48 protein-coding genes and 1 pseudogene (2 of these 49 cut by a window edge) are annotated in these 56,238 nt (G+C 70.2%); 33 read left to right on the forward strand and 16 right to left on the reverse strand.

What is annotated here, in order from left to right; translation table 11 throughout:
- On the forward strand, positions 1-310 hold the end of the coding sequence (locus tag ACE3SG_RS07485) for a S8 family serine peptidase (protein WP_374563725.1). It extends 1,796 nt beyond the left edge of the window; 310 of the gene's 2,106 nt are visible here — the last part of the coding sequence; its start codon lies beyond the left edge, outside the window; its stop codon occupies positions 308-310.
- 1 nt (position 311) lies between these two features.
- Here ACE3SG_RS07485 and ACE3SG_RS07490 read toward each other — a convergent pair whose 3' ends face one another.
- Positions 312-1,811 (reverse strand): phosphatidylserine/phosphatidylglycerophosphate/cardiolipin synthase family protein, encoded by a 1,500-nt coding sequence (locus tag ACE3SG_RS07490; protein WP_374563727.1) that lies wholly within the window; start codon positions 1,809-1,811, stop codon positions 312-314.
- Positions 1,812-1,928: 117 nt separating this feature from the next.
- Positions 1,929-4,784, reverse strand: coding sequence for a PAS domain S-box protein (locus tag ACE3SG_RS07495; RefSeq protein ID WP_374563728.1), 2,856 nt, complete (start codon positions 4,782-4,784; stop codon positions 1,929-1,931).
- Between the two features lie 137 nt (positions 4,785-4,921).
- Between ACE3SG_RS07495 and ACE3SG_RS07500 the strand changes: the two genes are divergently transcribed.
- From ACE3SG_RS07500 to ACE3SG_RS07515, 4 genes are all read left to right on the forward strand, one after another.
- Complete coding sequence (locus ACE3SG_RS07500; protein ID WP_374563730.1) at positions 4,922-5,680, forward strand: class II glutamine amidotransferase; 759 nt, start codon at positions 4,922-4,924, stop codon at positions 5,678-5,680.
- Between the two features lie 162 nt (positions 5,681-5,842).
- On the forward strand, positions 5,843-7,042 hold the full coding sequence (locus tag ACE3SG_RS07505; protein ID WP_374563732.1) for a sensor histidine kinase: 1,200 nt from the start codon (positions 5,843-5,845) through the stop codon (positions 7,040-7,042).
- A complete protein-coding gene (locus ACE3SG_RS07510; RefSeq protein ID WP_374563733.1) occupies positions 7,039-7,800 on the forward strand; it encodes a LytR/AlgR family response regulator transcription factor in 762 nt (253 codons plus the stop codon). The genes ACE3SG_RS07505 and ACE3SG_RS07510 overlap by 4 nt, the downstream gene beginning before the upstream one ends.
- Before the next feature lie 105 nt (positions 7,801-7,905).
- The gene (locus ACE3SG_RS07515; RefSeq protein ID WP_374563735.1) at positions 7,906-9,093 is read left to right on the forward strand and encodes a DNA cytosine methyltransferase; all 1,188 of its coding nucleotides are present in this window, start codon (positions 7,906-7,908) and stop codon (positions 9,091-9,093) included.
- Positions 9,094-9,102: 9 nt separating this feature from the next.
- Here the strand turns inward: ACE3SG_RS07515 and ACE3SG_RS07520 are convergent, their stop codons facing one another.
- Positions 9,103-9,969 (reverse strand): hypothetical protein, encoded by an 867-nt coding sequence (locus ACE3SG_RS07520; protein ID WP_374563933.1) that lies wholly within the window; start codon positions 9,967-9,969, stop codon positions 9,103-9,105.
- Between ACE3SG_RS07520 and ACE3SG_RS07525 the strand changes: the two genes are divergently transcribed.
- Positions 9,932-10,366 carry a very short patch repair endonuclease gene (locus ACE3SG_RS07525; RefSeq protein WP_374563927.1) on the forward strand — a complete coding sequence of 145 codons (435 nt, stop codon included), beginning with the start codon at positions 9,932-9,934 and terminating at the stop codon, positions 10,364-10,366. The two genes, ACE3SG_RS07520 and ACE3SG_RS07525, sit on opposite strands and share 38 nt — an antisense overlap.
- A gap of 71 nt (positions 10,367-10,437) precedes the next feature.
- Complete coding sequence (locus ACE3SG_RS07530) at positions 10,438-12,138, forward strand: M14 family metallopeptidase (RefSeq protein ID WP_374563737.1); 1,701 nt, start codon at positions 10,438-10,440, stop codon at positions 12,136-12,138.
- Between the two features lie 44 nt (positions 12,139-12,182).
- On the opposite strand, the gene ACE3SG_RS07535 is transcribed toward ACE3SG_RS07530, so the two are convergent.
- Positions 12,183-13,469, reverse strand: a complete 1,287-nt coding sequence (locus ACE3SG_RS07535) for an RICIN domain-containing protein (RefSeq protein WP_374563739.1) — start codon at positions 13,467-13,469, stop codon at positions 12,183-12,185.
- Positions 13,470-13,908: 439 nt separating this feature from the next.
- On the opposite strand from ACE3SG_RS07535, the gene ACE3SG_RS07540 reads away from it, so the two are divergent.
- The gene (locus tag ACE3SG_RS07540; RefSeq protein WP_374563741.1) at positions 13,909-19,068 is read left to right on the forward strand and encodes a hypothetical protein; all 5,160 of its coding nucleotides are present in this window, start codon (positions 13,909-13,911) and stop codon (positions 19,066-19,068) included.
- Between the two features lie 87 nt (positions 19,069-19,155).
- Here the strand turns inward: ACE3SG_RS07540 and ACE3SG_RS07545 are convergent, their stop codons facing one another.
- Complete coding sequence (locus tag ACE3SG_RS07545) at positions 19,156-20,208, reverse strand: TerC family protein (RefSeq protein WP_374563742.1); 1,053 nt, start codon at positions 20,206-20,208, stop codon at positions 19,156-19,158.
- A gap of 40 nt (positions 20,209-20,248) precedes the next feature.
- Positions 20,249-20,407: a hypothetical protein gene (locus ACE3SG_RS07550; RefSeq protein ID WP_374563744.1), complete on the reverse strand. Its 159-nt coding sequence runs from the start codon at positions 20,405-20,407 to the stop codon at positions 20,249-20,251.
- Positions 20,408-20,521: 114 nt separating this feature from the next.
- Between ACE3SG_RS07550 and ACE3SG_RS07555 the strand changes: the two genes are divergently transcribed.
- Positions 20,522-21,415 (forward strand): LysR family transcriptional regulator, encoded by an 894-nt coding sequence (locus ACE3SG_RS07555; protein ID WP_374563746.1) that lies wholly within the window; start codon positions 20,522-20,524, stop codon positions 21,413-21,415.
- 12 nt (positions 21,416-21,427) lie between these two features.
- On the opposite strand, the gene ACE3SG_RS07560 is transcribed toward ACE3SG_RS07555, so the two are convergent.
- Positions 21,428-21,853: a TerB family tellurite resistance protein gene (locus tag ACE3SG_RS07560; RefSeq protein WP_374563748.1), complete on the reverse strand. Its 426-nt coding sequence runs from the start codon at positions 21,851-21,853 to the stop codon at positions 21,428-21,430.
- Positions 21,854-21,910: 57 nt separating this feature from the next.
- Positions 21,911-22,105, reverse strand: coding sequence for a hypothetical protein (locus ACE3SG_RS07565; RefSeq protein WP_374563749.1), 195 nt, complete (start codon positions 22,103-22,105; stop codon positions 21,911-21,913).
- 353 nt (positions 22,106-22,458) lie between these two features.
- Here ACE3SG_RS07565 and ACE3SG_RS07570 point away from each other — a divergent pair, with 353 nt between their 5' ends.
- Complete coding sequence (locus ACE3SG_RS07570) at positions 22,459-23,070, forward strand: exopolysaccharide biosynthesis protein (protein ID WP_374563751.1); 612 nt, start codon at positions 22,459-22,461, stop codon at positions 23,068-23,070.
- Positions 23,071-23,118: 48 nt separating this feature from the next.
- On the opposite strand, the gene ACE3SG_RS07575 is transcribed toward ACE3SG_RS07570, so the two are convergent.
- Positions 23,119-23,790, reverse strand: a complete 672-nt coding sequence (locus ACE3SG_RS07575; RefSeq protein ID WP_374563753.1) for an ECF-type sigma factor — start codon at positions 23,788-23,790, stop codon at positions 23,119-23,121.
- A 320-nt stretch (positions 23,791-24,110) separates the two neighbouring features.
- Between ACE3SG_RS07575 and ACE3SG_RS07580 the strand changes: the two genes are divergently transcribed.
- Both ACE3SG_RS07580 and ACE3SG_RS07585 read left to right on the forward strand, forming a co-directional pair.
- A complete protein-coding gene (locus ACE3SG_RS07580; protein ID WP_374563755.1) occupies positions 24,111-25,469 on the forward strand; it encodes a sialidase family protein in 1,359 nt (452 codons plus the stop codon).
- Between the two features lie 226 nt (positions 25,470-25,695).
- Positions 25,696-27,069, forward strand: a complete 1,374-nt coding sequence (locus ACE3SG_RS07585) for a hypothetical protein (RefSeq protein ID WP_374563757.1) — start codon at positions 25,696-25,698, stop codon at positions 27,067-27,069.
- Between the two features lie 34 nt (positions 27,070-27,103).
- On the opposite strand, the gene sctR is transcribed toward ACE3SG_RS07585, so the two are convergent.
- Together sctR and sctQ are read right to left on the reverse strand one after the other, a co-directional pair.
- On the reverse strand, positions 27,104-27,760 hold the full coding sequence (gene sctR / locus ACE3SG_RS07590; protein WP_374563759.1) for a type III secretion system export apparatus subunit SctR: 657 nt from the start codon (positions 27,758-27,760) through the stop codon (positions 27,104-27,106).
- Positions 27,744-28,928, reverse strand: a complete 1,185-nt coding sequence (sctQ, locus tag ACE3SG_RS07595; protein ID WP_374563761.1) for a type III secretion system cytoplasmic ring protein SctQ — start codon at positions 28,926-28,928, stop codon at positions 27,744-27,746. The genes sctR and sctQ overlap by 17 nt, the downstream gene beginning before the upstream one ends.
- A gap of 234 nt (positions 28,929-29,162) precedes the next feature.
- Here sctQ and ACE3SG_RS07600 point away from each other — a divergent pair, with 234 nt between their 5' ends.
- From ACE3SG_RS07600 to ACE3SG_RS07670, 15 genes are all read left to right on the forward strand, one after another.
- On the forward strand, positions 29,163-31,115 hold the full coding sequence (locus ACE3SG_RS07600; RefSeq protein WP_374563763.1) for an FHIPEP family type III secretion protein: 1,953 nt from the start codon (positions 29,163-29,165) through the stop codon (positions 31,113-31,115).
- Positions 31,105-31,365: a type III secretion system export apparatus subunit SctS gene (gene sctS / locus ACE3SG_RS07605; RefSeq protein ID WP_374563765.1), complete on the forward strand. Its 261-nt coding sequence runs from the start codon at positions 31,105-31,107 to the stop codon at positions 31,363-31,365. The genes ACE3SG_RS07600 and sctS overlap by 11 nt, the downstream gene beginning before the upstream one ends.
- A 155-nt stretch (positions 31,366-31,520) precedes the next feature.
- On the forward strand, positions 31,521-33,275 hold the full coding sequence (sctC, locus tag ACE3SG_RS07610) for a type III secretion system outer membrane ring subunit SctC (protein WP_374563767.1): 1,755 nt from the start codon (positions 31,521-31,523) through the stop codon (positions 33,273-33,275).
- Complete coding sequence (locus tag ACE3SG_RS07615) at positions 33,272-34,384, forward strand: FHA domain-containing protein (RefSeq protein WP_374563769.1); 1,113 nt, start codon at positions 33,272-33,274, stop codon at positions 34,382-34,384. Before sctC ends, ACE3SG_RS07615 begins: the two co-directional genes overlap by 4 nt.
- Before the next feature lie 160 nt (positions 34,385-34,544).
- Entirely contained in the window at positions 34,545-34,760 is a 216-nt protein-coding gene (locus tag ACE3SG_RS07620; protein WP_374563771.1) for a hypothetical protein, read from the forward strand.
- Positions 34,761-34,861: 101 nt separating this feature from the next.
- On the forward strand, positions 34,862-35,326 hold the full coding sequence (locus ACE3SG_RS07625) for a hypothetical protein (RefSeq protein ID WP_374563772.1): 465 nt from the start codon (positions 34,862-34,864) through the stop codon (positions 35,324-35,326).
- Positions 35,319-36,104, forward strand: a complete 786-nt coding sequence (sctJ, locus tag ACE3SG_RS07630) for a type III secretion system inner membrane ring lipoprotein SctJ (RefSeq protein WP_374563774.1) — start codon at positions 35,319-35,321, stop codon at positions 36,102-36,104. The genes ACE3SG_RS07625 and sctJ overlap by 8 nt, the downstream gene beginning before the upstream one ends.
- Positions 36,101-36,769 carry a hypothetical protein gene (locus ACE3SG_RS07635; RefSeq protein ID WP_374563776.1) on the forward strand — a complete coding sequence of 223 codons (669 nt, stop codon included), beginning with the start codon at positions 36,101-36,103 and terminating at the stop codon, positions 36,767-36,769. Before sctJ ends, ACE3SG_RS07635 begins: the two co-directional genes overlap by 4 nt.
- Positions 36,751-37,371: an HrpE/YscL family type III secretion apparatus protein gene (locus tag ACE3SG_RS07640; RefSeq protein WP_374563778.1), complete on the forward strand. Its 621-nt coding sequence runs from the start codon at positions 36,751-36,753 to the stop codon at positions 37,369-37,371. The genes ACE3SG_RS07635 and ACE3SG_RS07640 overlap by 19 nt, the downstream gene beginning before the upstream one ends.
- Positions 37,371-38,723, forward strand: a complete 1,353-nt coding sequence (locus tag ACE3SG_RS07645; RefSeq protein ID WP_374563780.1) for a FliI/YscN family ATPase — start codon at positions 37,371-37,373, stop codon at positions 38,721-38,723. The genes ACE3SG_RS07640 and ACE3SG_RS07645 overlap by 1 nt, the downstream gene beginning before the upstream one ends.
- Before the next feature lie 8 nt (positions 38,724-38,731).
- On the forward strand, positions 38,732-39,232 hold the full coding sequence (locus ACE3SG_RS07650; protein ID WP_374563782.1) for a hypothetical protein: 501 nt from the start codon (positions 38,732-38,734) through the stop codon (positions 39,230-39,232).
- 17 nt (positions 39,233-39,249) lie between these two features.
- Positions 39,250-40,080 (forward strand): type III secretion system export apparatus subunit SctT, encoded by an 831-nt coding sequence (gene sctT / locus ACE3SG_RS07655; protein ID WP_374563784.1) that lies wholly within the window; start codon positions 39,250-39,252, stop codon positions 40,078-40,080.
- 7 nt (positions 40,081-40,087) lie between these two features.
- Entirely contained in the window at positions 40,088-41,134 is a 1,047-nt protein-coding gene (locus ACE3SG_RS07660) for a flagellar biosynthesis protein FlhB (protein WP_374563786.1), read from the forward strand.
- A gap of 209 nt (positions 41,135-41,343) precedes the next feature.
- Complete coding sequence (locus ACE3SG_RS07665) at positions 41,344-42,219, forward strand: autoinducer binding domain-containing protein (RefSeq protein ID WP_374563788.1); 876 nt, start codon at positions 41,344-41,346, stop codon at positions 42,217-42,219.
- Positions 42,220-42,284: 65 nt separating this feature from the next.
- Entirely contained in the window at positions 42,285-42,761 is a 477-nt protein-coding gene (locus ACE3SG_RS07670; RefSeq protein WP_374563789.1) for a (2Fe-2S)-binding protein, read from the forward strand.
- A 22-nt stretch (positions 42,762-42,783) separates the two neighbouring features.
- Here the strand turns inward: ACE3SG_RS07670 and ACE3SG_RS07675 are convergent, their stop codons facing one another.
- Complete coding sequence (locus ACE3SG_RS07675; protein ID WP_374563791.1) at positions 42,784-43,434, reverse strand: hypothetical protein; 651 nt, start codon at positions 43,432-43,434, stop codon at positions 42,784-42,786.
- Positions 43,435-43,725: 291 nt separating this feature from the next.
- Here ACE3SG_RS07675 and ACE3SG_RS07680 point away from each other — a divergent pair.
- Both ACE3SG_RS07680 and ACE3SG_RS07685 read left to right on the forward strand, forming a co-directional pair.
- Positions 43,726-46,028 (forward strand): annotated as a pseudogene (locus tag ACE3SG_RS07680) (molybdopterin cofactor-binding domain-containing protein).
- Positions 46,029-46,067: 39 nt separating this feature from the next.
- Positions 46,068-46,700 carry a glutathione S-transferase family protein gene (locus ACE3SG_RS07685; protein ID WP_374563793.1) on the forward strand — a complete coding sequence of 211 codons (633 nt, stop codon included), beginning with the start codon at positions 46,068-46,070 and terminating at the stop codon, positions 46,698-46,700.
- Positions 46,701-46,949: 249 nt separating this feature from the next.
- On the opposite strand, the gene gap is transcribed toward ACE3SG_RS07685, so the two are convergent.
- The 4 genes from gap to ACE3SG_RS07705 form a co-directional block, all read right to left on the reverse strand.
- On the reverse strand, positions 46,950-47,951 hold the full coding sequence (gene gap / locus ACE3SG_RS07690; protein ID WP_374563795.1) for a type I glyceraldehyde-3-phosphate dehydrogenase: 1,002 nt from the start codon (positions 47,949-47,951) through the stop codon (positions 46,950-46,952).
- A gap of 84 nt (positions 47,952-48,035) precedes the next feature.
- Positions 48,036-50,096 carry a transketolase gene (gene tkt / locus ACE3SG_RS07695; protein WP_374563797.1) on the reverse strand — a complete coding sequence of 687 codons (2,061 nt, stop codon included), beginning with the start codon at positions 50,094-50,096 and terminating at the stop codon, positions 48,036-48,038.
- Positions 50,097-50,513: 417 nt separating this feature from the next.
- Positions 50,514-51,572 carry a matrixin family metalloprotease gene (locus ACE3SG_RS07700; RefSeq protein WP_374563798.1) on the reverse strand — a complete coding sequence of 353 codons (1,059 nt, stop codon included), beginning with the start codon at positions 51,570-51,572 and terminating at the stop codon, positions 50,514-50,516.
- A gap of 47 nt (positions 51,573-51,619) precedes the next feature.
- Positions 51,620-52,480 carry a hypothetical protein gene (locus ACE3SG_RS07705; protein WP_374563800.1) on the reverse strand — a complete coding sequence of 287 codons (861 nt, stop codon included), beginning with the start codon at positions 52,478-52,480 and terminating at the stop codon, positions 51,620-51,622.
- 197 nt (positions 52,481-52,677) lie between these two features.
- Between ACE3SG_RS07705 and speD the strand changes: the two genes are divergently transcribed.
- From speD to ACE3SG_RS07725, 4 genes are all read left to right on the forward strand, one after another.
- The gene (speD, locus tag ACE3SG_RS07710) at positions 52,678-53,082 is read left to right on the forward strand and encodes an adenosylmethionine decarboxylase (RefSeq protein ID WP_374563802.1); all 405 of its coding nucleotides are present in this window, start codon (positions 52,678-52,680) and stop codon (positions 53,080-53,082) included.
- A gap of 122 nt (positions 53,083-53,204) precedes the next feature.
- Positions 53,205-54,722 carry a hypothetical protein gene (locus ACE3SG_RS07715; RefSeq protein WP_374563804.1) on the forward strand — a complete coding sequence of 506 codons (1,518 nt, stop codon included), beginning with the start codon at positions 53,205-53,207 and terminating at the stop codon, positions 54,720-54,722.
- Positions 54,719-55,435: an NDP-sugar synthase gene (locus tag ACE3SG_RS07720; protein WP_374563806.1), complete on the forward strand. Its 717-nt coding sequence runs from the start codon at positions 54,719-54,721 to the stop codon at positions 55,433-55,435. Before ACE3SG_RS07715 ends, ACE3SG_RS07720 begins: the two co-directional genes overlap by 4 nt.
- A 99-nt stretch (positions 55,436-55,534) precedes the next feature.
- Positions 55,535-56,238 carry the 5' portion of a class I SAM-dependent methyltransferase gene (locus tag ACE3SG_RS07725; RefSeq protein WP_374563808.1) on the forward strand. 49 nt of this gene lie beyond the right edge of the window, so the window shows 704 of its 753 coding nt (coding positions 1-704); it begins with the start codon at positions 55,535-55,537; the stop codon falls past the right edge of the window.

The following is a 56,238-nucleotide window of genomic DNA, read 5'->3' on the forward strand; positions in this document are numbered from 1 at the left end:
CCGTCGGTCGGCGAAATCGAAGCCTCGCGTCCAGCCTGATGCGCTGGCACCTGCGGATCGGTGGCAGGCCGGTGCGACGCGCGGACTGAAGGTGTTGGCCAATCGCAGCCCGCTGCCCGGGCAAAGCCTGTTGGATATCGACAGCGAAGGATTCGCTGCCCTGCGAGGGACGAGCCTGTCGGCGCCGTGGGTGGCACGCCAGCTCTACAACCTGCTGGCCGCCGACGCCGCGCTGGACAGCAAGGACAAGCTGAAGAAATGCCTGCAGGCCAAGCAGGCCGACATTGCCCCGCCGATCTTCTTGACCTGACTCACAGCCAATACTGCAACAACTGCCCCAACCAGCCCCGCAAGCGCTCACCCAGCGGCCGCTGGTTCCAGGCCTGCAGCGTGACCGGGTCGGACTGGGCCAGGTCGCGTGCGAAGGCTTTTTGCATCTGGGCGCCGAACTCGTCGCCGAGCACCACGGCGTTCAGTTCCTGGTTGTGCAGAAAGCTGCGCCAGTCGAGGTTGGCCGAGCCGACGGTGGACCAGACGCCGTCGATCACCGCCGATTTGGCGTGCAGCAGCACGGTGCGGCGCTCGTAGAGCTTGACGCCGCTTTCGAGCAGCGCGCCGTATTGCGCGCGGCCGGCGCTGAGCACCAGCTTGGCGTCGCTGTGGCGCGGCAGGATCAACCGGACGTCGACCCCGCGCTGCGCCGCGCGGCTCAACGCGCCGACGAGCTGCGCGTCGGGCACGAAGTAGGCCATCGTGATCAGGATCTCTTTCTCGGCATGGTCGATCGACGACATCAGCGTCGCGTAGATCGCGCTGTACGACTCGTCGGGTGAGCTGGCGATCGCGCGCACCACGTGCTTGTCGCGGGCCTGGCGCCGGGCCGGCAGGTAGTCGGCGGTGTTCAGCGGCTCGCCCTTTTGCCGCACCCAGGTGTCGAGGAAGATCTTCTGCAGCTCGGCGACCACCGGGCCTTCGATCCGCACGTCGGTGTCGCGCCACGGCCGCCCTTCGTTGGACGAATCCGCGCTCGCCGATGTTGCCGAGGCGGCCGAAGCCGCAGGGGGCGGCGCCTTGGGCCGCTTTTTCGGCGCCGAGCCGGACGAGTAGACGGCGCTGATGTTGATGCCGCCGAGGAACGCGACCTCGCCGTCGACGACCAGCAGCTTGCGGTGGTCGCGCTCGTTGATGTCCCAGCCGCTCTTGGCCTGCAACGGGTTGACCGGGTTGTATTCGACGACGCGGATGCCGGCGGCCTTCAGCCGGTCGAAGAACGCGGCGGGCGTGTCGATCGTGCCGACGCTGTCGTGCAGCACGTTGACCTGCAGCCCTTGCTGGCGCTTGGCGATCAGCGCGTCGGCGAAGCGGCGGCCGGTCTCGTCGTCCTGCAGGATGTAGGTCTCCATGTTGATGTGGTGCTTGGCCTTGGCGATCGCCTCGAACATCGCGCGGTAGGTCGCGTCGCCGTCTTGCAGCAGCGTGACGGCGTTGTCGGCCACCAGCGGGCTGCCGGTGACCGCGCTTTCGATCGCAAGGTGGCGGTCGAGGATGCTTTCGGGCTGGCCGGGGTTGGCCTTCAGGTTCTCGACGATCTGCTGGCTGCGCGCCGCCGAGACCGGGCCGCGCGCGCCCTCGATCGCCACCGGCGCCACCGGGCTCACCGCGGCCGACGCCGCGACCGCCGGCGCCGGCACCAGCGGCGACATCGGCGCGCAGGCGGCCAGCGCCAGGCTCAGCCCGCTGGTGGCCAGGCGGCGCCAGGCGGGCACCGGGCGGGGTTGGGTCGGGGCGGCTGGGGGCGGGATGAGGGGCATGGCGGCATTCCGGGGAGCGTGCCGCAGTCTGGCCGCGCGCCCCGGCACCTGTCTGCCAGCGCAAGGCGGCCCCGGTTGTCGGAACTGGCCGACACGCGGCCTCGCCAGCGCCGGACCTTAAGTGACCCAGCGCGACAGCACCCGTACCAGCTCGTCGGGCTGCACCGGCTTGCCGACGAAGTCGTCCATGCCGGCTTCGCGTGCCTGCGCCCGTTCGTGGTCCAGCGCGGCGGCGCTGAAGGCCACCACCGGCAGCGCGCAGGTGCCGGGCTCGGCGCGCAGCTGGCGCACCGCCTCCAGCCCGTCGAGTACCGGCATGTGCAGGTCCATCAGCACCACGTCGTAGGCCTCGGGGTGGGCCCGGCAGGCCTGCACGGCTTCGGCGCCGTCGTGCGCCGGGCTGACGCTGGCGCCCAGCCGGCCCAGCATCTCGGCCGCGATCAGCATGTTGACCGGGTTGTCCTCGGCGATCAGCACCCGCAGCCCGCGCAGCGGCTGGTCGCTGCCGTCCAGCCCGGTGCTGGGCCGGTCTTCGCTGCCGTCGGCCGATGGCAGCGGCAGCTCGGCCCAGAAGGTGGCGCCTTCGCGCGGCATGCTGAACGCACCGACCTCGCCGCCCATCAGCTGCGCCAGCTCGCGCGTGATCGACAGCCCGAGCCCGGTGCCGCCGAAGCGCCGGGTGGTCGAATGGTCGGCCTGCGCGAAGGGCTGGAACAGGCTGGCCAGCACCGCCGGGGCGATGCCGATGCCGGTGTCTTCGACCTCGAAGCGCAGGCGGCCCGGCTCGGCCACCGCCACGCGCAGCATCACCTCGCCCTGGACGGTGAACTTGATCGCGTTGGCGATGAAGTTCGACAGGATCTGGCGCAGCCGCAGCGGGTCGCCGCGCACGCGGCGCGGCACGCCGGGCGCGATCAGCTGCCGCATCACCAGGCCCTTGGCCTCGGCCAGCACCATGTGCGCGCCGTGCACCTTGTCGATCAGGTCGTGCAGGTCGAAATCGATCCGCTCGACCTGCAGCTTGCCGGCCTCCATCTTGCTGAGGTCGAGCACGTTCGAGACGATGCCGTTCAGGCTCTCGGCGGCGTCGATCAGGTAGCGCAGGTGGTTCTGCTGCCGCGCCTCGGGCTGGCCCGGCAGCGCCATCAGCCGGGCCAGGCCCAGCACCCCGTTCAGCGGCGTGCGGATCTCGTGGCTCATGTGGGCCAGGAACGCACTCTTCGCATCGCTGGCGGCCTCGGCCAGCGCCTTGGCTTCGGCCAGCGCCTGCTCGGCGCGGCGGCGCTCGGTGATGTCTTCGACGACCCAGATCGCGCCGGCATCGTCGGGCTGGTGCGGGTCGACCAGCTGCGAGCGCAGCAGCGCCAGGAAGCGGCTGCCGTCGGGGCGCGTGAACTCGTGCTCCAGCTCGACCGGCCGGGCCTCGGCCAGGCGCTGGCGAAGGCTGTCGACGAAGGTCTGGTAGCCGGCCTCGCCGCCGAAGAAGTCGGTCACCGAGCGGCCGGCCATGCTGCCCGGCGGCTGGCCCAGCAGCGCCTCGAGCCGCGGGTTGACGCGCACCAGCCGGCGCTCACGCACCAACGCGACGCCGACCGCGGCGTGGTTCAGGATCACGTCACCCTGCAGCCGCGAGCGCTCGGCCTCGGTGATGTCGCGGATCATCATCACCGCCACCGGCTCGCCGTCCCATTCGAAGCGGGCCGCGGTGATCGAGCCGTCGCGGCGCGCGCCGTCGCGCCGCCAGAAGCACGTGCGCAGGTCGCGCACCACCGGCGCCTCGGCCAGCGCCTGGGCCAGCGCCTGCGGCTCGGCCGGGTCGCGCCACAAGCCCAGCGCCAGTGCGCTGCGGCCGACCACCTGCTCGGCCTGCTCGCAGCCGGCGGCCGCGGCGAAGCCGGGGTTGGCCAGCATGATGCGGCCGTCGCGCAGGCTGGCCACCGCGATCGCATCAGGCGACAGCCGCACCAGCCGGTCCAGCAGCGCCCGCGAGCGCTCGTGCTCGCGCGCGGCCAGCACCTCGCCGGTCACGTTCTGGCTGATGCCCCACCAGCCCAGGTGCTCGCCGTCGGCGCCTTGCACCGGCTCGCCGGTGCCGCGCACGCAGACCAGCTGGCCGTCGGCGCATTCGAAGGTGATGACCCGGCCGCGGTAAGGCCGGCGCGCCCGCAGGTCGTCGATCAGCATGGCCCACTCGGCGTCGTGCACGATGCGCGGCCCGCCGGGCTGGTCGATGCGCATGAACTCGGCCACCGTGCGGCCGGTGTGGCGCTCGAAGCTGGACGAGATGTGCGTCATCCGGCCATGGCGGTCGGCCTCCCAGGTCCAGTCGCTGCCCAGGCGAAGGAATTCGGACAGCCGGTGCTCCTTGACCAGCAGGTCGTGCAGCGCGCGCGACACCTGCTGCCCCAGCGTGATGGCGGCGAACAAGGCGCCCACGGTCACCAGCGCATGCGAGGCGAAGCGGCCCACGTAGCTGGTGGCCAGCAGCGCCGGCTCGGGGGCACCGCCCAGCAGCAGCAACAGCAGCAGGCCCAGCTGCATCACGGCGAGCACCCAGGCCACACGGGCATCGGCCAGCACGCCGGCCACCACGATCAGCACCGGCGAGCCGGCCAGCAACGCCGACATCAGGCCCAGCCCGCTGCCCCAGGCAAACAGCCCCACGCTCAACTGCGTCAGGGCCAGCAGCACGCCGGCCGCCAGGCGCAGGCGGGATTGGCGGGCCAACCACAGGCCGGCGCCGGTGCCCGCCAGCAGGATGGCGCCGGTGAGCAGCCGCCAGTGGGCATGCTTGGCTGGCGCCCCGAGCCAGGTCTGCAGCGGCATCGACAGCCAGGTCAGCAGGGCCAGCGCCCCGCTCAGGCGCGACAGCACCCGCACCGCGAGTCGCTCGCGGTCGACCAGGGCGCGTTGGGCGCCGTGGGCGAAGGGCTGGTCCGGCCGCGGCGGCTCGGCCCCGGGGGGTGTCGACAAGGGCGGGTACTCCAAGGTGTCCGCGCAGCATAAGGGAGCGACAAGCGAGCGAGCGCCACCGCCCGCTCGACCTGTGCGGCCCCTTCGGTCCGGTCCGGGCGGCCCGGCGTGAGGCAGAGTTTCTACAATCGGCAGCCATGTGCCAATTGCTCGGGATGAATGCCAACACGCCGACCGACGTGATGTTCAGCTTCACCGGCCTGGCCACCCGCGCCGACGAACACAAAGACGGCTTCGGCATCGGCTTCTTCGAAGACAAGGGCGTGCGGGTCTTCATCGACCACGCCAGCGCCCGCCGCTCGGCGATCGCCGAGCTGGTCAAGACCTACCCGATCCACAGCGGCAACGTCATCGCCCACATCCGCAAGGCCACCCAGGGCCGCGTCGCGCTGGAGAACACCCACCCGTTCGTGCGCGAGCTGTGGGGCCGCTACTGGGTCTTCGCCCACAACGGCGACCTGAAGAACTTCAATCCGCGGCTGCACGCCGCCTTTCGCCCGGTGGGCGACACCGACAGCGAGCGCGCGTTCTGCTGGTTGATGCAGGAGCTGTCCAAGGCCCACGCCGGCGTGCCCGAGGTGGCCGAGCTGAACTGCACGCTGGCCGAGCTGGTGCCCGAGCTGCACCGCCACGGCACCTTCAACATGCTGCTGTCCAACGGCCAGGCGCTGTGGGCCCACGCCTCCACCCACCTGCACTGGCTGCAGCGTCAGCACCCTTTCCGTGCCGCCAGCCTGAAAGACGAAGACGTGCGGGTCGACTTCGCCCACGCCACGACGCCGAACGACCGCGTCGCGGTGATCGCGACCGAGCCCCTGACCCACGACGAAGCCTGGACCGCGTTCCAGCCCGGTGAGCTGCGGGTCTTCGTCGACGGCGCGCCGCTGGCGTGCTGAGGCGACGCTGAATTCAAGTCCCCGCGAGAGGCTTGTTCCGCGTTGCCCGCAGCGGCCGGCCGGCCCACCAACCGCCGCCCGCACCGACGATTCATGACGCCGGCCCGGCCGTCCGCCGCGCGGCGCGACCACGCACCCGCGCCGTTGCCTAGACTGCGGTCCATGCTGAACACCCGCTTCAAGACCTGCGCCACGCCCGCGCCGCCGCCGAGCTCGGCCGCGCGCCCGGGCGAGCACGAGCGCATCGACTGGAGCCAGCTCTGGTACCCCGGCCCGTGCCGGGTCTTCAGCGCCGACGAGCTGGCCCGCGCCGGCACCGACCGGCCGAGCCGCACGTTCCTGGTGATGCTGCTGATCTCGGTCATCGTCGTCTCGCAGATGCTGCTGCAGCGGGCGCCGGACGGCGAGGTGGCGCGCCTGACCGGCCTGCTGGCCGGCCTGTTCGTGGCCGCCTACCAAGCCGGCCTGGCGCTGTGGCGGCAGCCGTCGCGGCGCCGCCTGGCCTGGGCGTGCGGCATCGCGAACCTGCTGTTCCTGCTGATCGCGGTTGGCGTCAAGTGGCGCGTCGACGACCCCGCGGCGCGGGCCTGGCTGGTCAACCTGAGCGCCGGCGTGGTGCTGTCGTGCTGCGCCGGCTTCTGGTTCGTCGCGGTCTACCGCGCCGAGCAGATCGCCGGCCGGCTGCGCGAGCTGGCCGAGCGCGAGCAATCGCTGGCGCTGGCGCGGCAACTGGCCACCGCACAGATCAAGCCGCATTTCATGTTCAACACGCTGGCCTCGCTGCAGCACTGGGTCGACACGCGCGACGAGCGCGCCGGCCCGCTGCTGGCCTCGTTGACCGCCTACCTGCGCGCCACCTTGCCGCTGTTCGAGAAGCGCGAGCTGACGCTGGCGCAGGAGCTCGAGGCGGTGCGCCGCTACCTCGAGGTGATGCGCGCCCGCTGGGGCGAGCGGCTGCGCCACGAGCTGCACGCCGATGCCGACACGCTGGCGGCGGCGCTGCCACCCGGCGCGCTGCTGACGCTGGTCGAGAACGCCGTCGAGCACGGCGCTGGCGCCAACCTGGGCGGCGGCAGCGTGCGCGTCTTTGCCCGCGCCGTGACCGGTGTGCCGGGCGGCCCGCTGCTGCAGGTCGACGTGCAGGACGACGGCCCCGGCCTGCCGGCCGGCGACCCGCCCGAAACCGGCCACCTGGGCCTGGCCAACACCCGCATGCGGCTGGCACAGACCTTTGGCCAGGCCGCCCGCCTGAGCCTGACCAACCGGCCCGAAGGCGGCTGCCTGGCGCGGCTCGAATGCCCGCTGCGCGCACCGGTGCCGGCGGCCCCCCTCGTCTCACCCGACCCCGCTGCCACCGCATGAACCCGACCGCCCTGATCGCCGACGACGAAGAAGCCCCCCGCGCCCAGCTGCGCGCCGCGTTGCAGCAGGCCTGGCCCGAGCTGCAGGTGGTGGCCCAGAGCCCGCACGGCGTCGATGCCTGGGACGCGTTCCTCGAGCACGAGCCCGCGGTGTGTTTTCTCGACATCCGCATGCCCGGGCTGTCGGGCATCGAGGTCGCGCAGCGCATCGGCAACCGCGCCCAGGTGGTGTTCGTCAGCGCCTTCGGCGACCACGCGCTGGACGCCTTCGACGCCGGCGCGGTCGACTATGTGCTCAAGCCGGTCGACGCAGCGCGCCTGGGCCAGGCGGTGGCGCGCGTGAAGCAGCGGCTGGCCACGCAGCAGGTGCCCGACCTGCAGGCCTTGCTGTCGGGCCTGGCGGGCCAGCTGCGCAAGCCGCCGCCGCCGGCGGTGATCCAGGCCAGCGTCGGCAAGGAGGTGCGGCTGATCCGCGTCGAGCAGATCATCTACTTCGAGTCCGACGCGCGCTACACCCGGGTCGTCTACGAAGACGAGCAAGGCAGCGCCGAAGCGTTGATCCGCACCCCGCTGAAAGAGCTGCTGGCGCAGCTCGACGCCGACCAGTTCTGGCAGGTCCACCGCTCGGTGATCGTCCACCACCGCCACATCGCCAGCGCGCTGCGCATCGACGAAGGCACGATGGTGCTGACGCTGCGCGGGCGGCCAGAGCGGCTGCCCGTGTCGCGCCATTTCCAGGGGCTGTTCAAAGGGCAGTAGCGGTGTCCCGTCATCCGCGGTCGCGCCATCGTCGGGAGGGTTGCGGTCAGCCTGGGCTTCGGTATCATCCAACCACTGTATGAATATCCATCTGAGTATCCTCCCGTGAACGCTGCTGGACTCTTCGCTGGGATTGGTGGTTTCGAGTTGGGCTTGCATCAGGCGGGACATCGAACTGCGCTGCTCTGTGACGTGCTGCCCGCCGCTCAAGCGGTGTTGAAAGCGCGCTTTCCCGGCGTCGAATACAGAAGCGACATCACGAGTCTGCGTTCGCTGCCGGCCGACGTCGATTTGGTGTGCGCTGGATTTCCTTGCCAGGACCTCAGTCAGGCAGGGCGTACCGCAGGGCTCGAAGGCGAACGATCGGGGCTGATCGGCGAAGTGTTTCGTTTGCTGTCGCGTCGTCGCGTACCGACCGTCGTACTGGAAAATGTGCCCTTCATGCTGCAGCTCTCAGGCGGCAATGCAATGCGGGCGATTAATGACGAGTTCGAGCGCCGTGGATACCGTTGGGCCTATCGGGTTGTCGATAGCTACGGGTTCGGATTGGCACAACGCCGGGAGCGCGTTTTCCTTGTCGCCTCTAGGGTGCTTGACCCGGCGGCTGTCCTGATGTCGGATGATCGTCCGATCGCGCGTCCGGCTACGTCACTCGGAAACCTGCCGCACGGCTTCTATTGGACCGAAGGGCTCGGCGGGCTCGGGTGGGCGGTGGATGCAGTGCCAACGCTGAAGAACGGCAGCACCATTGGTATTGCGTCGCCTCCCGCGGTACTGATGCCCGATGGAAGTCTGCTGAGGCTGGGCTTGCAGGCCAGCGAGCGATTGCAGGGTTTCGACGCAGATTGGACGCTGCCGGCAGAGCAAGTTGGTCGTCGGTCGAGTCGATGGGGGTTGGTTGGCAGTGCGGTCAGCGTTCCGGTAGCGCGCTGGATAGGTCGGCGCCTGGTGGAACCCGGCTGTTACGACACCGCGCGGGACCGGCCCTATTCCGTTTCGGGCAAAGCGCCTAGGGCCGCGCGCTATGACGGTCGGGTTCGCCATGCAGTGGACATCGGCGTCGACCCATTAGGTATCGAGCCGCCGTCACTTCGCCATTTCATGGCCAATCCTGAACCGCCGGAGCTGTTGTCCCTCAAGGCCACGCGCGGCTTCTTGGAGCGTACCCGCCGGGCGAAGCTGCGTTTTGCCCCCGGCTTCATCGACGCTGTCGAACGCCACCTCATGGCGATCGGTGGCGAGGTGCCGGCGCGCCCGGCGCCATCACGGCAGCTTGCGCTGTTGCCTTCCTGATTCGAATCGTCAGCGTCCGAATCGGCCGCGAAATTGCGAACACAGGCTGCGGATCATTCGTTCATAGTGATGATGCTGATTGGGCGCCGGGCCGATCGTGTTGTTCTGAACGATGGTGACGGCAGATCCATCGTTGCGGCAGCTCACGACGGTCACGCCCACGACGTCGTAACCGTAGTCGCGGGATTCGGTCAGCGTCGGAATCGCACGCTCGATCATCTCGACGACGCGACGGGCGTCGTCTGGCTGATCGTGTGAGTTGACCCGGCTCTCGCCACTGGGCGTCACGAAATCAGATGCGGCGTTGACCAGGGAATACGACACCGAGATGCACTGCGGCGCGGCTCGTTTGGTTAAGTAACCCGTCGCCAGGATCTCGGCGTGCAGGCGAGGGAGTGATTTCACATGCTCGGTCATGCAGGCCTTTGCTTCGAGTGCGATCGCAATCTCGGCGATGTCGTTCGAGCTCTCCCGCAGCAGCGTGGGCATGTCCGCCAACTCCTGGCGTTCCTCGTCGTTCAGTGCAATTCCCCATTCGTTCGCCAGATCGACGAACGAACCGCGCGGACCACCCGGCCGTGTCGGTGGGACGCGCGTCACAACCAGATCGAGCGTCTTGTTGATGGGTCCGACGATGACGTAATTGATACCGAAACCGATCCGGCCCTCGCTCACCGCCGAGCGAAAGACATCGCATTCCCGCATCAGGTCGAACAGAACGGCCCAGCAAGCCACTTTCGAATGACTATCGCTGCGCGAGTGGTACTGCCATGGCCGCGTCGAGCGGCCTCTGACCGTCGGTATGCTCATGGTCCTTGCCAGAATTGCCGGGCCTCGCATGTCGTCCTCGCCTTCTTTGTTGTCCGCGTCGGCCACGCCGAATCCACGACGCGCCGCGTTGATGAGAGCGGTTCGTCGAGAGAATACCGCACCGGAATTGGCGCTCAGGCGTCAGCTGCACGCTGCCGGACTGCGATTTCGACTTCACTCCGATTCGTTACCTGGCAGACCGGACATCGTGCTTCCGCGTCGCGGGACAGTCGTCTTCGTGCATGGCTGTTTCTGGCATGGTCATGATTGTCCGCATGGCCGTGTTCGGGCGAAGACGAACTCTCGGTTCTGGGCCGACAAGATCGATGCCAACAGGGCGCGTGACCGGCGCCAGCGGTCCGAGCTGATCCAGCGCGGTTGGCACGTCGAGGTCGTCTGGGAGTGCCAGGTCAAAGATCGGGGTGTCATTGCCAGCCTTGTGCGAAAGCTGTTGTCGCGTTAACCCAAGAACGCCTGGTGCGACACTCGGCGCCACCGCAGTCCCCCGGCCTGCCACGAGCAGGCCCGCTCGCCATGCCCGCCGCACCCCTGCCGACCCCGCAGTTCGACCGCTTCTACCGCCACCCCGAGCTGAGCCAGTTGCTGGCCGACTATGCCGCCGCGCGGCCCGGCCTGATCGAGCGCCGCTCGATGGGCCTGAGCCACGAGGGCCGCGAGATCTGGCTGCTGGTGATCACCAACCGCGCCACCGGGCCCGACAGCGACAAGCCCGCGCTGTGGATCGACGGCAACATCCACGCCGCCGAGCTGACCGCCAGCACCGCGTGCCTGTACTGGCTGCACCAGCTGGCCAGCGCCTACGGGCACGATGCCCGGGTCACCGAGCTGCTCGACAGCCGCGTGGTCTACCTCTGCCCGCGGCTGAACCCCGACGGCGCCGAGCTGGCGCTGGCCGACGTGCCGCGCCACATCCGGTCGTCGACACGGCCCTACCCCTTCGACGAGCCGCATGTCGAGGGCCTGACCACGCAGGACATCGACGGCGACGGCCGCATCCTGCAGATGCGGGTCAAAGACCCGAACGGCGGCTGGAAGCCGCACCCCGACGAACCGCGGCTGCTGATCCCGCGCGAGCCGGGCGAGTTCGGTGGCACCTACTACCGCGTGATGCCCGAGGGCCTGCTCGAGAACTTCGACGGCACGACGATCCGCGTCAACCGCGACCGCGAAGGGCTGGACCTGAACCGCAACTTCCCGGCCTACTGGCGGCAGGAGTTCGAGCAGCTCGGCGCCGGCCCCTACCCGACCAGCGAGCCCGAGGTGCGGGCGATGGTCGACTTCATGGTCAGGCACCCGAACATCGGCGCGGCGGTGAGCTTCCACACCCATTCGGGCGTGATCCTGCGGCCGATGGGCACGCAGAGCGACGACGACATGACGCCCGAGGACCTGTGGATCTACAAGCGTCTGTCGGACATCGGCGCCAAGCTCACCGGCTACCCGGCGATCAGCATCTGGCACGACTTCAAGTACCACCCGAAAGAGATCATCACCGGCACCCAGGACTGGGTCTACGAGCACCTCGGGGCGCTGTTCTGGACAGTTGAGATCTGGGCCCCGAACAAGGAGGCCGGCATCACCGAGTACGACTGGATCCACTGGTACCGCGACCACCCGCCCGAAGACGACCTGAAGCTGCTGAAGTGGAGCGACGAGCACTGCGACGGCCGGGCCCACAACGACTGGCGCCCGTTCAACCACCCGCAGCTCGGCGCGGTCGAGATCGGCGGCTGGGACCGCATGAACTACTGGCGCAATCCGCCGCCGAAGTACCGCGAGCGCGAGGCCGCGCGCTTCCCGGCCTGGCTGACCCAGCTGGGGCTGACGCTGCCGAAGCTGCACACCGTGTTGACCACGGTCGACGCCCTCGGCCCCGACACCTGGCGGGTCAAGTTCGTCGTGGCCAACACCGGCTACCTGCCGAGTTATGTCACCAAACGCGCGCTCGAGCGCAAGGTCGCGCGCGGCTGCGTGTTCGAGATCGGGCTGCCGGCCGGCGCGTCGCTGGTCAACGGCAAGCCCCGCATCGAGGGCCCGCAACTCGAAGGCCACGCACCGAAGAACTCGCTGCAGGCCTTCATCCCCGAGCGCGACGTGACTGCCGACAAGGCGCACGCCGAGTGGATCGTGCGGGCGCCGGTGGGCAGCGTGCTGCAGCTGAAGGCCCACGCCGGCCGAGCCGGCGCGGTGAGCGCCGAAATCACGCTGGGGTGAGGCTGGGGTGGCGCCGGGGCCCGGCCCCGCCGCCACCGACCCCGTCAGGGCTTGAGCAGCCAGCGCTGCGCGGGGGTGCCGTTGCAGGTCCACTGTTGCAGTTGCAGGCCCGAGGCTTGGCCGCCACCGGGCACGTCCAGGCACAGCCCGCTGTGTGCGTTGACGAACTCGTAGACGCCGGGCGAGACCTGGTTGGCCTTCCACTGCGTGTCGTCATCGACGCTGCACGGCCACTGCACCATCTTCGCGCCGACGGCCAGGCTGCGGTTCGTCGGGTCGAGGCAGTAGCCGCTGTGGCCGAACACCAGGTGGACGCGGCCGTTGGCGGCGGGCTTCATCTTCACCCGCTGGTTGGCCAGCCCGACGCAGTCGTACTGCGCCACCGCGGCGTTCGAGTCGTAGTCGAAGTAGTAGACGTCGATGCACTTGCCGCTGGCTTGCGCGGCGAAGTACTGGCCGGTGTCGTCGCCGTCGCCCGGCGTGCCGGCCCAGACCCAGTTCGGGTGCTCGGCCATGCAGCCCTTCAGCCACGGGCAGCCATAACGCTTGACCAGGTCGTGCTGGTAGGGTTCCGGCGTCACGTTGGGCCAGTAGGCGCCGTTGCACATCGGGCCCTTGGTGCCGCCTGGCGGCAGGCCCATCGCGACCAGCTCGTCGATGGTGTTCTGGTCGGCCGTGCCGCCGCAGTTCTCGTGCGGCAGGCCGAAGTTGTGGCCCATCTCGTGCCCGATCGAGCCGATGTCGGCCAGGTTGCGCGGGCTGCCGTCGTTCAGGCCGATGCCGTCGACCACGTAGCTGTAGAACAGCGCCGAGTTGCCCGGCATGCCGGCCTGCGCCGCGCCGCCGCCGGTGGTGCACTCGCCGAACACCAGGTACTTCACGTTGGGGAAGAACTGGCCGCGCGCTTCGAGCTTGCGCTGGGTTTCGTCCCACAGGATGTTGTAGTCGTTGAAATGGGCGCAGCTGTTGCTGCTCTTGACGGTGATGAACTTGCGGTTCAGGTGGATCGTCCAGCCCCAGCCGGCCCATTGGGCCTGGACCTGGCGCGCGGCATTGAGCATCAGCGCGCCGCGGTCGCGGTGCGGCGCGTCCTGCGGCACGAAGTAGACGACCTGCACGTCGTGGTCGTTGTCGATGCCGGTCACCTGCCGGTAGGGCAGCGTGGGTGGCGGTGTCGTCACCCCCGGCCGCGGCGTGGCCGCCGCCGGGTCACCGAGTGGCGTGAACGCGCTGGCCGCGCCCACCCAGGCCAGCAAGGCCGCCGGCAGCACCCGCGCGGCGGCTCGATACCCGCTGCGCCACGCCAGCGCGGCCGCATTCGTTGCATTCATGGGCTGTCTCCTCAGGTTTGTCGTTAGCGGTGCCAGCGGCGCCGGGCTTGGCGCCTGCCCCACCACGGCCCATGCTGGCACCGCCGCCCGGCGCAGATGCAAGCTCGGGCAAGGGCGCGCAACGAGATGTGAAAGCGATTTCGACAACGTTGTCAAAAATGCCGCCGAAATCACCGATCGGAGGGGCCAATTGTTTGACCGGCGACCGGCCCCACACCCGGCTCGGCCGGTGCGGCACGGGTTGGATTGGGTGCGATTCGTCTGACGAATGCGCGGCGGGCAGCCCCTTACGGTTGGTCACATGAGCGCCCGGCGCGACCGGCACGGCGCCGGTCCGCGAACCCGTAGTTGTCGCTCGGCGGGCGCATTTCTATTCTCCGGGGCTCTCGGTCCGCCACGCCGGTTGGACCCCTGTCGCTTGCGAAACAAGGAGCCCACCGTGTCGATCACCATCGATGGCTACGCGCCGGTCTACACGCCCACGCCTGCGCCCACCGAGCCCAAGCCTGATCCGAACAACGGCGCCGATGCGAACGCCGCGCTGAACGAGGCCATCGCCGCGGCCAAGCGCGCGCTCGAAGCGGCCCGCGCCGCGCAGGCCGCGCTGGAGAAGGCGCAGAAGGCGCTGAAGGACAACCAGGACGCGAGCAAGGCCGCGGGCCTGCAGAACGACGTCAACGCCAAGCAGGCGACGGCCGACCAGCGCTGGGCCGACCTGAAGGTGGCGACCAAGTCGGCGCTGGCCGCTGGCGGCCCGCAGGGCCAGGACAAGGCGGCCCAGCAGCTGAAGGCGATCGACAGCCAGGACGGTGGCTGGGGCCAGCGGGTCGACACCGCGAAGGCTGAAAAGCCCGACCTGGGCATCGTCGCCAGCGGCAACCCGGCCAGCGATGCCGCCGCCAGGCGGGTGTCGGGCGCCTACGCGTCGGGCGGCGATGCGGCCGCGGCAAAGCAGCTGCGCACCGAGCTCGAACAGGCCAAGACGCCGCAGGAGCGCGCGGCGATCCTGCGCAGCGCGATGCCGGTGGTCGACCGGGTGACCAAGGACCTGGGCCTGAACAGCCGCCGCGCCGACGCCGACTGGCAGCAAAAAGGCCAGACCTACAGCGCCGACGCCGACAACCCGAACGCCATCGACACCCGCAGCGAGTTCGACCACACGGTGGCCGACCTCGAGGTCAGCGTGGACCTGGCCGGCGACAAGGAGGCCGCCTTCCACATCGCCCACGACATCCTGCAGGTGATGCCCGGCGGCACCCAGGGCGACAGCGCCAACAACCTGCTGGGCCTGCTCGGGCTGGACCTGGGCCAGTCGTCGCCGAACAAGACCTCGATGCTCGAGACCGCGATGTCGGCCGCGCTGATGCAGCCCGACGCCAAGGGCCCGAAAGACAGCGTGCTGGCGATGCCGCTCGCGCAGCGCGACCAGGCCGCACGCCTGCTCGCCCCCGACCGGCCGGTGCAGCTGACGATCCGCGACTGGACCGACGACCAGGGCGTCCGGCACGACGGCACGCTGTGGCACGAGATCGAGCAGAACCCCGACCTGCTGTTGACCGCCGACCAGCGCGCCGAGATCGACCAGAAGACCCAGGGCTGGCCCGCCGACGAGGTGCTGAAGGAAAAGGCCAGCCGCGCGCTCGACAACCTGCGCGAGCAGAACCCGGGCAAGGACCTGGACCACGCCAAGTGTGGCGACAGCTTCAGCTACCAGCCCGAAGACCCGCGCCAGGGCCCGCTGCCGCCGCTGGCCAAGGACATGCAGACCGCCGTCGACCAGTCCAAGGGCGCGCACCCTGGCGACCTGCAGTACGGTGTCGAGCTGGACAAGTTGACGGGCTCCGACGCCTTCCGCCGACTCGGTGCCGACCAGCAGGCCGCGGCGATCGACCAGTTCGACCGCACGGTCACGCAGGCCGCCAAGGGCGGCCAGCCGCTGGACGCCGGCCAGAAAGACCAGCTGCGTGCGCTGCTCGGCTCATCCACCTTCCACGACGTCAACCCCCGCGTGCAGGACCGGGTGCTGGGCCTGTTCAGCGAGTTCGCCCGGGGCGACGGCGCGGCGGCGCGCCTGAACGGCCTGAAGCAGCTCGTCGACCATGCGGGCTTTCGCGCGCTGGACGACGAGGCGGCCGAGTTCCAGGTGCTCGACGCCTACCAGCACGACGCCACCTTCCGCGGCGTGGTCGACAAGCTGACCGGCCGCACCGACCTGCCGCCGGCCGACGCCCGCACCGCGCTCGACCTGCTGACCCGCGTCAAGGCCAACCGCCAGCTCTACGAGAAGTCGAACGACGGCGAGAAGCAGAAGATCCTCGACTCGGTGCTGCAGGCGACGACTGACCCGCGCTTTCGCGGCTTCGCGCAGAACCAGAAAGACGCGGCCATCGACAAGCTGGTCAAGTACGGCGACGAGCAGTACGCGCTGGAGGGCGCCAAGGGCGTCGGCCAGGCGCTCGACGAAGCGGCCAAGGTCAAGCCCAACGGCCCGACCGGCACCCAGGCGACGACACAGACTACCCCGCCCACCACCCAACCCACCACTCAGGCCGGCCCGCCGACGGCCGAGAGCGTCAAGGCCGATCTGGCGAAGGTCGAGGCCGGCGCGCACGACACCGCCACCTCGAAGGAGACGATCAACGACGACCTGCGCCGCGTCGCCGGCGACGACCCGGTCACCTACGCCTACCTGAAGCTGCAGCGCGAGCACCAGGGCGACAAGGCCTACCTCGACCTGCTGACCCAGGCGATGCCCGCGCACCGGCGCGACTACACGACCCAGCAGGTGAAGGACCTGGTCGGCAAGGGCAAGCCCGACGAGGCGATGAAGCTGCTGCGCGCCAACATGGACGCCGCCGCCGACCCGGCCGAGCGCACCCAGCTGTGGGACGCGGCCGGCAAGCCGGTCTTCACGCGCGACTACTTCGACAAGCAGCTCGACCAGATCCTCGGTGACAAGACCCACTTCAGCCACAGCGCCGACCTGAGCCAGCTGTTCGCCGACGTCGGCCAGAACGCACCGCCCGAGGCGGCCAACCTGCTGCTCGACGCCGCCAAGGCGCGGCTCGACAAAGGCCATGACGACCCGCTGTGGCAGTCGCTGCTGGCCGATGCCGATGCCAGCGGCGAGGCCTACAACGGCCTGAGCCAGCTGATCGAGACCGCCGACAGCCTGGGCGCGCACCGCGCCGACGAGTTCGCCGCCTTCTACGTGCGGGCGATCAACGACGCCGCGTCCGACCCCAAGACCGCGTCGCAGGTCCTTGGGCTGACGGTCGGCAACGCCGGCCTGTACCAGCAGACCAACAAGGCCATCGCCGACCACGGCGCGGCCAAGCTCAGTGTCGCGCTGTACAACGCGGTGAAAGACCGCAAGGGCGACCCGCAAGACTGGTCCGAGCGCGTCGAAGCCAATGTGCGCAACCAGATCCGCGACGGCGTCAAGGAATTCCGCGACAACGCCAAGGGCGATGTCGAAGACTGGCAGAAGCAGAACAAAAACGCGCTGCGCCTGGTGCAGGACTTCGGCAGCCTCGACCCCAAGCAGGTGGCGCAGGCCATCGTCAACGACCGCAAGAGCCACCCGGAGAAGTACTTTCACCTCGACGACAAGGGGCAGCCGACGGGCATCGACGCGGCGCAGCTGCAGATGGAGCAGCGCGGCGTGCAGCTCGACGGGCTGATGCGCGACCTGACCGGCCTGAAGATCGACTTCGAGCACCCGGCGGTGCCGGCCGAGAAGATGCTCGGCGACGTGATCCGCGACCTCGACGGCGACGAGGTGGCGATGAGCACCTTGAACAACAACGTCAGCCTCGACACGCACCGCGTCAACCAGCTGAACTTTGGCGACTTCGACGGCAACGCCGGCCCGTGGAACCCGACCGCGGTGGTCGGTGCGCAGCGCGACTACCTCGACAAGCTGGCGCGTGACTACCACCTGACCCCTGAGCAGGTGCAGCAGGCCAACAGCCGCACCGACCAGTGGGAGAAAGACCTGAAGGCCGAGCTGGCCAAGGGCGACAAGGCCTCCGACGACACGCTGCGCGCGCTGACCAACACCTACCAGCAAGACCTGCGCGGCCTGCTGAAGGACAAGATGCCGCCGGGCCAGGACCAGGTGCTGGTCAAGCCCACCGACGACACCGTCACGACGATCAAGACGACGCTGCAGAGCATCGGCACGACGACCTCGACGACGCGCCTGACGATGAACTGGTACAAGGGCACCGGCGATGCGTTGATCAACGCCTACACGCAGGTCACCTTGCGCCGCGGCATGAACAACCCGATCTTGCACGACCCCAGCAGCAAGCTGGTCGGCAACGCCGCGTGGTTGGGCTTCACCGACAAGGCCTCGGTCAAGAAGGCCTTCGACTTCATGCAGAAGTGGCAGGCCAAGATCGACGAGAAGGCCAAGGCCAACAAGGGGGTGCTGACCGACGCCGACCGCGCCACCCTGATGGCCGAGTACAAGAAAGAGCTGCCCACCTTCGGCGAGCCGGCCTCGACCGCCGCCAAGGCCGGGCCCGAATCGCTGCGAGCAGCCGAGCGGTTCACCCGCCTGCTCGGCGCGGCCTGCTTCTTCGGCTCATCGATCAACAACGCCCGCAACGCCGGCAATGAGCAAGGCGTGACCAGCAGCGACGCTTTCGCCGCGTTCTTCATGGCCGGCGGCATGGCCGACACCTACCGCGCGGTGCGCGGCGTCAGCTTCCAGGGCGGCGCGCTGACCGATGCGTTGAACAAGGCCTTCGGGCCGCAGCTGGCCAAGGTCGGCCCCGGCGCGGCCGACGACCTGGCCAAGTTCATCAAGGGCGGCAGCGTCGGCAGCCTGCTGACGCTGGCCGACATGGAGTGGGCCTACGAAGACTTCACCGGCCACACGCTGACCGGCAACCCCACCGGCGCGCCCGACGCCACCGCCGGCCTGCTGACCACCGGCATCGTCGCCGGCGACCTGCTGGACATGGGCGCGGTGGCGCTGCGCACGCAGGTGGGCGGCGCGCTGCTGCGGCTGGCGCTGAGCGAAGGCGCGGCGCTGGCGGTGGAAGGCAGCATCCCGGTGATCGGCTGGATCGGTGCCGGCGTCACTGCGGCCTTCCTCGGCGCGCGTTTCGCCTACGGTGTCAGCAAGGCCAAGAACGAGTTCGAGTACGACGACAACCACGACTACGCCGACATGGTGAAGTCGCTCGGCTTCAGCGACGACCAGGCGCGCGAGCTGATGAACGAGAACGGCGGGGCGTCCGACGTGAAGGTCGACGACTGGGAGTGGTTCGTGCCGGGCTGGAACGTCTGGCAATCGGCCCACAGCACCTACGGCGCGGCCGAGTCGTTCTTCACCGAGGGCGGCATGAGCCCGATGCACGTGCTGAACCCGATGTTCGACGCCAACGGCGTGCCGCAGCAGCAGCGCCTGCAGTACCTGCAATCGCTGACGCCCGACGAGATCAAGAAGCTCGTCGGCCAGACCCACAAGATCCTCGACGACGAGATGAAGGACGACGGCACGATCACCAGCGACAGCACCGCCGGGCTCGAACACTGGATGCGCGACAACCACCTGTGGAAGAACGAGTACCTGGGCGTCGCCTGAGCGGCGCGCCGCGCGAGCCGGCATGAGCATCGGCCGGTGCGGGGCTTCGGCGCGAAGACCCTGCCCGGCCTCCATCCAGTCGATGCCTCAGCCCGCCGCCGGCAGCGCCGGCTTCTGGCGCGTCTTCCACAGCGAGAACAGGATGCCGCCGGCCAGCAGGCCACCCGTCACGCCCAGGCTGATCACCGCGGGCACCTTGCCGTCGAACAGCCAGTCGCCCAGGAAGATCTTCGTGCCGATGAAGATCAGCACCAGCGCCAGCGCGTACTTCAGGTAGTAGAAGCGGTGCACCACGGCGGCCAGGGCGAAGTACAGCGCGCGCAGGCCGAGGATGGCGAAGATGTTGCTGGTGTAGACGATGAACGGATCGGGCGTGATGGCGAAGATCGCCGGCACCGAGTCGATCGCGAACACCAGGTCGGCCACTTCCACCAGCACCAGGCACAGCAGCAGCGGCGTCGCGTAGCGCACCGCGCGGCCGCTGGCCGGGTCGGGCTGCGTCACGGTGAAGGCCTGGCCACGCAGGCCGTCGGTCACCCGCAGGTGCTTCTTCAGCAGGCGCAGCACCGGGTTGTTGGCGATGTCGGGCTGGTGGTCGACCATCACCAGCATCTTCACGCCGGTGGCCAGCAGCACCACGCCGAACAGGTACATGATCCAGGTGAACTCCATCACCAGCGCCGCGCCCAGGCCGATCATGATCGCGCGCAGCACGATCACACCCAGGATGCCCCAGAACAGCACCCGGTGCTGGTACTCACGGGGCACCGCGAAGTAGGTGAAGATCATCGAGATGATGAACACGTTGTCCATCGCCAGCGTCTTCTCCACCAGGTAGCCGGTCATGTAGAGCTTCACCGCCGTCCAGGCTCGCTCGCCGGCGGTGGCGGCCGCCGCGATCTGCGGGTCCAGCGCGCCGGCGTCGGCATAGTGGGCGTAGATCCAGTAGACCGCGCCGGCCCATGCCAGCCCCAGGCCGATGTACAGGGCCGACATCTTCAGGCTCTCGGCCACGCCGATCTCGTGCGAGTGGCGGTGCATCACGCCCAGGTCGAAGGCCAGGATGGCCAGCACCGACCCGAGGAAGGTCAGCCAGATCCAGATGGGCATGCCGAGCCAGAGGGTGTTCAGGAGTTCCATAAGGGTGTGACGCCGAAGAGGTTGGAGGGCGGGCGCTCGTTCAGAGCGCGGCTGAGACCACCGAGCCGATGCCCAGTGCACCTGCCATTGCGGCCAGCAGCGCGACATCGCGCCGCTCTTGCCCGAGGCGGGCGGTCTGCCAGGTCGCCACCAGCAGGGCGGCGGCCAGAACGACAAAAACGAGGGTCAGCGTGTCCATGGATTCAACTCCGTCGTGATGGCTGATCTTCAGGGCCGACCTCTGTCGACGAAAGCAGCGATACAGTGAGCGCCACTTCGGGAAATCCGAAGTCCCGTCACTCCCGGTCCGAGCATGCTGAATTTCCGGCACCTGTACTACTTCTGGGTGGTCGCCAAGGAGGGGGGCTTCGCCCGCGCGGCGGAGCGGCTGGACATGGCCATCCAGACCATCAGCGCCCAGGTCAAGGCGCTCGAGCAGGATCTGGGGCACCAGCTGCTCAAGCCCGCCGGCCGCGGCGTGGAGGTGACCGACGCCGGCCAGGCGGTGCTCGCCCGAGCCGAAGAGATCTTTCAGCTGGGCGAGCTCATTCCCGAGGAAGCCGCCGCGGCCGCGTCCGGCCAGACGGCACGCCTGGCCATCGGCATGTCCGACGGCCTGGCCAAGCTGGCCGCGCATGTGCTGATCCAACCGGTGCTCGACACACCGTCACTGAAGCTGGTGGTGCACGAAGGTGACGTCAACCAGCTGCTGGGCGAGCTGGCGCTGCACCAGCTCGATCTGGTGCTGACCTGCCAGCCGCCACCGCAGAACTCGGCCCTGCGGCTCACCAGCGAGCGGCTGATGGTGTCGCGGGTCGATTGGTACGGGCCGGTGTCGATGGTGAGCCAGGCCGAGATCGATGAGTTCCCGGCCAGCCTCGGGCGCCTGCCGGTGCTGCTGCCGACCACCCATGCCGCGCTGCGCGGGCGCATCGACCGCTGGTTCGAGGCCCAGCGCCTGTCGGTCCGCGTCGTCGGCGAGTTCGAAGACAGCGCGCTGCTGAGCCTGTTCGCGGCGCGGGGGCTGGGCGTGTTTCCGGTGACGGCGCTCGGTGCCACCGACCTGGAAAGCCTGCGCGGCCTGCGCCTGCTCGGGCGCAGCGAGGGCCTGCACGAGGAGATCCATGCGATCCGCTCGCGGCGGGGCCTGCACCACCCCTTGGTGCTTCGCCTGCTGACGGCCGCGCGCGAGCACCCGGCCCCGTAGCCCCGCGGCGGATCAGGCGCGGGGCGTCACCGGCTGCCGCGCCAGCACGGTTTGCCAGTCGAATCGCCAGTCGCGCTGCATCGCCTGCAGCACCTGCTGCTCGCCGTCGGACAGGTGGCCATCGGCGGCGGCGGTGGCGGCCATCGCATCGATCACTTTGCGTTGCAGCGCGGGGTCGTCCACATCGCGCAGCAGTGCCTCGAGCAGGCTGTCGTCGAGGCAGGCCGACAGCGACCCGCTCGTCTGCGCGCACAGCAGGTCTTCGCACAGGGTCTGCAGCACCGGCCCCAGGCCCCCGGGCGGCAGCCCGAGCTGGGCTTCGACCTCCCATCGGCGCAGCGCCTCGACTTCGGACCGGCAGACATGGCCGTCGGCCACCATGCACAGAGCCAACAAGCGTGCGGCAGCCTCGGGGCTGTTGCGGGGATAGTGACGCATGGGGTTTCTCCGGTGAAGGTTCAAGAGGTGGTGAGACAGCGGGTGGCGCGGACGCGGTCAGCGCTGGCGTGAAGGCCTCGGCTGGCTGCGGGCATCGCGGGGGCGCACGGGGATCTGCGCGGGGGCGCGCCGCAGCGCGCGGGGCGGCTCGACACACTCGCCGATCCAGCGCGCCAGGTGCTGCAGCCAGCGCTGCGTGAACAGCATCCCGGCCTGCACGAAGGCGGGTGACCAGGGGGCGGGGTGGTTCATGACGGCTCCTCGAAAGGCGTGGACGATGGGGCGAAGTGTGAAGACCTCGACGCGTTCGAATAAGACGAAGCTTCCGCAGTCCAACTTCGTTCGAAGCGAAGCGTTCACCGGGACAGCGCGAGTTCGCTTCGACCTGAGCGATCGTCAGGGGCACGCCGCTGGCATCCGGGATCGAGGGGGCCTACCGTGGCGGTCGGAACCCCAGCGATCGTTTCGGCCCGTTTCGGCCGTGTTGCCGCTTGCGGCCCTGGGGACTGCGCCCTTCGCCCTTGTTGGAGCTGTGACGTGACACCTCGCCCTGCCGCCGCCTGGCCCTTCCCCCGCCTGCCACGCTGGCGGCCGGGGGCGCCCGCATGATTCGCCCGGCGGTGTTTCGTGAGGCCGCGTGCCGTGCCCAGGGCATCAGCGTGGCCGATCTGCTGGACCTCCATGGCCGAGCCAGCTGGCCGGCCCTGTTGCTGGTGCTCGCCCTGTTGAGCGCCTTGCCGATCGCGGGTGTGGGCACGGTGCTCAGCCTGCCGCTGTTCGCGGTGGCCGCCCGCTGGCCGCAGGGCCGCAGCCGTGCCGGTCCCCGCGGCCGTGCGGCGCTGCCCCCGCAGGTGACGGCCTTGCGCCTGGGTGAAACCTGGTCGCGCCGTTGCCTGGGCCTGCTGGCCGCGCTCTACGAACGGGCGCGGCTGACGCTGCGGCGCCGCTGGGCGCACTGGCGCCACCCGAGCACCCACGCCGGCTGGCGGCTGTGGATCGCGGCGATGGCGCTGCTGATCTTGTTGCCGTTGCCGCTGGGCAACCTGCTGCCCGGCATCAGCCTCGTGCTGCTGGCGCTGGGTTGGATCTACAAGGACGGCGTGGCCTTGATGTTGTCCACGCTGGCCGGCGCCGCGGCGATGGCCTACGGCGCCTTGTCGGCGCACCTGCTGTGGGCGATGGTCCAGGCGGCCGGGCGGTGGTGGGCGGCCGCGTGATCCCGCGCGCCGTGCCGGCGCCGGCACGTTGCGGGGCGTCGTCGCGCGTCACCGGCCTGGCCCGGGCGGGCCCGACTTCAGCTCGCGCAGCAGCCAGGCCCGGGCGGTGGTCCACTCGCGCTTCACGGTGGCTGGCGAGATGCCCAGGCACTGGGCGGTCTCTTCGACCCCCAGCTCGCCGAAGAAGCGCAGCTCGACCACGCGGGCCTGCTGCGGGTCCAGCACCTTCAGCCGGTTCAGCGCCTCATCGAGCGCCAGCAACTCCAGCCACGGCGAGGTCGGCGCCGCCAGCCGCTGTTGCAGCGAGAGCTTGTCGTCGTCCAGGCTCTCGTGGGCGACGCCGCCGCCGCGCTTCTGGGCCTGGCGCGCGCGCGCATGGTCGACCAGGATCTGCCGCATCACCCGGCTGGCCCAGCCGAAGAACTCATAACGGCTCGACCAGCGCGACGAGCGCTGCTGCGACAGGCGAATGAAGGCCTCGTGCACCAGCCCGGTGGCCTGCAGCGTGTGCTCGGCCCGCTCGCCACGCGCCGCCGAGCGGGCGACCCGGCGCAGCTGGCTGTAGACCGCCGGGATCAGGCGGTCCAGCGCCGAGCGGTCGCCATCGGCCCAGCTCTGCAGCAGGCCGGTCACGTCCGCCGCGGTGGGGGCAGCAGACGGTTCGGCGGGCTCGCCCGGTGGGGGCGGCGGCGGTGGCACCCTGGGCGCCGAAGGCTTCATGTGGACGGTCGGCTCCGATCAGCGAGGGCGCATGCTACGTCGCAGATCTGCGCTTGGCTTATTCCGTATGTAAGTACGGGGATTCGTGGTCCTACGGAAATCCGTAGGCATGGGTGGGGCTGGATATTCGAGTCATCGGCCCCGGGCCGAGGCGGCCTGGCTGACGATCAGCGTGCCGCCGCCGGCTGGCGGGGGGCTGACAACCTTGACGAAGACCCGCCGATCGTGCGGCCATCGTCGCGGCGTCGGGTTTCCGGTGACACGGGGTCGCGGTGACACATCACATAATTCGTTAGGTTGTTAATCTCTGGATACTCGTCATGTACCGTTGGATGTCGTCGGGCCTGCTGGTGGCCGCAGGGGCCCTGCAGGGGCCTTGTTTCGCGCAAGCCGAGGCCCGTTGTGACGGCTCGCCTTGCGTGTCCAAGGACGTCGAGCTGTCGCCGGCCTGGGCCGACCGCACGTCGATCGCCGTCGACACGGCCGATGCCAACCGCATCGTGATCGGGTATGACGACGGGCATTGCTATAGCGGTGCATTGCAGGTCTCGCCCGACGGCGGCCAGACGTGGCGCCACCTCTGCACGCTGCCCGGCAACGCCGACGACGAAGGCTCGACCGAGGCGCCGGCCGTGGCGTTCGACCGGGACGGTGCCGTGGTCGCTGCGCTGCCGTACTTTTGGTCCGACGGCGGCAAGCTGCGGGCCATGCGCTCGACCAACGGACAGCAGTGGGACGGCGGGTCGACCACCATCGCCTACCGCCATTTCTACGACAGCGGCTGGATCAAGAGCGCCCACCTGGAAGCCGACGCCGGGGCCGACAGCCCCTATCGTGGGCGGCTCTACGCCAGCTTCACCGACGACGGCATGAGCAAGGCGGTGATCCGCGTCGGCCGGTCCGAGGACGGCATCGCGTGGCGCACTGTCGATGCCACGCCCACCACCATCGGCGACGAGAGGGTGGACTTCAGCGATCTCGCCATCGGTCGCGACGGCAGCCTCCATTTGTCCTACCTGAGCTGCGTCGGCGCGGGGCACGACTGTCATGGCCGCCCCGCCGAGCTGCGTCTCGTCCGCTCGGCCGACGGTGGCCAGACCTGGACCTCCCCGACCACGCTGGCCTTGACGACGCTGCCGCCCGGCGAGGTCGTTCACCGCCTCTGGTATGACTATGGCGCGTTGCCGGGCACCACCGCGTTCATGTCGTTCACGCCGGTGATCGCCGTGGACGCCAGCAGGGGGCCGCACCAAGACCGGCTCTACGCCGCGATGACGACCTACACCGACAAGCACCTGCAGGTGCTGCTGTCGACCTCCGACGATCGGGGCGCGAGCTGGCGCACACCCACGCCGGTGGCCACCGGCCCGCGCGCGGCCGACCAGTTCATGCCTTGGGTCAGCGTCAGCCACCAGGGCGTGGTCGCGGTGACCTGGATGGACCAGCGCAAGCATCCGAAGCAGACCGGCTACCAGCCGATGGTCGCGTTCTCGACCGACGGCGGCACCACCTTCACGGCCCCGGGCGTGCTGCAGGGCCGGACATCAGACCCGGCCGCACTGGGCGACCTCGACAGCATCGCCAGCCATGCCTGGGCTGGCAAGCGCTTGAAAACGGTCTTCGTCGGGCCCGACGCCGCCGACGCCAAGACGCTGCGCCTGAGCACCGCCAGGCCCTGAGGCCGAGTGCCCCGGGGCGCGCCGGCCGCTCGGCAGGCGGCCGTGCGCCGGTGTGTCAGCAATCATCACGGCCCGGACGTCGGCGGCGGCAGCGACCGGCGGGTGGCAAGTCACACCACATAATCCGTTAGATCATCTATTGGCAGGACGCCTGACCGCGAGCCCCGACCGCGGCCTGGCCGTGTCCGCACCGCATCCAACGCCACCCTTCAAGGAGCCTTTCCCCATGCACCGCATGCTGTCCCCCACCCTGCTCATGGCTGCACTGACGTGCGCCGGCCCGGCCTTCGCACAAGCCGACCAGCGCTGCACCGGCTCGCCCTGCGTGCGCCAGGACGCCCAGATCTCGACGGCCAGCGCCGGGCACGCGTCGATCGCCATCAACCCGGCCGACGCTCGCCAGTTCGTGGTGGGCAATGCCGGCAAATACGGCAACTGCAGCCGCGGCGCGGTGCACTTCTCAACCGACCGCGGCCAGACCTGGCGCCACAGCTGCACCTTGCCCGGCGTGGCGGACGACGAGTTCTCGACCGAGGCCCCCGCGGTGGGCTTCGACAAGGAGGGCGCGCTGGTCGCCGTGCAGCCGTTCTACTGGTCCGACGGCGCCAAGGTCTGGGCCAGCCGCTCCACCGATGGCGGCCAGACCTGGGATGGCTGGTACACCATCGCCAGCAGCCAGTTCTATTACAGCTGGATCAAGAGCGTCCACCTGGAGCCCGACACCTGGGTCAGCAGCCCGTACCGCGGCCGGCTCTATGCCAGCTTCACCGACGACGGCTCGGACCAAGCCGCCATCCGTGTCGGCCGTTCCGACGATGGGGGCCGCCATTGGCAGACCGTCAACGCCACACCGGTGGCAACCGGCCAGGAGATGCTGGACTTCGGCGATCTGGCCGTCGGCCGTGACGGAGGCCTCTACCTGTCCTACCTCAGCTGCACCGGCCAGGACCGCGATTGCCATGGCCGCCCGGCCGAGTTCCGCCTCGTCCGCTCGGGCGATGGCGGCAAGACCTGGACCGCGCCGACCGTGCTGGCGCAGGCGGTGCTGCCGCCCGACCAGGTGAACTCCAACCTCTGGTACTCCTATGGCGCGCTGCCGGGCACCACGGCGCTGGTGTCGTTCACGCCGGTGATCGCCATCGACAACTCCGGCGGCCCGCACCAGAACCGCCTGTTCACGGTGCTGACGACCTACGCCGACAAGCGCCTGCAGGTGCTGCTCAGCACCTCCGACGACCAGGGCGCAACCTGGAGCACCCCGCGCCCGGTGGCCGCCGGGCCGCGCGCCGCCGACCAGTTCATGCCCTGGGTCAGCGTCAGCCGCAAGGGTGTCGTCGCGGTGACCTGGATGGACCAGCGCAAGCACCCGCAGCAGACCGGCTACCAACCGATGGTCGCGTTCTCGACCGACGGCGGCACCACCTTCACGGCCCCCGGCGTGCTGCAGGGCCAGGCTTCGCAGCCCGAGGTGTTGCAAGACCTGGACGGCCTCGCCAGCCACGCCTGGTCGGGCCAGCAACTGAACACCGTCTTCGTCGGCCCCGACGCGGCCGGCGCACCGACGCTGCGCATGACCATCGCCACGCCTCAGGTGCCCTGAAGCCCGAGGCGCTCCGCTGGAGCGCCTCGGCAGGCTACCTATACGAAAGGACCAGCGCGTGGATCAGCCGCTCCCAGCCGTCGAGCATCACGAACAGCAGCAGCTTGAACGGCAGCGAGATCGTCGACGGTGACAGCATCGACATGCCCAGCGCGAGCAGCACCGTCGCGACGATCAGGTCGACGACGACGAAGACCAGGTAGATCACGAAGCCGATCTGGAACGCACGGGTGATCTCGCTCAGCGTGAAGCTCGGCACCAGCACCATCAGGTCGTCGTCGCGCAGCGCGTCGGCCCGATTGGCGGGCCAGATCTCTTTCGCGGTCTTCAGAAAGAACTGGCGCTCGCGCGGCTGGGCGTGCTTTTTCAAGAAGGCGCGCATCGGCCCTTCGGCCGCCGCCGCCGCGCTGCCGATCTGCTCGGTCGGGCTGGCGGTGCTGGCGGCCGGGTGCAGCTTCATGTTGTCGCCGATGTCCATCGCCACCGGCGCCATCACGTAGATCGACAGGATCACCGCGATGCCGTTGAGCACCATGTTGGGCGGTGTCTGCTGCAGGCCCAGCGCGGTGCGCAGCAGGCCGAAGACAATCACCAGCTTGGTGTAGCAGGTCATCATCAGCGCCACGAAGGGCGCCACGCCGAACGCCAGGATCAGCGTGAAGACGGTGGCCGGATCAGGCAGGTGCTGCATCGGCGCTCACCGCGAACTCGGTCACCCGCACGCCCAGGCGCTCGCCCACCGCGACGAGCTGGCCTTTGCCGAGCAGCCGGTCCTGGCACAGGATGCTCAGCTCGCACTGGTTCAGCGGTTGCGGCAGCTCCAGCACGTGGCCGGCGGCCACCTGCTCCAGTGCCTCCAGCTTCAGCGCCAGGCCGCCAAGGTCGAAGTGCAGCGTCACCTCCAGCTTCTCGAGCTGCTCGATCGGCAAGGTGGCGTCGGCCACGCGCGTGGCCTGCAGCGCGGCCGGCGCCGGGGCGGCCGCGGGGGATGGTGACGAAGCGGCGCTGGCAGCGCGGGGGGCGTTCATGGTGGCCTCCGTGGCAGTGAGAACGGTCAATCGGGTCTGGCGCACCTCGGCCGGCCATTGCGCTTCGCCGCGGCGGCCGGCGTACAGCTGCACGCCCAGCGCGCCGCCGCGCGGGCGCCATTCGTCCACCGCGACGATGTCGCCCGGCTCGATCTGGCGCAGCGAGGCCAGGTCCAACCGCGTGCGGCCCAGTTCCAGCCGCAGCGGGATCGGGCAGGCACCCAGCCGGACCCGGTGCGAGAGGGGCTGCGTGGGCGCGTCGGTGGTCGGCGGCTGGGCGTGCCGCAGCACCGCATCGGCAAAGGCCGACCAGGCCTCGGCCGAGGCCCAGCGCAGGCGGGCATGGCCCGCGCTGATGTTGGTGCTGGTGGGCCAGGCGGGATCGGCGCCGACGCGGCACCAAAAGGTGTTCGGGTCGCGTGGCCACGGCGTGGTGGCCGGCTCCCACTCGGGCACGCTGCCGAGCAGCGCGCGCGCCAGCCCGTGCAGCCGGTCGGCCAGCAGGATCTGGCGCCACCCCAGCGGCGCATCGCCGGGCACCTCGTCGCCCAGGCACCAGGCCTGCGCGGCGGCATCCAGCGCCAGTTCACCGTCGTGGCCCTGCCAGCGCAGCCGCAGCGCGACCGCTTCGCTCCAATGGGGCGGTGAGGCCGGCGCGATCGGGTCCAGCCGCAGCGTGGTGGTGGCGCACCCCTGCAGCGCCAGCGGCCAGGGCCGGCCGGCCAGCGTGCGGCAGGTCTGCGCAAAGCCCGGCCACAGCCGTGGCAAGGCGCGGGCCTCGCCGAGCGGCGTCCAGGCGGGCATCAACAAGGTGGCCGGGGGCATGTGCATGGGGCAAGCCTGGCGCCGTCATGAGCGAATGAAGAGATCCCATGGGCGCGCCATGCGCCGGGTCACCAGAGCGGATGCAGCATAGGCACCGGCCCGCCGCGCGTGAACTACGAGTCGGCGTATGCGGGCCCGCGGCACACGGCGAAAGCCCTGCATTACGAATCCTCGTCGTTGAGGGCGGGCGGCTTCATGGCCAACATCCCCAGCCTGACTCACTGCCTCTCGGCCGACCCCATGCCCTTGTTCACAGGAACCACCGTTGCGCAGCGGCCGCGTTCGCCGCTGACGGCGGCGATGCGCCACAGCGACGCGCTGCTGGCGCTGTTCCTCGTCGGCATCGTCGCGCTGTTCATGCTGCCGCTGCCGCCGGCCGCGCTGGACCTGCTGATCGCGGCCAACCTGTCGGTCAGCGTCGCGCTGCTGATCGTGTCGATGTATGTCGGCTCGGCGCTGTCGTTGTCGACCTTCCCGTCGCTGCTGCTGTTCACCACGCTGTTCCGGCTCGCGCTGAACATCGCGTCGGCCAAGCTGATCCTGCTGCATGCGCATGCCGGCCAGATCATCGATGCGTTCGGCAAGCTGATCGTCGGCAACAACGTGGTCGTCGGCGGTGTCGTGTTCCTGATCGTCGCGATCGTGCAGTTCATCGTGATCGCCAAGGGCTCGGAGCGCGTGGCCGAGGTCGGCGCCCGCTTCGCGCTCGACGCGATGCCCGGCAAGCAGATGAGCATCGACGCCGAGGTGCGCGCCGGCAACCTGTCGAACGCGCAGGCCCAGGCGCGCCGCTCGCAGCTCGAGCAAGAGAGCCAGCTGCACGGCGCGATGGACGGGGCGATGAAGTTCGTCAAGGGCGACGCGATCGCCAGCCTGGTCGTCGCGGCGGTCAACATCCTCGGCGGTGTCGCGGTCGGCACGCTGATGCACGACATGGACATCGCGCATGCGGTGCAGCGCTACGCGATCCTGACGGTCGGCGACGGCATGGTGTCGCAGATCCCGTCGCTGCTGGTGTCGATCGCCGCCGGCATCGTGATCACCCGCTGCGGCGGTGGCGGCGAGCACGATGCGCAGCCGCTGGGCGCGCAGATGCTGGGCCAGTTTGCGAACCACCCGCGCGCGCTGTTCATCGCCGGCCTGGCGGTCGCCAGCTTCATGTTCGCGCCGGGCTTTCCGGCCTGGGCCTTCGTCGTCTGGCTGGTCTTCATCTTCGGCCTGGCCTGGGCCGCGCGCAAACATCGCCAGCGCGGCGACACGCCGGAATGGATCTTCCACGACGATGCCGGCACCGGCGCCGGCGTGGCCGGCGGCGCGCTGACCTTCCCGCTGGCGCTGCGGCTGGCGCCCGACCTGCACGCGGCGATCGACCCGGCGCAGCTGGACCAGCTGCTGATCGACACGCGCCGCCGCGTCGAGGCCGAGCTCGGCCCGGTGTTCCCGCGGATCCAGATCTCGCCGTCGGCCGCCGTGCCGCCGGGCCAGGTCGCGGTGCTGGTGCAAGACGTGGTGCAGGCCACGCAGCCGATCGACCCGCAGTCGCCCGAGGCGCCGCTGTCGGCGCTGGTCGAGCGCGTCGCGCGCCAGCACCTGCCGGCGCTGATCGGGCTGCAAGAGGTGCGCCAGCTCATTCACGGCATGCAGGCCCAGGCGCCCGAGCTGGCGGTCGAGGTGACGCGGGTCGTGCCGGTGCAGCGCATCGCCGAGACGCTGCGCCGCCTGCTGACCGAGAACATCCCGGTGCGCAACCTGAAGGCGATCTTCGAGAGCCTGGTGCGCTGGGCGCCGCGCGAAGAAGACTCGATCGCGCTGACCGAGCTGGTGCGCGCCGACTTGGGCCCCTACATCACGAGCCTGCACGCCACGCCGCAGCGCGAGATCCACGCGGTGCTGTTCGACACCCAGCTGATCGACCGCATCGAAGCCTCGATCGAACGCACCGCGCTGGGCAACCGGCTGCTGCTCGACCCCGCCATCAAGCAGGCGATCTTCGACCAGCTGCGCAGCTTCGTCGACGGGGCGCCAGCGACGACGGTGGTGGTGGTCTCCAGCGGCGTGCGGCGCTACGTGCGCAACATGATCGCGGCGGCGCTGCCGAAGCTGCCGGTGCTGTCGTACCAGGAGGTGGACGACGACATCACGCTGCAGCCGGTTGGCTGGGTCACCGGCACGGAGGCCGCGCATGGGGCATGACCTGCTGGGCTTGACGCGCGACGCCTTGTCGGTCGTGCTGTGGGTCAGCCTGCCGCTGGTGATCGTCGCCACGGTCGCCGGGCTGGGTGTCGCGATCCTGCAGGCCGTGACGCAGATCCAGGACCAGAGCCTGGGCCAATCGGTGCGCCTGGTCGTCGTGTTGATCAGCCTGACGGTCGGCGTCAGCTGGCTGGGCCGCGAGGTGTTGCGTTTCGCCGAGCGGGCCTTTGAGTGGATGGAAACAATATGAACCCCCACGGCCCCTTCCGGGGCCTGCCCCCCGAGGGGGCTCGCGCAGCGGCCCGGCAAAGCCGGATCCGCGCACGCCACTTGAATGCGGCGACTCCTGCGGAGCGCCGCGGTGCGGTTCACGCGCTGCGGTGTGTCGCAATAGCCGCGCTGTGCGTGAGCGGTGTCGCCCATGCCGCCGAGCTGCGCTGGACCAGCAACAAGCCGGTGCGCATCGTCGCCAGCGAAAAGAAGCTGGCCGATTTCTTGCGCGAGCTGGCGGCGTCGCAAGGGACCACCGCGGTGGTCGACCCGAAGATCGATGGTGTCATCAGCGGCACCTTCGGCAACACCGTGGGCAGCGGCAAGGCGAGCAATGCGAGGGCGGTGCTCGAGGCGGTCTGCAGCAACTACGGCCTGACCTGGTACTACGACGGCTCGCTGCTGTTCATCGAGCAGGCGGCCGACGCGCGCAACGAGGTGCTGCCGATCCTGGGCACCAACGCGCCGCGCATCGCCGACACGCTGAACAAGCTGCAGGTCTGGGACAAGCGCTACCCGCTCGTCATCAGCCAGAACGAGAACAGCGTCTTCGTCAGCGGTCCGAAGCGTTATGTCGAGATGGTGCGGCAGATCGTCAAGTCGATCGACTACCGCGCCTCGCAGGTCGACCACGCCGAGGTGAAGATGTTCCCGCTGCGCTACGCCTGGGCCAACGACCTGCGGCTGACGCGCGATGGCGCCCCGGTCGTCGTGCCCGGCGTGGTCAGCACCTTGCGCAGCCTTTACGGATCGCGCAGCGCCAGCAGTTCACCGCTGGGTGGAGGGGCCGGCGCAACCGCCGTGCCGAAGATGAAGAGCGCCAAGGCCGCGGCGGCAGCGGCGGCCGCGAATGCCAACAACAACGCGGCCGGCGGTGATGCGGCCAGCGCCGATGGCGGTGACGGCGCCTGGTCGGCCGCGCCCGATGCGCCGCAGTTCCAGGCCGATGCGCGGATGAACGCGGTGTTGATCCGCGACGTGCCCGAGCGCATGGCGCAGTACGCCAAGCTGATCGCGTCGATGGACGCCAAGCCGCGGCTGGTCGAGATCGAGCTGACGATCATGGACGTCAGCGACGACTCGGTCGACAAGCTCGGTGTCGACTGGCGTGCCCACGGCACGCAGATGGACGTGCAGACGGGCAACGGCACGAACCCGCCGCTGACCTGGGCCGGTGCCACCACCGCCGCCGGCCAGACCGGGCTGGCGGTGCCCTCGGGCGTGGTGATCACGGCGGCGCTGGGCAAGGAGATGCGCGACTTCCTGCTCGCCCGTGTCAGTGCGTTGGCGAGCAACGGCCGCGCCAAGTTCATCGCCCGGCCCAAGGTGCTGACGCTGGACAACACCGAGGCCAGCCTGCAGAACAAGAGCGAGTTCTACGTCAAGGTGCCCGGCTTCCAGGACGCGAGCCTGTACACCGTCAGCGCCGGCACCGACGTGCGCGTGACGCCGCTGGTGATCGACGAGGAAGGCGGCAACAGCGTCAAGCTGGCGATCAACATCGGCGACGACAGCCTGGCCACCGAAACGGTCGACAACATCCCGATCGTGCGCCGGCGCAGCGTCAACACCCAGGCCATGATCGGCGAGGGCAAGAGCCTGCTGATCGCCGGCTATTCGAGCGAGAGCAAGAGCACCGCCGACTCGGGCGTGCCGGGCTTGTCGGCCATCCCGGTGATCGGGCGGCTGTTCAAGTACTCGGAAGACAAGGGCGGCAAGCTCGAACGCTTCTACCTGCTGACGCCGCGCTTCGTGCTGCCCGATGCCGCCGGTGCGGCCGGTGCCGCGCCGGTGAGCCTGCCGTCGCAAGAGGCGCCGGTCGGGGCCGCCAGCGTGCGCCCGGCGCCGCTCAGCCGCGAGGCCGAGACGATGCCCTGGAGCGGGTCATGAGCCAGCCGACGCCCCACGACGCCTGGTGCCTGCGCTTCTTGAGCAGCGGCATGCGCGGGCGCCGCATCACGCTGAAGGCCGGCGCCAACACGCTCGGCTCGGCGCCCGAGTGCGAGGTGCTGCTGCCCGACACCGATGCGCGTGGCCAGCACCTGTCGCTGACGGCGGGCGAAGTGGCGTTGACCGTGCGGCGCCTGGGCGAAGCGGCGGTCGAGTTGAACGGCGCGCCGATGACCGCCGAGCGCCGCAGCCTGGTGCCGGGTGACGTGCTGCGTGTCGGCTCGATCGACATGCAGATCGACCGCGAGTACGCGCAGGCGAAGGCCGACGACGCGCCGGACTCGATGTTCCTCGACGAGGAAGCGGCCGCCGCGGCGCGCGCGGCAATGCGCAACGCCAAGAGTCGCTGGTGGCCGCAGGCGTTGGCGGTGGTCGTGCTGGCCGCGTTCGGTGTCACCGCTGCGGCGCTGGCCTGGCGGCCGGCGACCCACACGGCCGGCAGCGACGGCCCGGCGCTCGATGCGGCACGCCTGCGCAGCGTGCTGCGCGACTTCCCCGAGGTGGTCGCGCAGCCGCCCGATGCCTCGGGCACGGTGCGCCTGACCGGTTTCGTCGAATCGACCGCGCGCCAACGCACGCTGGCGCAGGCCGTGGGCAACGTCGGCGGGCGGGTGCAGGTGAGTGTCACGCCGCTGGACGAAGTGGTCAGTCGGGCGCGCGAGTTTCTCGCCGATCCGGGCGTGGCGGTCAGCTACCGCGGCCAGGGCCACCTGCAGCTCAGCGGCGCGACCGACCAGGCCGGCACGCCCGAACGCGTGAAGCGGCTGACGCGCGACCTGTACCCGATGGTGGTGGTCGACGACGAGCTGCGCTACAAGCCGATCGCCAACGTCGCCAAGGCCAGCACCACGCCCGACTGGGCCGACCGGCTGCCGGCGCGCGTGGTCAGCATCACCGAAGGCCCCGATGGCCTGCGCTTCGTGCAGCTGGCCAACGGCGACCGCTATTTCGAAGGCGCGCCGCTGCGCAACGGCGGCGCGTTGGGCCCGGTCAGCGCCGACGACCTCGCGGCACCGAAGGCCACCGAGGAGAACCACGATGGGCCGTGACACCGATGTCGCGGCCCGCGGGCGTCGGCGCCGCGTGGCGCCGGCCCCTGCCCCATTTCCGCCCGCCGGGCGCTGCAGCCCCGGCGGCGGGAATCTCGCGGGCCCTTGCGGCCTGCTGTGTCCCCTGTCTGTTTCCAACACTCATCACAGGAGTTAAAGCATGGCCTCCACCACCCCCACCCCGACCGACGGCGGCACTGTTCCTGGCGCTGTGGACGACTTCCAGAAGCGCGCCGAGGAAGCCCAGATGGCGTCGATCAAGATGGCCTCGATCCAGCTCGAGACCTCGTCCATCACCGGCGCCGCCAAGGCCCGTGGCGACCTGGCTGCCCAGATGGGCGGCGACCTGCGCCAGTCGGCCAAGGTCAAGGAGTAACCCTCCGCGCCGGGGCGCCCGAACCCGCAGCCCATCGCGGGCTGCTCGCCGGCCGCCCCGGCTTTTCTTGTTTGTCGTTGTTGCACCGCCAGGAGGCACCCATGGCCCCCATCGATCCCGTGTCCGCCGTCGGCGCCGGCATGCCGGCGCCTGCGTCGGCTGCTGTGCAGGGCGGCAGCGCCCTGCCCGGCGCCGCCATGCCGCAGGGCGAGCCGATGCTCCACCAATCGCTGCAGGCGCTGCACCAGGCCGCCCAGGCCCCTGATGCGATCGGCCGCGGCGTGCGCGCCGAGGCCACCAGCCGCCCGTCGGCGCCGATGCAGTTGCTGAACCACTTGACGAACAACGTCATCGCCCCCGGCAAGGTCGACCTGCCGCAGGCGCCGGTGGCCGCCGAAGACATGAGCCTGAACGAAGCCGCGATCGACGGCCTGCAGCGCGTCAGCAGCTTCGCGATCCAGACCAGCATCCAGCTGGCCAGCGAGAGCACGATGCTGTCGGTGACCAGCGCGTTGGCCAGCGCCGCCAACACCACCTTCCACCAACTGTTGAGCAGCAATGAATAAGACGCCGCGCCGCGCCGCGTGGCGGCTGTCGTGGCTGCTGCTGCCGCTGGCGCTGATGGGCTGCCGCGTCGAGCTGTACACCGGCCTGAACGAGCCCGAGGCCAACCAGATGCTGGCCGCGCTGGCCAACGCGCACATCGACGCGGCCAAGGTCCAGGCCGGCGAGGCTGGCTGGCAGCTGCAGGTCGACGAGCGCGACCTGCCGGCCGCCGTCGAGGTGCTGCAAGAGCGCGGCCTGCCCGGGCCGCGCCATGCGTCGCTGGGCGAGGTGTTCCAGAAGCAGGGCCTGGTCGCAACACCGGCCGAAGAGCGCGTGCGCTACATCTACGGCCTGTCGCAAGAGCTGTCGCGCACCGTGGCCGAGATCGACGGCGTCGTCTCGGCGCGTGTGCACGTCGTGATCCCGGCCAACGACCCGCTGAGCGACAAGCTGAAGCCCAGCTCGGCGGCGGTCTTCATCAAGCACCGGCCCGGCACCGACCTGCGCCTGCTCGCGCCGGCGGTCAAGGAGCTGGTCGCCCACAGTGTCGAAGGCCTGAGCTACGAGCAGGTGTCGCTGACGCTGGTGCCGGCCAGCGAAGTGGTCAGCACCGCCGCCTCGCGCGCCCGCGCCGCGGCCGAGGCGAGCGGCCCGCTGGGCTTGAGCAACACCGCGCTGCTGACGCTGGCGATCGTCGCGCTGCTGGCCGCGGCCGCGGTGGTGGCGCTGCCGTGGCTGCTGCGCCGCTCGGGCTTGCCGCTGCGGGTCTGGCTGCGGCGCGCCGGGTTCGTCAAGTGAACACGGCGGCGGTCGAGCGCTCGTCGCGGGTGCTGCGCGCGCGCATCCGCGCCGCCACGCGGCCGTCGCTCGACGCCCACGCCAGCTGGTGGCCGCCCGGCTGGCGGGTGAACGGAAAAATGACGTTAGGCGACGGTGGCCACCAGGCCAGCTCGGCCTGGCTGCGCCGCACCCACGCGGTGCCCGACGCGGCGCAGGCCGCCGCCCGGCCCGACGGCCCGGTCGAGCGCCTGGCCTGGATGGACGGTGCGTCGCTGCGCCGGCTGGCCCTGTTCGCCGGCTTCGTGGCCCACCGCGACCATTTCGAAACCCCCGGGCTGGCGCTGGAGCTGTGGCGCCAGGCCCGGCGGCTCGACCCCGAGCTGCCCGACTTTGCGCTCTCGCGCTGGCCCTCGTGCCCGGCGCTGGCGATGAGCCCGCGCGCACTGGTGCAGCGCCCGCGCGCGGCCGGCCGCATGGTCGTGCGGCGCAGCTACCAGCTGATGCTGGGGCTGCTGGCCGCCCAGGGCGACGGGCTGTGGCGCAGTGCGCGGGTCAAGTTTCCGCGCGGTGTCGCGCAGGCCAGCCCACCGGCCATGCCGGCCGAGCGGCGGCTGGTCTACGAAGAGCTGCTGTTCATGTGCGCGTTGCCCGAGAGGTTCGGATCATGGGACTGGCTTTTCTGATCACCGCCGAGCACCTGCACCTGCTGAGCGAGCGCAAGGTGCTGAAGGCCGACGAGTACGGCGCGCTGCTCGACGCCAACGAGGTCATCGGTACCGCGCAGCGCGAAGCCTCGCGCGTGCGCAAGGACGCCGACCGCGACGCCCAGCAGCGCCTGCGCGACGGCTACCAAAAGGGCTGGCGCGAGGCCCAGGCCGAACACGCGCGCCGCCACCAGGCCCAGGCCTGGGCGACCGAGCACGCGGTCTACGCGCAGCGCGAGGCGATGGCCCACCTGGTGGTCGAGACGCTGGCCCAATGCCTGGGCGAGCTGCCGCCGGCCGTGCGCTACGAATCGGTGCTGCGCAAGCTCGAGGCGATGTGGGCCGACGAGCCGGTGGTCACGCTGTGGGTCTCGGCCACCGCGCGCGAAGAGGCCGAGATCGCCGTGCGCCGCGTACTCGACGGCACCCGCCACGGCGGCCAGGTGCGGGTCGTCGTCGACGAGACACTGGGCGGCGACGAATGCCGCGTGCAGACGGCATCGGGCCGGGTCGAGATGGGCCTGCAGGCGCAGGTCGATGCCTTGCGCCGCGCGCTGCATGCGCCGGCCGGCACGCGGTGATGAGCACGCTGCCCGCGACCGCGCCGACGATGCCTGTGCCCGCCGCGCTGGACCCGCTGGCCGACCTGCGCCAGCGTTTGGCCCAGGCGCCGCCGGCGCGTGTCGTCGGCCAGGTCACCAAGGCGATCGGGCCGGCGATCGAGGCCACCGGCCTGCTGGCCCGGGTCGGCGAGGTCTGCGAGCTGTCGGTCGGCCAGGCCGCGCCGCTGCTGGCCGAGGTGATGGGCTTCAACCAGGGCACCGCGCTGCTGGCGCCGATGGGCGCGATCGACGGCCTGACGGTGCGCGCCTCGGTGCTGCCGACCGGCCATGCGGCGCAGTTCCCGGTCGGCCCCGGCCTGCTCGGCCGCGTGCTCGACCCGCTGGGCGTGCCGATCGACGGTGGCGGGCCTTTGACGGCCTGCGTGCGGGTCGAGGTGCAGGCGCCGCCGCCGCCGGCGCTGTCACGCCAGCGCATCGCCCAGCCGCTGCCCACCGGGGTGCGCGCGCTCGACACGCTGCTGACGCTGGGCGAAGGCCAGCGCATCGGGGTCTTCGCGCCGCCGGGCGCCGGCAAGAGCACGCTGCTGGGCATGCTGGCGCGCCACTGCGAGGCCGATGTGGTGGTGGTCGCGCTGGTCGGCGAGCGGGGCCGCGAGGTGGCCGAGTTCCTGGAGGTCGGCATCGGGGCGCGCCGCGAACGCTGCGTGATGGTGGTCGCCACCTCCGACCGGCCGGCGGCCGAGCGGCTGCGCTGCGCGCAGGCGGCCACGCGCGTGGCCGAGCACTTCCGCGACGAAGGCCAGCGCGTGCTGCTGCTGGTCGACTCGCTCACACGCCTGGCGCGCGCGCAGCGCGAGATCGGCCTGGCCTGCGGCGAGCCGCCGACACGGCGCAGTTACCCGCCCTCGGTGTTCACAATGCTGCCGCGGTTGCTCGAACGCGCCGGGCCGGGCCAGCGCGGCACCATCACCGCGGTCTACACCGTGCTGACCGAAGGCGACGCCGACAACGACCCGGTGGCCGAAGAGGTGCGCTCGATCCTCGACGGCCACGTGGTGCTGTCGCGCGACCTGGCCGGCGCCGGCCACTACCCGGCGATCGACGTGCTGGGCAGCATCAGCCGCGTGATGCCGCGGGTCGTCGACGAAACCCATCGCCGCGCCGCCGGCCGCGTGCGCGCACTGATGGCGCGCTACAAGGAGGTCGAGCTGCTGCTGCAGATCGGCGAATACCGGCCCGGTGCCGACCCCGAGGCCGATGCGGCGGTGCGCCACAAGTCGCAGATCGATGCGCTGCTGCGTCAGGACGAGACCGACGCGATCGCCTGGCCGCAGGCGCTGGCGGCGCTGCAGTCATTGGCCAGCTATTGAGGGCACCGATGGCCGAGCTCGACGACAAACGCTGGCAGCAGATCCGCCAGATCCGCGAACGGCGCCAGCGCCTGGCGGCGGCGCGTGCGTCGCAGGCCGCGGCGGCCTGGCGCACCCGCCAGGGCGAGGCGATGCGGCAGGACGCCGAGGTGCAGCAGCAGGCCGCCGCGCGGCAACGCCACAGCGCGGCGCGGCGCCCGCAGCCGGGCGTGGCCCTGTCGGCCGCCGACTGGCGCGATGGCCACGCCTGGGGCGGCGAGCTGCAACGCCGCATCGACGACAGCCGGCGCCTGGCGCTGCTGGCCCATGCCGAGGCGATGCAGGCCCAGCTGTTCGCGCGTGGCGCGCAGGCGGGTGCGCGCCGCGCCGCGCAAGAGCACGATCGCGCGCAGCAAGCGATCGAGCGCGCCCAGGCCCGCGCCGTGGCCGCCGCCGAGCACGCCGAAGAACAACAGATCGAAGACCTGGCCCCGCTGCGCTGGTGGCGCGGCCGCGGCTTCGAGCGGTGACGCCGGGGCCAGCCGCGATGGACCCGCAGACCCTGGCCACCGACCCGGGCGGCATGATGGCCTGGCTCGGCCCGGTGCTCGCGCAGTGGCACCGCGATGCGCTGGCCGTGGTGCTGCTGTTGCCGCGGCCGTTCGTGCTGTTCATGGTCGTGCCGTTCCTGTCGCGCACGATGATCCCCGGCAACGTGCGCCGCGGCGTGGTCTTTCTGCTGGCCATCCTGATGCTGCCGCTGGCCGGCTCGGCCGAAGGCGTGACACCGGTCCAGGCGCTGGTCATCGCGTCCAAAGAGGGGCTGATCGGCCTCGTGCTGGGGCTGGGGCTGGGCGTGTTCATGTGGGCGGTGCACAGCGTGGGCGACCTGGTCGACTTTCACACCGGTGCGGCCAACGCGCAGTTCTTCGACCCCGCGTTCGGCCACCAGGGCGGGCCGACCGGCCAGTTCCTCGGCTGGGTGATGGCGGTGCTGTTCGTCAGTGCCGGCGGGCTGACCGGCGTCGTCGGGCTGATCGCCGAGTCGTACCGCGTCTGGCCGCTGGCGGCGCCGCTGCCCGACCTGCCGCGCCTGCTTGAAGCCTTTGCGATCCACGAAGCCGACACCTTGTTCAACTGGATCGTCAAGCTCGGCGCGCCGGTGCTGATGGTGCTGATGCTGGTCGACCTGGGGCTGGGACTGCTGGGCCGCTTCGTGCCGCAGTTCAATGTCTTCGTGATCGCGCAGCCGCTGAAGAGCCTGGTGGCGATCTTCATGCTGCTGATCTGCCTGGGCCTGCTGCACGAGGCGCTGACCGAGTTCGTGCGGCCCGGCACCAACGTGCTGGCGGTCTGGCGCAGCCTGGCCGAGCGATGACCAGGCGATGAGCGACAAGAAATTCGCCCCGACCGCGCGCCGCCTGCGCGAGGCCCGCCGCAAGGGCGATGTGCCGAGAAGCAGCGAGCTGACCAGCGCGGCGGCGTTCCTCGGCGCGATGCTGGGCGTGCTGTGGTCGACCACGGCGATGCTGCCGGCGGTGCGCAGCCTGTGGTGGCGGGCGGTCGACCCGGTGGCGTGGGCGCAGGGGCCCGAGTTCCTGCACACGTTCGTCGTGCAGGCGATCCTGACGCTGGCGCGCGTTGCGCTGCCGGCGGTGCTGCTGGCGGCCGCGGCGGCGGCCTTGGTGTCGTTCCTGCAGGTCGGGCCGCTGCTGGCCTGGGAGCGCATCCGCCCCGACCTGAACCGCCTGAACCCGGCGCAGGGGCTGCAGCAGATCTTTGCCTGGCGCAACGTCTTTGCGCTGTGCCTGCTGGTGCTGAAGGCGGTGCTGCTGGGCGGCGTGGTCTGGGCCAGCGTGCGCTGGTCGCTCGACGGCGCGGTGCGGCTGGGCCACGCGCCGGTGCTGAAGGTGCTGGACGTGGCCGGGCCGCTGCTGTCGCGCGTCAGCGGTTGGGCGGCGGTGATCTTTGTGCTGGTCGCCGCGGCCGATTTCGCGTTCCAGCGCTTCGACCACCTGCGCAAGCAGCGCATGTCGCTCGAAGAGGTCAAGCGCGAGCACCGCGACGACCAGGGCGACCCGCATGTGCGCGGCCGCCGCCGCAGCCTGCGCCACGAGGCCTTGTTCAGCGCGTTGCCCGACCGGCTGAAGCTGGCCCATGCGGTGGTCTACACGCCCGGTGTGGCGATCGCGCTGATGCGGCTGGGCCATGGGCCGGGCGCGTTCGTCGCGGCCAAGGGCCGGGGCGAGGTGGCGGCGCAGATCCGCGCGTTGGCTGAAGCGCGCACGCTGCCGCAGCTGCAGCTCAACGAGCTGGCCGAGCAGCTCGACCGCACCGTGCCACTGGACCAGACCGTGCCCGAGCCGCTGGCCGGGCCGCTGGCGCGGGCGCTGGGTTGGGTGCCACCCCCGGAGGCTGTTACGAGCAGCTGATACCCGCAATCGTTTCCACCCGGGCGTCGTGCCGCTGGCCGCCGCCCATGCGGCCTGTATCGGCCGTTGCCAATTGCAACGGCGTGAGCTCTGCTGGCCGCGGCTTGCGCTTTGGCTAAGGGAGCGCCCCAAGAACACGTCGTCGTTGAGTCCATTGGGGCGCGCCCTTCATTGACGCATGAGCCATGTGCTCGACGAGGAGAAACAGCGTGCTGGAACTGAACTCCCGAGACTGTCGCGGGCTGAGTGCCCACAGCCCCTTCGCCCCCGACTTCGAACCCCGCCTGCTGCGCGCCGGCCCGTCGCGGATGGCCGACGACAGCCCCAACACCTGGTGCATGCGGCCACGCCTGCTCGAAGCGCTGACGGCCGCCGGCAGCGAGCGCCGTCGCCGCGAGCTGGTGCAGGCCGAGTTGCAGGCGATCGGCTTCGACGAGATCGGCTTCGGCAGCCTGGACATCAGCCGCGGCACGCCGATCGTGCGTTCGTTCTGCGGCCACTATGCCGACACCGCCTGGATCGAGCGCTACTTCGCGCGCCGCTACCAAGATGTCGACCCGCGCCTGCGCGCCATCGAGCGCAGCAGCCTGCCCTGCGTGTGGACGCTGAACGAGCTGGCGCGCCAGCCGGTGGCCGCGGCGCAGAAGGCCGAGCTGTGCGCGCTGGTCGACGACCTGCACGAGCGCGGCGTGGTCGGTGGCCTGATGCTGGCGCTGCCGGCCTTGCCCGGCCAGGCGCGGCGTTTCGTCAGCCTGCTCAGCCGCGGTGCGCCGGTCGGCCGGCTGGACGACGCGGCCCTGGGCCGCGTGCTGATGCTGGCGCTGTGCCTGGAAGAGTTTCACGGCACGCTGCCCGGCGTGCCCGGCAGCGGCGACGAAGACAGCCCGACCGGCGAGCTGTCGCCGACGCAGGCGCAGATCCTGGACCTGCTGTCGCGTGGCATGGGCGACAAGCAGATCGCCGCGCGGCTGGACATCTCGCGCCACAACGTCGACTACCACCTGCGCCGGTTGCGTAAACGCTTCGGTGCCCGAAACAGGGTGCAACTCATGCAAGCCGCGTTGCGCGTGCAGCCGACGGCCTGATTTCGCCGGGTCGAATCTGCCACACTCCATTTCGTCGCCCGGCCGGGCGTTGGAGTGTGGGGTCGATGGAGCTGACGATCAATGGCCGGAAGACGGTGGTGGACGACGCCGCCATCGCGCCGGAAATGCCCTTGCTGTGGGTGTTGCGCGATGTGCTGGCGCTGACCGGCACCAAGTTCGGCTGCGGTATCGCGGCCTGCGGTGCCTGCACCGTGCAGGTCGACGGGCAGGCCACGCGCTCGTGCGTGACCCCGGTCGCGGCCGTTGCCGGCAAGCAGATCAAGACCATCGAAGGCCTGGGCCAGCCCGACGCGCCGCACGCGCTGCAGCAGGCCTGGGTGCAGCACAACGTGCCGCAGTGCGGCTACTGCCAGAGCGGCATGCTGATGGCCGCCGCCGCGCTGCTGCAAAAGACACCGAACCCGAGCGATACCGAGATCGACGCGGCGATCACCAACCTGTGCCGCTGTGGCACCTATCCGCGCGTGCGCATCGCGATCCACACCGCGGCGGCGCTGCTGCAGCCGGGCAGGAAGGCCTGAGGGGCGGCCCAAGCGCGCGCCCTCAGGGCAGCTTCACTGCCTCCTCGGCAAAAACGAACTCAACCGAGGGATCGCTCGTCAATCGGCCCAGCGCCTCCAGCGAGCGGACGATGGCTCGCACTTCAGGACCAGATGGCACGTCCCCGATGACTTCGATCTCGTCGGAGTCCATCGCTGCCGCGAAGGCCGCTTTCATGGCCGTCAGCTTGGCTCGGTACCGCTGGCCGGCCGCGTCGTTCAGCGTTTGCTTCTGCGCCAGGGTGGTGGACCTGTCCGCATAGATTTCGTCGGTCTCCCGGCGCCTCGCTTCAATCAATTCCCGGGCTGCCAGCCGGATCAGCACCTTGCACGATCCGTTTGTCTTGATCCTTTCGGCGATGACCGGAGACGCCCTGCTTTGCAGTGCACCAACTCCAGCGGCCACAAGGCTGTGGGTTTTACCCAGCATCGCGATGAACAGAAGGCCGGCTGCGCGCCTTCTGTTCAAGAGTGCTCGTCTATCGCTCACGAGCGCCGTCGTGGACCCGATCTTCGGTGGACCCATGGATTTCCCAATATCGATTCGTGTCACCGTGTTGGCAGTCGCCAGGCGATCGACGATGGCATGGCGTGGCCGATCTCGATCCCCGGGGCCCGCATCGACAGGAGCTTTGGATATGAGTTCGAGAAACATCCCACTTGATCTTTCGAACAGCGATGTACCGTTGCACACGGACTTGCTAGGCCAAGCCTCATGCTTGGACAACGCTGAACAAGTCCCTTGCGCGGTCTCACGGGGACCTGTTCAGCGTCGCCCTTGCGACCACCCCATTCACTTTGTGTAACTTAGACCGCTTCGGCACGTCCTTGCTGCCGCGCGATCCTGCGTACGATTCACCACCGTAGCAAGCATCAGTGGCGTGCCCCTCAATGCATTGTGGAGTCGGCAAGGTCAGCAAGTCGAACCACTGTCGAGCCACCATCTATGAAATTTTCTCGACGCATGTGGCTGCTGTCCGGCGTGGGCAGCACAGGCGCCTTGCTGCTCGGCTGGGCCGGGCTGCCGCCGCGTGGCCGGCTGGGCCGCGCGGCGCTGCTGCCAGCGGGCACCGGCGAGGTCGCGCTGAACGGCTGGATCAAGGTGCTGACCGACGGCAGCGTGCAGTTCGCGACGCCGTATGTCGAGATGGGCCAGGGCGTGCACACCGCGCTCGCGCTGCTGGTGGCCGAAGAGATGGATGTTGCGCCCGAGCGCGTGAAGCCGGTGCAGGCGCCGCACGACGCGATCTACGGCAACGTCGCGATGTTCGTCGGCAGCCTGCCGCTGCACCCAAGCAGCACCGAGCCAGGGCACGAGACGACCGGCGCGCGGCTGAGCCAATGGATGGTGCGCAAGCTCGCGCGTGAACTGGGCATCGCAGTGACCGGCGGCTCGTCGACCATCGCCGACGCGTGGGAGCCGCTGCGCCTGGCCGCGGCCACCGCCCGCGCGCAGTTGCTGGGCGCCGCGTCCTTGCGCTGGAAGCTGCCGGTGGACGAATTCAGCGTCGACAACGGCGTGGTCGCGCACAGCGCCGGCCACGACAGGGCGCACTACGGTGAGTTGGCGGCGGCGGCGGCCAACACCCGGCCCGGCGACGTGCGCTTCAAGCCGCGCGCCCAATGGCAGCGCATCGGCCGGCCGCAGCCGCGGGGCGATGCGGCCGCCAAGAGCAACGGCCAGGCGCGCTATGGCCTGGACACGCGCCTGCCCGGCCTGCTGTACGCGGTGGTGCGCCATGCGCCCGCGATCGGCGGCGCGCCCGGCCACATCGACGCGAGCGCGGCGATGCAAAAGCCCGGCGTCGAGCGCGTCGTGCGCCTGGGGCCGCTGGCCGGTGCGACCGACGCCGTCGCGGTGGTCGCACGCAGCACCTGGCACGCGCGCCAGGCCATGGCAGCGCTCGAGATCGACTGGCGCCCGCCGGCCGGCGGCACGGTCGATTCGGCGGCGATCCTCGATCGGCTCGAGATCCAGGCGCGCAGCGCGGCCGACCACGACGACGGTTTTGGCTTCCATTCACGTGGCGATGACGTCAAGGCGCTGGCGCACGCAGCCAAGCGGGTCGAAGCCGTCTACCGCGCGCCCTACCTGGCCCACGCGACGATGGAGCCGATGAACTGCACCGCGCAGGTTCATGCCGACGGCACGGTCGAGGTCTGGGCGCCGACGCAGGTGCCCGGCCCGGCGCGCGACGCGGCGGCGCGCGTGGCCGGCGTCGACCCCGAGCGGGTCACCTTGCATGTGACCTACCTTGGTGGTGGCTTCGGCCGCCGGCTGGAGGTCGACGTGGTGGCGCAGGCGGTGCGCGTGGCGCTGGAAACCAATAACCGGCCGGTGCAGCTGGTGTGGCCGCGCGAAGAAGACTTCACGCACGACTTCTACCGCCCGGCCGGCGCGGCGCTGCTGCGAGGCGGGCTCGACGCGAACGGCCGGCTGCAGACGCTGACGATCCACAGCGCCGGCGACGCGATCAGCCCACGCTGGATCGAGCGCACACTGCCCGCGCTGGCCGGCCCGGTGGACACGCCCGACAAGACGACTGCCGAGGGCCTGTTCGACCTTCCCTACGAAGCGCCGCACCAGCGCATGGCGCATGTGGCCACGCACAGCGGCGTGCCGATCGGCTTCTGGCGCTCGGTCGGCCACTCGCACAACGCGTTCTTCAGCGAAAGCTTCATCGACGAGCTGGCCCATGAAGCCAAGGCCGACCCGCTGGCGTTTCGCCTGGCCCTGCTGCCCGGCATGCCGCGCCACGCCGCGGTGCTGAAGCTGGCGGCCGACAAGGCCGGCTGGGGCCAACCGGCGGCGGCCGGGCCCGGGGCCTGGCGCTGCACGAAAGCTTCGGCAGCATCGTCGCGATGGTGCTGGAGGTGTCGGTCGAAACGGTCGATGGCCAGAAGAAACCGCGTGTGCACCGCGTGGCCTGCGCGGTCGACTGCGGCACCGTCGTCAACCCCGACGGCGTGGCGCAGCAGGTCGAGAGCAGCGTCGTCTTCGGCCTGACGGCGGCGCTGCACGGCCGCATCGACATCGTGCGCAGCGAGGTCCAGGCGCGCAACTTCCCCGACCAGCCGCTGCTGGCGTTGCGGGGCGCGCCGGTGGTCGAGACCCACCTGGTCAACAGCACGCGCGTGCCCACCGGCATGGGCGAGCCGGCCTTGCCCCCGGTGGCGCCGGCGCTGGCTAACGCCCTGTTTGCACTCACCGGCCAGCGGCTGCGCAGCCTGCCGCTGGTCCTGACCTAGGTTTCGAGTAGTTCCCCCTCACCCCACAAGGAGGTCACCATGTACACGCTTTATGGCTCACGCGGCAGCGGCTCGGCGATCGTCGAAGCGGCGCTGGAGCGTTGCGGGCTCGAATTTCGCCAGGTTCGCGCGTCGGCCTGGGAAGAAGACTCGGCGATCGACGAGCTGCGCCGCGTCAACCCGCTGGCCCAGATCCCGACCCTGGTGCTGCCCGACGGCAGCGTGATGACCGAGAGCGCCGCGATCCTGATCCACCTCGGGCTGCAGCACCCGCACAGCGCGCTGCTGCCAGCCGACGAGAGCGCCCGCGCGCAGACGCTGCGCGGCCTGGTCTTCATCGCTGCCAACTGCTACAGCGCGATCAGCGCCAGCGACTACCCCGAGCGCTACACCACCGACGACGGCGACGAAGCCCGCGCCTCGGTGCGCGAAGCCGCGCGCCGCATGCTGCACCGCCACTGGGAAATCTTCGCCGACCAGTTCCCGGCCTCCCCGTTCCTCAGCGGCAGCCCCACCCCCGGCGCCCTCGACCTGATGGCCGCGGTGGTCTCCAAATGGTCTGGCGCGCGTGCGCACCTGGCCAAGAACCGGCCCGAATTCAGCGCGCTGCTCAAACGTATCGAAAACCACACCAGCGTGCAGCCGGTGTTGGTGCGGCATTTCGACAGCTGAGCGCGTCGCAAGCGCCAAGAAAAAAGAGCCTCGCAAGGCTCTTCGTTGAATCGAACGGCGCTCCGCAGGAGCCGCCGCTCCTCAAGTGGCGTGCGCGGATCCGGCTTCGCCGGTCCGCTGCGCGAGCCCCCTCGGGGGGCTTCGCCCGGACATGAACAGTCCTGAGGACTGTTCCTGCCTGGCGAAGGGCCAAGCCTCTGGCTTGGCGCGGCCTGCAAGGCAGGGCCCCGGAGGGCCCGTGGGGGCCAGTTACCCCGCGATCACCCGCACCATCTCGAGCACCTTGTTCGAGTAGCCCCACTCGTTGTCGTACCAGGCCACGACCTTGACGAAGGTCTTGTCCAGCGCGATGCCGGCTTCGGCGTCGAAGACCGAGGTCATCGCTTCGCCGCGGAAGTCGGTCGAGACGACCTTGTCTTCGGTGTAGCCGAGCACGCCCTTCATCGGGCCGGCGGCCGCCGCCTTCATCGCGTTGCAGATGTCTTCGTAGCTGGCGTCCTTGTTCAGCTCGACGGTCAGGTCGATCACCGACACGTCGGAGGTCGGCACGCGGAAGCTCATGCCGGTCAGCTTCTTGTTCAGCTCGGGGATCACGACGCCCACCGCCTTGGCCGCACCGGTCGACGACGGGATGATGTTCTCGAGGATGCCGCGGCCGCCGCGCCAGTCCTTGTTGCTCGGGCCGTCGACGGTCTTCTGCGTCGCGGTGGTGGCGTGCACCGTGGTCATCAGGCCGCGCTTGATGCCGAAGGCGTCGTTCAGCACCTTGGCCACCGGGGCCAGGCAGTTGGTGGTGCACGAGGCGTTCGAGATGATGGCCTGGCCGGCGTAGCTCTTGTCGTTGACGCCGTAGACGAACATCGGCGTGTCGTCCTTGCTCGGGGCCGACATGACCACCTTCTTGGCGCCGGCGGCGATGTGCTTCTCGGCGGTTTCCTTGGTCAGGAACAGGCCGGTCGATTCGACGACGATGTCGGCGCCGACCTCGCCCCACTTCAGTTCGGCCGGGTCCTTGACCGCGGTCAGGCGGATCTTCTTGCCGTTGACGATCAGCGTGTTGCCGTCGACCGCAACTTCACCCTTGAAGCGGCCGTGCACGCTGTCGTACTTCAGCATGTAGGCCAGGTAGTCGGGCTCCAGCAGGTCGTTGATGCCGACGACCTCGATGTCGTTGGCGAAGTTCTGCACCGCGGCGCGGAACACCATGCGGCCGATGCGGCCGAAACCATTGATACCGATCTTGATGGTCATGAACGTCTTCCTAGGTTGAAACAAAACTGGTTGTGGCGGGCCCAACGAACAAGGGGCAGACCTTCCAGTCTGCCCCTGCCCGAGTTACTTGGCGAGAACTTTGCGCACCGTCAGCGCGAGGTTTTCCGCGGTGAAGCCGAAGAGCTTGAACAGCTCACCGGCCGGGGCCGATTCGCCGAAGCGGTCGATGCCGACGACGGCGGCGCAGCCGTACTTCCACCAGAAGTCGGTCACGCCGGCTTCGACCGCGATGCGCGGCAGCTTGGCCGGCAGCACCTCGGTCTTGTAGGCGGTGTCCTGGCGGTCGAACACGGTGGTCGACGGCATCGAGACCACGCGCACCGCGACCTTGTGTTGCGCCAGCAGTTGCTGCGCATGCAGCGCCAGCTGCACTTCGGAGCCGGTGGCGATGATCACGGCCTGCGCGGCCTTCTTCAGGCCGACCTCGCTCGGCTCGGCCAGCACGTAGGCGCCGCGGGTGATCACGTCGGCGTCCTGCTTGGGCGCGTAGGGCAGGTTCTGGCGGCTCAGCAGCAGTGCGCTCGGGCGGTGCTTGTTGGCCAGTGCCATCGTCCAGGCCACGGCCGTTTCGGTCGTGTCGGCCGGGCGCCAGACGTCCAGCCCCGGGATCAGGCGCAGGCTGGCGGCGTGCTCGATCGACTGGTGCGTCGGGCCGTCTTCGCCCAGGCCGATGGAATCGTGCGTGAAGACGTGGATCACGCGGCGCTTCATCAGCGCGGCCATGCGGATGGCGTTGCGGCTGTAGTCGCTGAAGGTCAGGAAGGTGCCGCCGTAGGGGATGTAGCCGCCATGCAGCGCGACGCCGTTCATCACCGCGGCCATGCCGAACTCGCGCACGCCGTAGTTGATGTGGTGGCCGATCTGGCCGGCCTCGGTCTTGATGACCGCGCCGGTCTTGCTGTCGAAGCGCAGCGCCGGCGTGCTCTTCGTGTTGGTCAGGTTCGAGCCGGTCAGGTCGGCCGAGCCGCCCAGCAGCTCGGGCAGCGCGGCGGTGAAGTGCTCGAGCGCGATCTGGCTGGCCTTGCGGCTGGCGACCGTCTCGGCCTTGTCGTGGGCGCTGCCGACGGCCTCGACCGCGAGCTCGGCGAAATTCTTCGGCAGGTCACCGGCCATGCGGCGGGTGAACTCGGCCGCGGCCTCGGGGAAGGCGGCAGCGTAGGCGGCGAAGCGGGTGTTCCAGTCGGCCTCGGCCTTTTCGCCGGCGGCGTGGGCGTCCCAGGCGGCGCGGATGTCGTCGGGCAGCGCGAAGGGCTCGTGGTTCCAGCCCAATGCCTCGCGGGTCAGCTTGATCTCGTCGCCGCCCAGCGGCTCGCCGTGGGCCTTGGCGGTGCCGGCGCGGTTGGGCGAGCCCTTGCCGATGGCCGTCTTGCAGACGATCAGCGTCGGCTTGTCGGTCGAGGCGCGGGCCTTGGCGATCGCGGCGTCGATGGCGTTCACATCGTGGCCGTCGACCGCGTCGATCACGTTCCAGCCATAGGCCTTGAAGCGCTGCGGCGTGTTGTCGATGAACCAGGGCGTGACCGGGCCGTCGATCGAGATGCCGTTGTCGTCGTACAGCGCGATCAGCTTGTTCAGCTTCCAGGCGCCGGCCAGCGCGCAGGCTTCGTGGCTGACGCCTTCCATCAGGCAGCCGTCGCCGAGGAAGGCGTAGGTGTGGTGGTCGACGATCGTGTGGCCGTCACGGTTGAACTCGGCGGCCAGCAGCTTCTCGGCCAGCGCCATGCCGACCGCGTTGGTGATGCCCTGGCCGAGCGGGCCGGTGGTGGTCTCGACGCCCGGCGTCACGTCGACCTCCGGGTGGCCCGGGGTCATGCTGTGCAGTTGGCGGAAGGCCTTCAGCTGCTCGATCGGCAACTGGTAGCCGGTCAGGTGCAGCACGGCGTAGATCAGCATCGACGCGTGGCCGTTGGACAGCACGAAGCGGTCGCGGTCGGCCCAGTGCGGGTTGCCGGGGTGGTGCTTGAGGTGGCGGCCCCACAGGGCCTGCGCCATCTCGGCCATGCCCATCGGCGCGCCGGGGTGGCCCGAGTTGGCCTGCTGCACGGCGTCCATCGCCAGCGCGCGGATGGCGTCGGCCATCTGCAGGGGTTCTTCTTTGCGGGGGAGCGAGGTGTCAGCGGCCATGGGCGGTCCAAGGCCCCGGTGCGGGGCCGGTCGGGGAAGCGGGGGAGAACCGGCGATTTTATGCGGGCCGCCGGCTGAGCCGCCCGCGACCAGCTTGACCCAGCCCAAATGAGGTGCGGGGCCCGGCTTCCGGCCAGGAAGCGGGCCCCGCGAGCCCACGACCGTGGGCTGGGTGCGATCTGCAGTCAGATCGAGTGCGGAAAAGCTTGAGGACGAACGCCCAAGACAGGCGCTCCGCAGGAGCCGCCGCCTTCAAGTGGCGTGCGTGGATCCGGCTTTGCCGGTCCACTGCGCGGTCTTGCAGACCGCGGCGGGCCAGAGGCCCGCCCCTTCGCCAGGCACGAACAGTCCTCAGGACTGTTCATGTCCGGGCTCAGCCCCCTCGAGGGGCAGGCCCCTGGCAGGGGGCCGTGGGGGTCAATAGATCGTTATCGAGCGCGGCATCGGCTGGCCGTTGTTGCCTTCGTTGGCCTCGGCGATGCCCGAGTCCTTGTCGACCAGGAAGCCCAGGTAGTAGGTGCCCGGGGCGACGTCGGCCGGGATCGTCAGCGTGCGGGTGTAGGTGCCGAGCGCGCCGGCCGAGGCCCAGGCCCCGGTGTTGCTGCCCAGCAGCCGGTCGCCGGTGCTGATGATGTTGTTGGTCGAGAGGTAGAAGCCGATGTTGAAGGTGGCGGTGGCCGTGCCCAGGTTGGCGAAGGTGTAGCCGATGTTGACCGACGAGCCGCGCGCGGCCGAGGTCGGCGAGCTGACCAGGCCAGTGGTGCCGGTGCCGGTGCGCTTGAACGGCGAGCTGGCGACGTCGGCCTCGGTCGTGCCGTCGGGGTACAGCGCGCGCACGCCGGAGCGGTCGTCGGGCAGCGGGTCGACCTCTTTGTTGTTGCCCAGCGGGCCGCCGTTGGCGTAGTACGAGTTCATCGTCGCCTGCACGCCGTCCGAGTGGCCCAGGCCCAGCGCGTGGCCGAGTTCGTGCAACGCCACCAGCTCGAAGTTGTAGGGCGAGCCCAGGCTGGCGTAGTTCAGCTTGCCGGTGTTCCAGCCGAGGTTGCTGTTGAAGGCGATGTCGGCTTCGTCGCGGCCGTATTGGTAACCGAACAGCCAGTAGCAGTGGTAGCGGCTGAAGGTCACCGCCAGCGCCGAGCCGACCTCGGTGCCGTGCATGTAGATCTCGTTGGTGCCATTGTCCTTCGAGTGGCTGCCATCGGTGTCGCGGCCGACGTAGAAGTTGAAGCCGGCGCCTTTGACATTGTTCCAGTGCCACATCGCGTTCTGCAGGTCGCTGTCCCAGGTCGACCCGGCGGGGAACGACGTGGTGCTGATGTACATGTTGGTCCAGTTGTTGTTCCACTTGATCTTGTTGCCTTCGCATTCGAGCCAGGTGGCGGCGTTGGCGGCCGAGGCCGTCATCGCCAGCAGGCCGAGCGCGGCGGCGGCTTTGCGCAGGCCGCGGCGGGCCGAGGTCTTGTCGATCGTGTTCATGGGGTCCTCTTGAATCGGTCGGTGTTCGGGGGATGGCGACGCGCGCTTCAGCGCGGGTCGGCCAGGGACGGCACGGCGCGCTGCGCGGGCAGGCTGACGCCGGCGCCTTCGGGCATCGCGACCGGCTGGGCGGCCGGGCGGCTGTGGACGGCGGTGGCGTCGGCGCCGTCCATCGCGTCGGCCTGCTGGTCTTGCAGCGTCACGCTGCGCAGTGCCTTGCCGGAGTGGCCGGCGGCGCGCTGGCGCATCTCGGCGACGAAGCGATCGGCCGACATCGCACGGGCCGGCATCGCCTGCACATCGACCAGCGTGCTGGCCGAGCCGTCGTCGGTCTGGCCGGCGTGGGCTTCGGGCCGGGGCTGGCGGGCCAGCGTCATCTCGGGCGCACCGAGCAGCACCACGTCCATCTGCTCGCCGTCGCGATGCTGCAGGTGGCCGTCGGCCATGCCGACCACGTCGTGGCCTTCGGCGTCCTGCACCTTGGTCTTGCCGGTGGTGGCATCGGGCACCAGGCGGAACAGGCCCTGGCCCCAGCCGACCAGCGGCACCAGGTCTTGCCCATTGCCCTGCACGAACAGCAGCACCCGCTCGTTCGGCGCGAAGTTCGGTGCGCCGTCCACATGCAGGCCGCGGCCGTCGACCAGGCCGCCGCGCAGGCGCAGTGTCAGCGTCGGCGCGTTGAGCTGGCCGCTCAGCACATCGAGGTGGTCGAGCGTGACGTAGGTGTGCACGTCGTGCGGCCTGCTCGCCGCGGCCTGGACCGAGCGCACCGTGCCGATCACGATGCCATCGGCTTCGTGCACCAGCGCGTCGACGTTCTTGTAGGGCAGCACGGTCGCGTGCCCGGGGGATGCGATGGCCGCCAGCAGCGCGGCGGTGGTCATCGAGAGGGTCAGTTTCAGTCGCATGATGTCTCCCTGAAGGTTGAGGCGCCACGCCTCGTGGCGGCAGCGCTGTGGTGCGAATCACCACGGGGCCCAGCGTAGGCAGGTGGGCCTGGCCGCGCCCTCCCGCTCCCGCGGGGGTTCGGGGCCCCGATCGCGGGAGACCGGCTAGGGGTGGATCCCCCCTGGCCGTCGAGGGGCGGCCGATAATCCACGCCACGATGCAAGGCCTGCACCTCACCGCCGACCTGCGTGGCTGCGCCGCCGAGACGCCTGCGATGACCGACCCGCAGGCCCTGCGCAGCGCCTGCCTCGCCGCGGTGCAGGCGGTGGGCTTGCAGGCCGTGGGCGAGCTGTTCCACCGCTTCACGCCGCGGCCGGGCACCACGCATGCGCCGGGTGTGACCGGCGTGGTGCTGCTGGCCGAGTCGCACCTGGCGGTGCACACCTGGCCCGAGCTGGGCGCGGTGACGCTCGACGTCTACGTCTGCAACCTCGGCGCCGACCATTCGGCGCAGGCCGAGGCGGTGATGGCGCGGCTGGCCGCGCTGTTCGCGCCGGCGCACACCGAGCGGCACCGGCTGCTGCGCGGCGAGCTGCCGCTGCCGGCCCCCACCGGGCCTTGACGCGCGCCCGACCACGGCGCCACAGGCCGTTACCGTATTGCTGTGTATTGCTGCAAATGGCCGACCCCCTCTGCTAAGGTGCCGGCCGCATTCGTGTGTTTGAACCTTGCAGGAGCCTGTGGATGAGCGGTCAACGCGGCGGAGGTCTGTCGATCATTTCATCGCGCCCGGTGCGCTGGCGCCGCGGTGCCGCGCGGTTGGCCGCGGCCTGCGTGCTGGCAGCCGGCGGCGCGGCCTCGGCGGCCGAGGTCACGGTGGACTTCGACTTCAGCCAGGCCCACGACTTCATCGGCTTCGGCACCCAGGTCTGGCTCAAGGGCGACCGCGGTGGTGCCGATGCGGCCGGCCCGAAGCTCGGGCCCAAGGCGCGCGCGAAGCTGGCCGCCACCAACGCCGCCGCCGATTCGGACGACGCCGGCAGCGCGCTGCTGAAAGAGCTGAACGCACGCTTCGTGCGTGTCTCGCTGATCCCCAAGCTGACCTTCGACCAGCTGCGCCCCGGCATGAGCGTGGACCAGTTGCTCGAGGTGCTTCAGCGCAACGACAACCCGGCCCAGCGCGACCGCCTGGCGGCGTTCAACCGCCGCATGAAAGAGCTGAACATCCAGCCAGTGCTGATCTTCTGGCGCATGCCTGAGCCCTGGGCCGACAAGCGCATGCAGAAGGCCGGCTCGAAGCAGCAGGCGCATTTTGCGAAGACCGAACACCTGGGCGACTACGCCAACCTGCTGACCGCGCAGATGGTCTGGCTGCAGCGCCAGGGCGTGCAGGCGGTGGCGGTCGAGCTGACCAACGAGCCGCAGGGCGCCTGGGACACCAAGTTCGAGCGTGAGCAGTACGCCGCGCTGGTGCAGAAGACCCGCGCCGCGATGGACGTGCGGGGCCTGCAAAGCTGGGCCATCGCCGGCCCCGGCACCGGCATCCGCGACTTCGACCACTTCATCGGTGGCCTGGTCAGCGCCAACACGGCCAGGTCGCTGGGCTACATCAGCGCGCACTCGTATGTCACGCCGCAGGTGCTGGCCGACGCGGCGAGCCCGGGCATGGCGAGCTTTCTCGGGCGCGGCAAGTTCGGCCCGATCCTGGTCACCGAATTCGGCGTCAAGAAACACAACGACGACAACGCACAGGCCGCCGGCGACCTCGACGTGAACTCGCCGGCCTATGCCGTGCAGGCCGCGGCCAGCGCCACGCTGCTGCTGGGCCAGGGCGCGAGTGGCCTGATCTACTGGCAGCTGCAGGATTTCGGGTTCACCAAGAAGCAGCACGGCATGCTGTCCGAAGACGGCCAGCGCCGGCCGGTGGCCTATGCGATGAAGGCCTTGTTCGGCGGCGTGCCGGTGGGTGCCAAGGCGGTGGGCGCGCGCAAGCCGAGTGCCGAGCTGCCGGCCGCCGCGCTGCAGGCCGGCGGCAAGACCTACGTGATGCTGGTCAACCCCGGCAGCCAGGCCCAGGCCGTCACCGCTCGCCTGTCGGGCAGCAAGGACTGCGGCGCGGTGGCCCGCATCGACGCCTACAACGCCGGCGGCGCCGACGCCAAGGCCGCGGTGCGCAACGCCAGCGCCCAGGGCGGTGCGCAGGGCTGCACGCTGAAGGCCGAGCTGCAGCCGGGCACGGTGGCGACGGTGGTGCTGCAGTGACCCTTGCCGCGGCCCCCCGTGCCATCGTGCTGGCCGCCGGCCGCGGCGAGCGGATGCGGCCGTTGACCGACAGCTGCCCCAAGCCGCTGCTGGTGGTGCAGGGGCGGCCGCTGATCGAATGGCACCTGGTCGCACTGGCCGCGGCCGGCGTGCGCGAGGTGGTCGTCAACACCGATTGGCTCGAAGAGCAGTTCCCGGCCGTGCTGGGCGACGGCAGCCGCTTCGGCCTGAGCATCCACTACTCGATGGAAGGGCGCGACCACGGCGGCGCGCTGGAGACCGCCGGCGGCATCGCCAAGGCCCTGCCCTGGCTCGCGCCGCAGCACGACACGGCGCCGTTCTGGGTCGTCTCGGGCGACGTGTTCCTGCCGGGCTTCGACTTTCCTGCTGCCGCGGTCGACGAGATGGCCAGCCACCCCGAGCGCCTGGCCGAGCTGTGGATGGTGCCCAATGCGCCGCACCACCCGCGCGGCGACTACGGCATCGGCCCCGACGGCCTCGCGCTGGCGCAGGCGCCGCAGCGCTACACCTGGGCCAGCGTGGGCCTGTTCCGTGCCGCGATGTTCAGCGACATCGCCCCCGGCACCCGCATGCCGCTGCGCCCGCGGCTGGACGCGGCGATCGGCGCGCGCCGGCTGGGCGCGCGGCTGTGGCACGGCGCGTGGACCGACGTCGGCACGCCCGAGCGCCTGGCGGCCTTGAACCCGGGCTGAGTGCCTGCCGGCGCTGAATCGGCGCAGAATGCGACCCGCGGTGCCTGGGCGCCGCCGGCCCGCATCCATCGTCACCCCATGAAGAAGAACCGAGGTCCCATGATCGCGAGCTTCTACGACGAACTGGCCCCCTTCTACCACCTGCTCTACGGCGACTGGGAGGCCGCCTCGGCCCAGCAAGGCCGCGCGCTGGCCGGCCTGCTCGCCCGCCACGGCGTCGGCCCCGGCGCGCATGTGCTGGACGCGGCCTGCGGCATCGGCACCCAGACGCTGGGCCTGCTGCCCTACGGCTACCACCTCAGCGCGTCCGACATCTCGGCGGGCGCAGTGGGGCGCCTGAACGAAGAGCTGGCCTACCGTGGCCTGAAGGCCCAGGTCCGCATCGACGACCTGCGCACGCTGGCCGAGGCCGGCGACGCCAGCGCCGACGCGGTGATCGCCTGCGACAACAGCGTGCCGCACCTGCTGACCGAGGACGAGCTGCTGCAGGCCTTTCGCAGCGCGCACCGCTGCCTGAAGCCGGGCGGCATGCTGCTGCTGTCGGTGCGCGACTACGCCGCGATCGAACGCCAGAACCCCGATGTGCGGCCATACGGCCTGCGCTACGAGAACGGTGACCGTTTCCTCGCGACCCAGGTCTGGGAATGGGACAGCGACACGCACTACGACCTGCGCGTCTACCTGACCCACGAATCACCGGCCGGCGACTGCCGCACCCAGGTGCTCAAAAGCCGCTACCACGCGGTCACGATCGACCAGCTGCTGACGCTGCTGCACGTGGCCGGCTTCGGCGACCTGCGCCG

Origin of the sequence: Ideonella sp. (assembly GCF_041914305.1) — a bacterium.
Lineage (GTDB): Bacteria > Pseudomonadota > Gammaproteobacteria > Burkholderiales > Burkholderiaceae_C > Ideonella.

What these genes read in the sequence shown, in the direction of transcription:
- ACE3SG_RS07715 (WP_374563804.1), top strand. Translation starts at nt 53,205, where the DNA reads ATGAGCGGTCAACGCGGCGGAGGTCTGTCGATCATTTCATCGCGCCCG.
- ACE3SG_RS07560 (WP_374563748.1), bottom strand. Translation starts at nt 21,853, where the DNA reads ATGCGTCACTATCCCCGCAACAGCCCCGAGGCTGCCGCACGCTTGTTG.
- ACE3SG_RS07550 (WP_374563744.1), bottom strand. Translation starts at nt 20,407, where the DNA reads ATGGACACGCTGACCCTCGTTTTTGTCGTTCTGGCCGCCGCCCTGCTG.
- ACE3SG_RS07535 (WP_374563739.1), bottom strand. Translation starts at nt 13,469, where the DNA reads ATGAATGCAACGAATGCGGCCGCGCTGGCGTGGCGCAGCGGGTATCGA.
- ACE3SG_RS07530 (WP_374563737.1), top strand. Translation starts at nt 10,438, where the DNA reads ATGCCCGCCGCACCCCTGCCGACCCCGCAGTTCGACCGCTTCTACCGC.
- ACE3SG_RS07640 (WP_374563778.1), top strand. Translation starts at nt 36,751, where the DNA reads ATGGGACTGGCTTTTCTGATCACCGCCGAGCACCTGCACCTGCTGAGC.
- sctJ (WP_374563774.1), top strand. Translation starts at nt 35,319, where the DNA reads ATGAATAAGACGCCGCGCCGCGCCGCGTGGCGGCTGTCGTGGCTGCTG.
- ACE3SG_RS07645 (WP_374563780.1), top strand. Translation starts at nt 37,371, where the DNA reads ATGAGCACGCTGCCCGCGACCGCGCCGACGATGCCTGTGCCCGCCGCG.
- ACE3SG_RS07545 (WP_374563742.1), bottom strand. Translation starts at nt 20,208, where the DNA reads ATGGAACTCCTGAACACCCTCTGGCTCGGCATGCCCATCTGGATCTGG.
- ACE3SG_RS07505 (WP_374563732.1), top strand. Translation starts at nt 5,843, where the DNA reads ATGCTGAACACCCGCTTCAAGACCTGCGCCACGCCCGCGCCGCCGCCG.
- ACE3SG_RS07490 (WP_374563727.1), bottom strand. Translation starts at nt 1,811, where the DNA reads ATGCCCCTCATCCCGCCCCCAGCCGCCCCGACCCAACCCCGCCCGGTG.
- tkt (WP_374563797.1), bottom strand. Translation starts at nt 50,096, where the DNA reads ATGGCCGCTGACACCTCGCTCCCCCGCAAAGAAGAACCCCTGCAGATG.
- ACE3SG_RS07675 (WP_374563791.1), bottom strand. Translation starts at nt 43,434, where the DNA reads ATGTTTCTCGAACTCATATCCAAAGCTCCTGTCGATGCGGGCCCCGGG.
- ACE3SG_RS07500 (WP_374563730.1), top strand. Translation starts at nt 4,922, where the DNA reads ATGTGCCAATTGCTCGGGATGAATGCCAACACGCCGACCGACGTGATG.
- sctQ (WP_374563761.1), bottom strand. Translation starts at nt 28,928, where the DNA reads ATGCACATGCCCCCGGCCACCTTGTTGATGCCCGCCTGGACGCCGCTC.
- ACE3SG_RS07615 (WP_374563769.1), top strand. Translation starts at nt 33,272, where the DNA reads ATGAGCCAGCCGACGCCCCACGACGCCTGGTGCCTGCGCTTCTTGAGC.
- speD (WP_374563802.1), top strand. Translation starts at nt 52,678, where the DNA reads ATGCAAGGCCTGCACCTCACCGCCGACCTGCGTGGCTGCGCCGCCGAG.
- ACE3SG_RS07525 (WP_374563927.1), top strand. Translation starts at nt 9,932, where the DNA reads ATGTCGTCCTCGCCTTCTTTGTTGTCCGCGTCGGCCACGCCGAATCCA.
- ACE3SG_RS07700 (WP_374563798.1), bottom strand. Translation starts at nt 51,572, where the DNA reads ATGAACACGATCGACAAGACCTCGGCCCGCCGCGGCCTGCGCAAAGCC.
- ACE3SG_RS07580 (WP_374563755.1), top strand. Translation starts at nt 24,111, where the DNA reads ATGTACCGTTGGATGTCGTCGGGCCTGCTGGTGGCCGCAGGGGCCCTG.
- ACE3SG_RS07705 (WP_374563800.1), bottom strand. Translation starts at nt 52,480, where the DNA reads ATGCGACTGAAACTGACCCTCTCGATGACCACCGCCGCGCTGCTGGCG.
- gap (WP_374563795.1), bottom strand. Translation starts at nt 47,951, where the DNA reads ATGACCATCAAGATCGGTATCAATGGTTTCGGCCGCATCGGCCGCATG.
- ACE3SG_RS07620 (WP_374563771.1), top strand. Translation starts at nt 34,545, where the DNA reads ATGGCCTCCACCACCCCCACCCCGACCGACGGCGGCACTGTTCCTGGC.
- sctT (WP_374563784.1), top strand. Translation starts at nt 39,250, where the DNA reads ATGGACCCGCAGACCCTGGCCACCGACCCGGGCGGCATGATGGCCTGG.
- ACE3SG_RS07575 (WP_374563753.1), bottom strand. Translation starts at nt 23,790, where the DNA reads ATGAAGCCTTCGGCGCCCAGGGTGCCACCGCCGCCGCCCCCACCGGGC.
- ACE3SG_RS07600 (WP_374563763.1), top strand. Translation starts at nt 29,163, where the DNA reads ATGCCCTTGTTCACAGGAACCACCGTTGCGCAGCGGCCGCGTTCGCCG.
- ACE3SG_RS07510 (WP_374563733.1), top strand. Translation starts at nt 7,039, where the DNA reads ATGAACCCGACCGCCCTGATCGCCGACGACGAAGAAGCCCCCCGCGCC.
- ACE3SG_RS07670 (WP_374563789.1), top strand. Translation starts at nt 42,285, where the DNA reads ATGGAGCTGACGATCAATGGCCGGAAGACGGTGGTGGACGACGCCGCC.
- sctS (WP_374563765.1), top strand. Translation starts at nt 31,105, where the DNA reads ATGGGGCATGACCTGCTGGGCTTGACGCGCGACGCCTTGTCGGTCGTG.
- ACE3SG_RS07660 (WP_374563786.1), top strand. Translation starts at nt 40,088, where the DNA reads ATGAGCGACAAGAAATTCGCCCCGACCGCGCGCCGCCTGCGCGAGGCC.
- ACE3SG_RS07570 (WP_374563751.1), top strand. Translation starts at nt 22,459, where the DNA reads ATGATTCGCCCGGCGGTGTTTCGTGAGGCCGCGTGCCGTGCCCAGGGC.
- ACE3SG_RS07585 (WP_374563757.1), top strand. Translation starts at nt 25,696, where the DNA reads ATGCACCGCATGCTGTCCCCCACCCTGCTCATGGCTGCACTGACGTGC.
- ACE3SG_RS07565 (WP_374563749.1), bottom strand. Translation starts at nt 22,105, where the DNA reads ATGAACCACCCCGCCCCCTGGTCACCCGCCTTCGTGCAGGCCGGGATG.
- ACE3SG_RS07685 (WP_374563793.1), top strand. Translation starts at nt 46,068, where the DNA reads ATGTACACGCTTTATGGCTCACGCGGCAGCGGCTCGGCGATCGTCGAA.
- ACE3SG_RS07625 (WP_374563772.1), top strand. Translation starts at nt 34,862, where the DNA reads ATGGCCCCCATCGATCCCGTGTCCGCCGTCGGCGCCGGCATGCCGGCG.
- ACE3SG_RS07555 (WP_374563746.1), top strand. Translation starts at nt 20,522, where the DNA reads ATGCTGAATTTCCGGCACCTGTACTACTTCTGGGTGGTCGCCAAGGAG.
- ACE3SG_RS07650 (WP_374563782.1), top strand. Translation starts at nt 38,732, where the DNA reads ATGGCCGAGCTCGACGACAAACGCTGGCAGCAGATCCGCCAGATCCGC.
- sctR (WP_374563759.1), bottom strand. Translation starts at nt 27,760, where the DNA reads ATGCAGCACCTGCCTGATCCGGCCACCGTCTTCACGCTGATCCTGGCG.